General features: G+C 65.2%; 46 protein-coding genes, 1 tRNA gene and 1 other RNA gene (2 of these 48 running past the window's edge). 25 read left to right on the top strand and 23 right to left on the bottom strand.

Translation table 11 applies throughout. The annotated features are described in order from the left end of the window. The 3 genes in view from G6P88_RS09205 to G6P88_RS09195 are tightly spaced (at most 49 nt apart) and all read right to left on the bottom strand, a layout consistent with a single transcriptional unit that may run on beyond the window. Positions 1 to 562, bottom strand: the 5' portion of a protein-coding gene (locus G6P88_RS09205; protein ID WP_165322880.1) for a TPM domain-containing protein. The gene continues 119 nt to the left of window position 1, outside the view; only the first 562 of its 681 coding nucleotides appear in the window; its start codon is at positions 560 to 562; its stop codon lies off the left edge, out of view. Beyond that, the gene (locus G6P88_RS09200) at positions 562 to 1,347 is read right to left on the bottom strand and encodes a TPM domain-containing protein (RefSeq protein WP_226946827.1); all 786 of its coding nucleotides are present in this window, start codon (positions 1,345 to 1,347) and stop codon (positions 562 to 564) included. Before G6P88_RS09200 ends, G6P88_RS09205 begins: the two co-directional genes overlap by 1 nt. Positions 1,348 to 1,396: 49 nt before the next feature. Then, positions 1,397 to 1,990, bottom strand: a complete 594-nt coding sequence (locus tag G6P88_RS09195) for a LemA family protein (RefSeq protein ID WP_165322878.1) — start codon at positions 1,988 to 1,990, stop codon at positions 1,397 to 1,399. Between the two features lie 144 nt (positions 1,991 to 2,134). On the opposite strand from G6P88_RS09195, the gene mscL reads away from it, so the two are divergent. The 9 genes from mscL (at position 2,135) to G6P88_RS09150 (ending at position 11,585) form a co-directional block, all read left to right on the top strand. Next, positions 2,135 to 2,572: a large conductance mechanosensitive channel protein MscL gene (gene mscL, locus G6P88_RS09190; RefSeq protein WP_165322877.1), complete on the top strand. Its 438-nt coding sequence runs from the start codon at positions 2,135 to 2,137 to the stop codon at positions 2,570 to 2,572. 39 nt (positions 2,573 to 2,611) lie between these two features. Further along, positions 2,612 to 2,954, top strand: a transfer-messenger RNA (tmRNA) gene (gene ssrA, locus G6P88_RS09185). Between the two features lie 162 nt (positions 2,955 to 3,116). Then, positions 3,117 to 4,934, top strand: coding sequence for a DUF885 domain-containing protein (locus G6P88_RS09180; protein WP_165322876.1), 1,818 nt, complete (start codon positions 3,117 to 3,119; stop codon positions 4,932 to 4,934). Positions 4,935 to 5,121: 187 nt separating this feature from the next. After that, entirely contained in the window at positions 5,122 to 6,375 is a 1,254-nt protein-coding gene (locus G6P88_RS09175) for an SGNH/GDSL hydrolase family protein (protein ID WP_226946794.1), read from the top strand. Continuing rightward, the gene (locus G6P88_RS09170) at positions 6,372 to 7,775 is read left to right on the top strand and encodes an SGNH/GDSL hydrolase family protein (protein ID WP_165322875.1); all 1,404 of its coding nucleotides are present in this window, start codon (positions 6,372 to 6,374) and stop codon (positions 7,773 to 7,775) included. Before G6P88_RS09175 ends, G6P88_RS09170 begins: the two co-directional genes overlap by 4 nt. An 8-nt stretch (positions 7,776 to 7,783) precedes the next feature. Continuing rightward, positions 7,784 to 9,181, top strand: coding sequence for an MBOAT family O-acyltransferase (locus tag G6P88_RS09165; RefSeq protein ID WP_165322874.1), 1,398 nt, complete (start codon positions 7,784 to 7,786; stop codon positions 9,179 to 9,181). Positions 9,182 to 9,194: 13 nt separating this feature from the next. Further along, positions 9,195 to 9,524 carry a hypothetical protein gene (locus G6P88_RS09160; protein ID WP_165322873.1) on the top strand — a complete coding sequence of 110 codons (330 nt, stop codon included), beginning with the start codon at positions 9,195 to 9,197 and terminating at the stop codon, positions 9,522 to 9,524. Positions 9,525 to 9,794: 270 nt separating this feature from the next. After that, positions 9,795 to 11,006: an acyltransferase family protein gene (locus G6P88_RS09155; protein ID WP_165322872.1), complete on the top strand. Its 1,212-nt coding sequence runs from the start codon at positions 9,795 to 9,797 to the stop codon at positions 11,004 to 11,006. A 102-nt stretch (positions 11,007 to 11,108) separates the two neighbouring features. Next, positions 11,109 to 11,585, top strand: coding sequence for a nuclear transport factor 2 family protein (locus G6P88_RS09150; RefSeq protein WP_165322871.1), 477 nt, complete (start codon positions 11,109 to 11,111; stop codon positions 11,583 to 11,585). A gap of 31 nt (positions 11,586 to 11,616) precedes the next feature. Here the strand turns inward: G6P88_RS09150 and G6P88_RS09145 are convergent, their stop codons facing one another. From G6P88_RS09145 to G6P88_RS09135, 3 genes are all read right to left on the bottom strand, one after another. Next, entirely contained in the window at positions 11,617 to 12,576 is a 960-nt protein-coding gene (locus tag G6P88_RS09145) for an FkbM family methyltransferase (RefSeq protein WP_165322870.1), read from the bottom strand. A 146-nt stretch (positions 12,577 to 12,722) separates the two neighbouring features. Further along, positions 12,723 to 13,196, bottom strand: coding sequence for a Cys-tRNA(Pro) deacylase (gene ybaK, locus G6P88_RS09140; RefSeq protein WP_165322869.1), 474 nt, complete (start codon positions 13,194 to 13,196; stop codon positions 12,723 to 12,725). An 86-nt stretch (positions 13,197 to 13,282) separates the two neighbouring features. Next, on the bottom strand, positions 13,283 to 13,852 hold the full coding sequence (locus G6P88_RS09135) for a cell wall hydrolase (protein WP_165322868.1): 570 nt from the start codon (positions 13,850 to 13,852) through the stop codon (positions 13,283 to 13,285). 393 nt (positions 13,853 to 14,245) lie between these two features. On the opposite strand from G6P88_RS09135, the gene G6P88_RS09130 reads away from it, so the two are divergent. The 3 genes from G6P88_RS09130 (at position 14,246) to G6P88_RS09120 (ending at position 17,104) form a co-directional block, all read left to right on the top strand. Beyond that, complete coding sequence (locus tag G6P88_RS09130) at positions 14,246 to 15,481, top strand: AI-2E family transporter (protein ID WP_165322867.1); 1,236 nt, start codon at positions 14,246 to 14,248, stop codon at positions 15,479 to 15,481. A gap of 62 nt (positions 15,482 to 15,543) precedes the next feature. Next, positions 15,544 to 15,620, top strand: a tRNA-Asp gene (locus G6P88_RS09125). Positions 15,621 to 15,934: 314 nt separating this feature from the next. Beyond that, positions 15,935 to 17,104, top strand: coding sequence for a GGDEF domain-containing protein (locus G6P88_RS09120; RefSeq protein WP_165322866.1), 1,170 nt, complete (start codon positions 15,935 to 15,937; stop codon positions 17,102 to 17,104). A gap of 4 nt (positions 17,105 to 17,108) precedes the next feature. Here G6P88_RS09120 and G6P88_RS09115 read toward each other — a convergent pair whose 3' ends face one another. The 3 genes from G6P88_RS09115 to G6P88_RS09105 all read right to left on the bottom strand — a co-directional run bounded on the left by G6P88_RS09115 (position 17,109) and on the right by G6P88_RS09105 (position 19,149). Next, a complete protein-coding gene (locus tag G6P88_RS09115; RefSeq protein WP_165322865.1) occupies positions 17,109 to 17,840 on the bottom strand; it encodes a metallophosphoesterase family protein in 732 nt (243 codons plus the stop codon). Beyond that, on the bottom strand, positions 17,837 to 18,685 hold the full coding sequence (locus G6P88_RS09110) for a diacylglycerol/lipid kinase family protein (RefSeq protein ID WP_165322864.1): 849 nt from the start codon (positions 18,683 to 18,685) through the stop codon (positions 17,837 to 17,839). Before G6P88_RS09110 ends, G6P88_RS09115 begins: the two co-directional genes overlap by 4 nt. A gap of 116 nt (positions 18,686 to 18,801) precedes the next feature. Next, the gene (locus tag G6P88_RS09105; RefSeq protein WP_165322863.1) at positions 18,802 to 19,149 is read right to left on the bottom strand and encodes a hypothetical protein; all 348 of its coding nucleotides are present in this window, start codon (positions 19,147 to 19,149) and stop codon (positions 18,802 to 18,804) included. A gap of 427 nt (positions 19,150 to 19,576) precedes the next feature. Here G6P88_RS09105 and G6P88_RS09100 point away from each other — a divergent pair, with 427 nt between their 5' ends. The 3 genes from G6P88_RS09100 (at position 19,577) to G6P88_RS09090 (ending at position 23,165) form a co-directional block, all read left to right on the top strand. After that, on the top strand, positions 19,577 to 20,962 hold the full coding sequence (locus G6P88_RS09100; RefSeq protein ID WP_226946793.1) for a methyl-accepting chemotaxis protein: 1,386 nt from the start codon (positions 19,577 to 19,579) through the stop codon (positions 20,960 to 20,962). 437 nt (positions 20,963 to 21,399) lie between these two features. After that, the gene (locus G6P88_RS09095; protein ID WP_165322861.1) at positions 21,400 to 22,317 is read left to right on the top strand and encodes a P-loop NTPase family protein; all 918 of its coding nucleotides are present in this window, start codon (positions 21,400 to 21,402) and stop codon (positions 22,315 to 22,317) included. Positions 22,318 to 22,319: 2 nt separating this feature from the next. After that, the gene (locus tag G6P88_RS09090) at positions 22,320 to 23,165 is read left to right on the top strand and encodes a sulfotransferase domain-containing protein (RefSeq protein ID WP_165322860.1); all 846 of its coding nucleotides are present in this window, start codon (positions 22,320 to 22,322) and stop codon (positions 23,163 to 23,165) included. A gap of 10 nt (positions 23,166 to 23,175) precedes the next feature. Here G6P88_RS09090 and G6P88_RS09085 read toward each other — a convergent pair whose 3' ends face one another. The 3 genes from G6P88_RS09085 to rpoB form a co-directional block, all read right to left on the bottom strand. Beyond that, positions 23,176 to 25,107: an asparagine synthetase B family protein gene (locus tag G6P88_RS09085; RefSeq protein ID WP_165322859.1), complete on the bottom strand. Its 1,932-nt coding sequence runs from the start codon at positions 25,105 to 25,107 to the stop codon at positions 23,176 to 23,178. A gap of 552 nt (positions 25,108 to 25,659) precedes the next feature. Then, a complete protein-coding gene (gene rpoC / locus G6P88_RS09080) occupies positions 25,660 to 29,931 on the bottom strand; it encodes a DNA-directed RNA polymerase subunit beta' (RefSeq protein ID WP_165322858.1) in 4,272 nt (1,423 codons plus the stop codon). Positions 29,932 to 30,005: 74 nt separating this feature from the next. Next, a complete protein-coding gene (rpoB, locus tag G6P88_RS09075) occupies positions 30,006 to 34,370 on the bottom strand; it encodes a DNA-directed RNA polymerase subunit beta (protein WP_165322857.1) in 4,365 nt (1,454 codons plus the stop codon). A gap of 393 nt (positions 34,371 to 34,763) precedes the next feature. Here rpoB and G6P88_RS09070 point away from each other — a divergent pair, with 393 nt between their 5' ends. Beyond that, entirely contained in the window at positions 34,764 to 35,753 is a 990-nt protein-coding gene (locus G6P88_RS09070) for a L,D-transpeptidase (RefSeq protein WP_165322856.1), read from the top strand. Positions 35,754 to 35,858: 105 nt separating this feature from the next. Then, positions 35,859 to 37,931, top strand: a complete 2,073-nt coding sequence (locus tag G6P88_RS09065) for a catalase (RefSeq protein ID WP_165322855.1) — start codon at positions 35,859 to 35,861, stop codon at positions 37,929 to 37,931. Between the two features lie 94 nt (positions 37,932 to 38,025). Here G6P88_RS09065 and rplL read toward each other — a convergent pair whose 3' ends face one another. From rplL to acs, 5 genes are all read right to left on the bottom strand, one after another. Continuing rightward, positions 38,026 to 38,400: a 50S ribosomal protein L7/L12 gene (gene rplL / locus G6P88_RS09060; protein WP_165322854.1), complete on the bottom strand. Its 375-nt coding sequence runs from the start codon at positions 38,398 to 38,400 to the stop codon at positions 38,026 to 38,028. Positions 38,401 to 38,460: 60 nt separating this feature from the next. Beyond that, complete coding sequence (rplJ, locus tag G6P88_RS09055; RefSeq protein ID WP_165322853.1) at positions 38,461 to 38,976, bottom strand: 50S ribosomal protein L10; 516 nt, start codon at positions 38,974 to 38,976, stop codon at positions 38,461 to 38,463. A gap of 301 nt (positions 38,977 to 39,277) precedes the next feature. Continuing rightward, positions 39,278 to 39,919 carry a glutathione S-transferase family protein gene (locus tag G6P88_RS09050; protein ID WP_165322852.1) on the bottom strand — a complete coding sequence of 214 codons (642 nt, stop codon included), beginning with the start codon at positions 39,917 to 39,919 and terminating at the stop codon, positions 39,278 to 39,280. Between the two features lie 19 nt (positions 39,920 to 39,938). Next, the gene (locus G6P88_RS09045) at positions 39,939 to 40,466 is read right to left on the bottom strand and encodes a cytochrome b (RefSeq protein WP_165322851.1); all 528 of its coding nucleotides are present in this window, start codon (positions 40,464 to 40,466) and stop codon (positions 39,939 to 39,941) included. 56 nt (positions 40,467 to 40,522) lie between these two features. Next, positions 40,523 to 42,460 (bottom strand): acetate--CoA ligase, encoded by a 1,938-nt coding sequence (gene acs, locus G6P88_RS09040; protein WP_165322850.1) that lies wholly within the window; start codon positions 42,458 to 42,460, stop codon positions 40,523 to 40,525. A 158-nt stretch (positions 42,461 to 42,618) separates the two neighbouring features. Here acs and G6P88_RS09035 point away from each other — a divergent pair, with 158 nt between their 5' ends. Further along, on the top strand, positions 42,619 to 44,496 hold the full coding sequence (locus G6P88_RS09035) for an ABC-F family ATP-binding cassette domain-containing protein (protein ID WP_165322849.1): 1,878 nt from the start codon (positions 42,619 to 42,621) through the stop codon (positions 44,494 to 44,496). Positions 44,497 to 44,513: 17 nt separating this feature from the next. Here the strand turns inward: G6P88_RS09035 and G6P88_RS09030 are convergent, their stop codons facing one another. Continuing rightward, positions 44,514 to 45,419 carry a LysR family transcriptional regulator gene (locus tag G6P88_RS09030; protein WP_425594482.1) on the bottom strand — a complete coding sequence of 302 codons (906 nt, stop codon included), beginning with the start codon at positions 45,417 to 45,419 and terminating at the stop codon, positions 44,514 to 44,516. A gap of 115 nt (positions 45,420 to 45,534) precedes the next feature. On the opposite strand from G6P88_RS09030, the gene G6P88_RS09025 reads away from it, so the two are divergent. Both G6P88_RS09025 and G6P88_RS09020 read left to right on the top strand, forming a co-directional pair. After that, positions 45,535 to 45,894 (top strand): nuclear transport factor 2 family protein, encoded by a 360-nt coding sequence (locus G6P88_RS09025; RefSeq protein ID WP_165322848.1) that lies wholly within the window; start codon positions 45,535 to 45,537, stop codon positions 45,892 to 45,894. Further along, positions 45,891 to 46,727, top strand: coding sequence for an SDR family oxidoreductase (locus G6P88_RS09020; protein WP_165322847.1), 837 nt, complete (start codon positions 45,891 to 45,893; stop codon positions 46,725 to 46,727). Before G6P88_RS09025 ends, G6P88_RS09020 begins: the two co-directional genes overlap by 4 nt. A 111-nt stretch (positions 46,728 to 46,838) precedes the next feature. Here the strand turns inward: G6P88_RS09020 and G6P88_RS09015 are convergent, their stop codons facing one another. The 3 genes from G6P88_RS09015 to G6P88_RS09005 all read right to left on the bottom strand — a co-directional run bounded on the left by G6P88_RS09015 (position 46,839) and on the right by G6P88_RS09005 (position 48,386). Next, positions 46,839 to 47,465, bottom strand: coding sequence for a hypothetical protein (locus G6P88_RS09015; RefSeq protein WP_206335908.1), 627 nt, complete (start codon positions 47,463 to 47,465; stop codon positions 46,839 to 46,841). 290 nt (positions 47,466 to 47,755) lie between these two features. Beyond that, a complete protein-coding gene (locus G6P88_RS09010) occupies positions 47,756 to 48,145 on the bottom strand; it encodes a type II toxin-antitoxin system VapC family toxin (protein WP_165322845.1) in 390 nt (129 codons plus the stop codon). Next, positions 48,138 to 48,386 (bottom strand): AbrB/MazE/SpoVT family DNA-binding domain-containing protein, encoded by a 249-nt coding sequence (locus G6P88_RS09005; RefSeq protein ID WP_165322844.1) that lies wholly within the window; start codon positions 48,384 to 48,386, stop codon positions 48,138 to 48,140. The genes G6P88_RS09010 and G6P88_RS09005 overlap by 8 nt, the downstream gene beginning before the upstream one ends. A 247-nt stretch (positions 48,387 to 48,633) precedes the next feature. Between G6P88_RS09005 and G6P88_RS09000 the strand changes: the two genes are divergently transcribed. The 3 genes from G6P88_RS09000 (at position 48,634) to kdsA (ending at position 53,086) form a co-directional block, all read left to right on the top strand. Then, positions 48,634 to 50,175: an OpgD/OpgG family glucan biosynthesis protein gene (locus G6P88_RS09000; protein ID WP_165322843.1), complete on the top strand. Its 1,542-nt coding sequence runs from the start codon at positions 48,634 to 48,636 to the stop codon at positions 50,173 to 50,175. Between the two features lie 117 nt (positions 50,176 to 50,292). Continuing rightward, positions 50,293 to 52,173: a glucans biosynthesis glucosyltransferase MdoH gene (mdoH, locus tag G6P88_RS08995; protein ID WP_226946792.1), complete on the top strand. Its 1,881-nt coding sequence runs from the start codon at positions 50,293 to 50,295 to the stop codon at positions 52,171 to 52,173. 61 nt (positions 52,174 to 52,234) lie between these two features. After that, positions 52,235 to 53,086 (top strand): 3-deoxy-8-phosphooctulonate synthase, encoded by an 852-nt coding sequence (gene kdsA, locus G6P88_RS08990; RefSeq protein ID WP_165322841.1) that lies wholly within the window; start codon positions 52,235 to 52,237, stop codon positions 53,084 to 53,086. Here the strand turns inward: kdsA and G6P88_RS08985 are convergent. Then, on the bottom strand, positions 53,077 to 54,393 hold the full coding sequence (locus G6P88_RS08985) for a glycosyltransferase family 4 protein (RefSeq protein WP_165322840.1): 1,317 nt from the start codon (positions 54,391 to 54,393) through the stop codon (positions 53,077 to 53,079). The two genes, kdsA and G6P88_RS08985, sit on opposite strands and share 10 nt — an antisense overlap. Before the next feature lie 67 nt (positions 54,394 to 54,460). Continuing rightward, positions 54,461 to 55,579, bottom strand: coding sequence for a glycosyltransferase family 4 protein (locus G6P88_RS08980; protein WP_226946791.1), 1,119 nt, complete (start codon positions 55,577 to 55,579; stop codon positions 54,461 to 54,463). Between the two features lie 133 nt (positions 55,580 to 55,712). On the opposite strand from G6P88_RS08980, the gene G6P88_RS08975 reads away from it, so the two are divergent. Together G6P88_RS08975 and G6P88_RS08970 are read left to right on the top strand one after the other, a co-directional pair. After that, positions 55,713 to 56,375 carry an ABC transporter ATP-binding protein gene (locus G6P88_RS08975; RefSeq protein ID WP_165322838.1) on the top strand — a complete coding sequence of 221 codons (663 nt, stop codon included), beginning with the start codon at positions 55,713 to 55,715 and terminating at the stop codon, positions 56,373 to 56,375. A gap of 118 nt (positions 56,376 to 56,493) precedes the next feature. Continuing rightward, positions 56,494 to 56,841, top strand: the 5' portion of a protein-coding gene (locus G6P88_RS08970) for a polysaccharide biosynthesis/export family protein (RefSeq protein ID WP_165322837.1). Its footprint extends 843 nt past the window's final position; the window shows 348 of its 1,191 coding nt (coding positions 1-348); it begins with the start codon at positions 56,494 to 56,496; its stop codon lies off the right edge, out of view.

Genomic DNA, 56,841 nt, shown 5'->3' with positions numbered 1-56,841 from the left:
CGGCCTTTAGATGGTCGACCAGAACCGCCATCGCCGCGCCCCAGGCATCGGGCGAGACCTGCGCGACGATCGCCTCGTCGGCGACGATCTCGGCGCGATGCTCCTTCAGCGACAGATAGATCAGCACGCCGGTGCGGCTGCGCGTCCGGCGCTCGGTCGAGGCCTTGAACAGCGCCACCGCGCGCGCACGGACCCGGCGGGTCTTGGTGGCGCCGGGGGCCAGCGCCATGCGCAGCGGCCACCAGCCGACGATATAGCGCGTCGCGAGAAACTTTATCGCGGTGGCGAAGACCAGAGTCGTCAGCCACTCGCGCATCGTCCAGACATGCCAGCCACCGGTCATCCGGTCGAGCAGGCCGATGTAGAACTCCGGCAGCGCGGCATAGACCGACAGCGCCAGCAGTGCGACGAGCGCCGCCCAGATCAGCGGCACGTCATTATAATTGTCCGAACGCTCGCTGACGATCGTTGCGATCTCGCCGTCTGTCCGGGCCTCGGCCGCCGTCACCGCTGCAGTGACGCGATCGATATCTGCGGCGCTGATTTCCCTGATCTCGGCCATCACCAGCTCCCTGACGATCCGCCGCCGCCGAACGACCCGCCGCCGCCCGAGAAGCCGCCGCCACCGCCGCCCCAGCCACCGCCGCCGCCCCAATGATCGTCATTGCCGCCGCCCCAGCCGGGGCCCCAGAGGACGATCGGGCCGCTGCCGCCCCGGCCATAGCGCCGGCCGCCCGAGAAGCGGCTGACGATGCTCGACCCGACGATGAACAGAATCACGACGATCCAGAAAATCAGCGCGACGGGAATGCCGCCACCGCTGCGTTTCCGCCCTTCGGCGACCATCTTCTGCGCACGCGCCTCGGCCTGGTCGGGGGGCAGCTGGAGCAGCGGGATCAGCGCATCGGCGCCGGCCATGATACCACCGGCCATGTCGCCGTCGCGGAAGCGGGGGAGGATCTGGCGCGATATCACCACGCTCGACAAGGCATCGGTGACGATGCCTTCGAGGCCGTAGCCGACCTCGATCCGCACTTTGCGCTCATTGGGCGCGACCAGCAGCAGCAGCCCGTCATTTGCCTTCTTGTCGCCAAGTCCCCAGGCGCGGCCGAGGCGGTAGCCATAATCTTCGATAGGGTAGTCTTCGAGGCTCGCGACGGTCGCGACCACCATCTGGTGTCCGCTCTGCTGTTCGAGCTGCGCGAGCTTGGTTTCGAGCGCGGTCGCCTGTTCTGGCGACAGCAGCTTCGCCTGGTCGACGACGCGGCCGGTCAGCGGTGGGAAGCTCTGCGCCAGCGCCGGAAACGCCGCGACGAGCGCCAGCAGCAGCGCGATGGCTGCGACCAGAGGTCTCCACCGGGTGGCGGGCGGGGCGGCGAGCGCCGTCACCGCCGCCTCAGAACTGGACCGTCGGGGCCTTGTCGGCGCCGGCACTCGCCTCGAAGGGCTGCATCGGCTGCGCGCCATGGAAGACCTTGGCGCCGATCGCGGTCGGGAAGGTGCGGATCAGCACATTATAGGCGCGCACCGACTCGTTATAGTCGCGGCGCGCGACCGCGATCCGGTTCTCGGTGCCCTCGATCTGGCTCTGCAGCGCCAGGAACTGGTCGCTCGATTTAAGCTCGGGATAATTTTCCGACACGGCGAGCAGCCGGCCGAGCGATCCGCTCAGCTGGTTCTGCGCATCGGCGAAGGCCTTGACCTTGGCGGGGTCCTGCAGGTCGGCGCCCGACAGCTGGATTCCGGTCGCCCTTGCCCGTGCGTTGGTGACGTCGGTCAGGACGGTCTTTTCCTGCGCGGCATAGCCCTTCACCGTCGCGACCAGATTGGGAATCAGATCCGAACGACGCTGATATTGTGCCTGGACATCGGCCCATTTGGCCTTGGCCTCCTCCTGCGCGGTCGGCACGCTGTTGATGCCACAACCGGATACCGCGATCGCGGCGACGGGGGCGAGCAGGGCAGCGGAGAAGCGGCGGTCGAAGCTCATGTGGGACATCCTGTTGAACGGACTGTATTGCTGCGACAGGTAGGCCCGCCCGGGGAAAGGTCAATGGCCCGCTTGACCTTTATACCGGAGGCGCGATGATTGGCTGCGGCCAACCGAGAGGCCGGAACAGAGGACGCTTACTCGATGCTCAGCGAATTCAAGGCCTTCATCAACCGGGGCAATGTGGTCGATCTGGCCGTTGCGGTCATCATCGGCGCGGCGTTCGGCAAGATCGTATCGTCGCTTACCGACGACCTCATCATGCCCGTGATCGGCTTCCTCACCGGTGGCCTCGACTTCTCGAGCCACTTCCTGCGGCTCGGGCCGATCCCTGCCGATTTCAAGGGCTCGGTTGCCAGCTATGCCGACCTGAAAAGCGCCGGTGTGCCGCTGATCGGCTTCGGACAGTTCGCCACCGTCGCGGTCAATTTCCTGATCGTCGCCTTCGTCATGTTCCTGCTCGTCCGCCAAGTCCGGAAGCTCAACAAGGCGGAGGAGGACAAGCCCACAGCTCCCGCCGCCGCGCCGGAAGACGTCGTTCTGCTGCGCGAGATTCTCGCCGAACTGAAGAAGAAGGACTGACCGCGGCCATTCGCGTCGATTTTCACGGGCGCACGCTTTCCCCTTCAAATCCGCTCGCTTGCCTCCTATATCGGTCGTGCCGGGTTCGCCCGGCTATGGCGATAAATGATGTCGTGAAATAGATGCAGCGGACCCGGGGGCAGTACCCGGCGGCTCCACCACGAAGCCCGTCTCGACGGGGTTCATGACGGGGCCGAACCAGGATCGACGTGTGTTCAAAGACGATGTTTTTGCCCGGCCTGAATGCGCCGTAAAACCGTTCGAACCTACAAGTGCCAACGATAACGAGGCGCTCGCGATTGCCGCGTAACTGAATCCTAACGGATAAGGTTACGACGCATTAGCGCGGTTCGGTCCGCACCGGGCAACAGAAGCGGAATCCAGCGGCCCCGGGGGGGCCGGGCAACAGAACCCCCCGACCTTTCTCTCCCACATTTCGTCGCATGCGCCGGGGCCGACTGTATTCGTCGCCTGATACAGTCTTGCGTCGCGCGCCGCCGACCTTAGTGTCCGGGCCCATAACCCGCTCTGGGAGAGATTTTTCATGGATAGACGTCAATTCATCGGCTCGTCGGGCCTGGCCCTGTTCGCCGGCATGCTGCCGCGCCTGGCCGAGGCCGCCGCGACCGGTGGCAATGCCGACAAGGCGCTGCTCACCCTCGTCGACGGCATCTTCGAGCGCGACATAGACGAGAGCCCCGAGACGGCGACGAGCCTGGGCCTCGACAAGGGCAAGCGCGCCGCGGCGCGCTCGCAGCTCGACAGCTACACCAAGGAAAGCCAGGCTCGCACACTCGCTACCGACAAGGCATCGCTCGCCGCGCTCAAGGCGATCGACCGGGCGCAGCTTTCGGCCAGCGGAAAGCTCAACCATGATGTCGTCGCCTATATGCTGGAGAAGCGCGTCGATGGCGCGTCGCGCTACCCCTATGGTTCGACCGTCGGCTATTATGTGCCCTATGCGATCAGCCAGCTGAGCGGCCCCTATGCCTCGGTTCCCGACTTTCTCGACTCACAGCATGTGATCGAGACGAAGGGCGACGCCGACGCCTATGTTCAGCGGCTGCGTGCCTTTGCGCGCGTGCTCGACGAAAGCACCCGCTTTCAGCAGGAAGACGTTCGCTACGGCGCCTATGCGCCGGACTTCTGTCTCGATCTCGCGCTCGGCCAGCTGAAGGCGCTTCGCGATCAGCCCGCCGCCAGCACGGTTCTCGTAGAATCGATCGCCCGGCGTACGAAGGAAAAGAATATCCCTGGCAACTGGCAGGCGATGGCTGAGAAGATCGTTACCAGCGAAGTTTTCCCTGCGCTGGACCGGCAGATCGCGCTTGTGACCGGCCTGCGCAAAGCGGCGGTGCACGATGCGGGCTGCTGGCGCCTGCCCAATGGCGACCAGTTCTACGCCGATGCGCTTGCCAATGCGACGACGACGACTCTCAGCCCCGAGGAGGTCCACCGCATGGGCCTCGAACAGGTGGCCCAGATCAGCTCCGAGATCGACGCCATCCTCAAGGGGCAGGGCATGAGCCAGGGCAGCGTCGGCGAGCGGCTGACCGCGCTCAACAAGGATCCGCGGCAGCTGTTCGATAATGACGACGCCGGGCGGGCCAAGCTGATCGACTATATCAATGGCGTGGTGAAGGGGATCAACGCACGCCTGCCCGAGGCCTTTGCAACCCTGCCCAAGGCCGCGCTGGAAGTGAAGCGCGTGCCCGCCTTCATTCAGGACGGAGCGCCCAACGGCTATTACAGCTCTGCGGCGCTCGATGGCTCGCGCGGAGCGATCTATTATATCAACCTCAAGGATACCGGCGACTGGCCGCGTTACACGCTGCCCAGCCTGACCTATCATGAAGGCACGCCCGGCCATCATCTTCAGCTCAGCCTCGCGCAGGAGGCCAAGGACTTGCCGATGCTGCGCAAGGACGCGCCCTTCGGCGCCTATGTCGAAGGCTGGGCGCTCTATGCCGAGCAGCTGGCGGACGAGATGGGCGTCTATGCCGACGATCCGCTGGGCCGCGTCGGCTTCCTCCAGAGCTTCCTGTTCCGCGCGGTACGCCTCGCGACCGATACCGGCATCCACTACAAGCGTTGGAGCCGGGAGAAGGCGACCGATTATATGGTCGAGGCGAGCGGTTTCGCCCGCCCGCGCACGCAGCGCGAGATCGACCGCTACTGCGTCTGGCCGGGGCAGGCGTGCAGCTACAAGGTCGGCCATATGAGCTGGGTGCGGGCACGCGAGAAGGCCAAGGCGATCCAGGGCGCGAAGTTCGATCTGCGCCAGTTCCACCAGGTGCTGCTCGAAGGCGCTCTCCCGTTGACCATATTGGAAAGTGTCGTGGAGCAGCGCGCCCGCGCCTGACCCTCCCTCCGGCGGCGGTTTCGGGGGCTATTCCGGCCTCCGAACCGCCCAGCCGTGACCTGCCCGCGCCCGGCCGCCCGATCGCGCTCGACAGTATGCCGGGGCGCATATTAAGGACGTTCGGATCGCGTTCCGCTGACCAGTCCAGCCGCGTCGAGCAAGTTTGGGAGTATGTGCGGGTGGCACGATGAAGGCAGCGGTGATTCTGCTCGATCGGACGGCGGTTTTGTTTCTGGGCGTGGCGGCGGGGGCGGCGATCGGCTATGCCTTCGGCGTCAAGGATGCGCCCGAGGCGAGCTATGTCGCGCCGGCCGAAATGGCACAGGCCGATGCCGGTTCCGATGTCGCACTGCCGCCCCCCACTGGTGAGGATGGGTCTGCCCCGGTCAAGCCCGCTGCGGTCGGGGCGCTGCCCGAACCGCCCGTCACGGCCGAGACCCGTGCGATCCAGCCCGGCATCCTCAATGCCATCGCGGCGGGCCGTCCCGTCCGCATCGGCGTGTTCGGCGACAGCTTCGGCGACGGCATCTGGACAGCGCTCTATAACCAGCTCAGCCGCAAGTCCGGCTATCAGGTCGTGAAGTTCAGCCAGCAGGCGACGGGCTTCACCCGCTACAGGACGCTCAACCTCGAAACGCACGATCGCGCTCGGCTCGCGCAGGCGCCGGTCGACGTCGCGGTGATCTCCTTCGGCGCCAACGACATGATGGGCGTCGCCGATGGTGGCCATGTCTACGCGCTGCTGACCCCGAAATGGCAGGCCGCCATCGCGCGCCGCGTTACATCCTATGTCGCCATGCTGCGTGAGCAGGGGGCGATCGTCTATTGGGTCGGCCTCCCTAAGATGCGCGAGGCGGCCTATGACGCCGACGTCGTCCGGATGAACGTCTTTTATCGCGATCTGATGGGCCGTCTTGGCGTTCCGTTCATCGAGACCGCCCCCTATAGCGTCGATTCCGGCGGCCGCTATTCGGCCTATCTCCCGGATCCCGCTACCGGCAAACCCGTGCTGATGCGTGCCAATGACGGCATCCACATGTCCTATGCCGGCTATGTGCGCATCACCAAAGGCCTTGCCGGCCGCATCCGCAGCTATGTCGATCAGGCGCGTGCGCGTGCTGGCGGCACCGCACCGCCGCCCCCGGTGGTGGCACCGCCGCCGGAAGCGCTCGCTCCGCCGCCCGCGAAGGCCGCGCCGAAGCCACCCCGTCTCGACGATCCGCTGGCAGACGAGCCGGCGACGCCCGCAAGAATCGGTGCGCCTGCAGCCGAGCCGAAAGCTGATGGCGAGGCGCGTCCCAAGCCAGAGGGCAAGAGCGAGCAGAAGGCCGACAAGCCAAAGACCCCGCTCGCCAATCCACCGGCCAAGGGCGCTCCTACCGATCTGCTGCCGGCCGATATTGGTGCCGCGCTCGAGGAACAGAGCAGGAGCCGCCAATGATCGGCCTCCTGGCTATGGCCGCTGCCAGTGCTGCAACGCCCTCGGTCACCGCCGACTGCGCGGGCGGACTGTGCGGCTATTCGGCGCTGCGGCCCTATTTCGACAAGCTCGCCGGCGCGCGCAGCGGAGGCAAGCCGGTTCATATTCTCCAGATCGGGGATAGCCACACCGCGGGCGATGCGATCACCGGCGCCTGGCGCGATGCGCTGCAGGCGCGCTATGGCAGCGCCGGGCGCGGCGTGATGCCGCCGGGCAAGCCCTTTCAGGGCTATAATCCCCGCGGTGTCAGCGTCGATATGTCGCCCGGCTGGACGATCTCCTCGATCTTTGGCGCCGGGTCGCAGAATCCGCGCGGGGCGCTCGGCCTGTCGGGATTCAGTATCACTTCCAATGCCTCGGGCGCGCGCATCGGGCTGACCGTATCGGCCAACCAGATGTTCGACCGCTTCGTGATTTGCGCGATCGCTGAGCCGGGGGCAGGGGCGCTCGTCATCAACGTCGCAGGGCAGTCCGAGCGGTTCGAATTGGGTGCGCTGATCGCCCGGCCGGAATGCCGCGAGATGGAGTTCGATCAGGCGCAGGGCGCGGTGTCGGTCGTGACCGAGGGCGGCCCGGTGACGATCACCAGCTGGGCGACCTTCCGCGATCGGGGCGGCGTGGCGCTATCCAATGTCGGCGTGGTCGGGTCGCAGTTCGTTCATTTCAGTCGCAACGATGATTCGGTCGTCGCGGAGGAGCTGCGCAGCTACAAGCCCGATCTTATCGTTATCGCCTTCGGTACCAATGAGGGTTTCGCGCCCCGGATCAATCCGCAAGAATACGAGATTACCTTGCGGACCCAGATCGGCCGTATCCGCCGCCTGGCCGGGCGCGTGCCGATCCTCCTTCTTGGTGCACCCGATGCGCTGACACGCCGGAACGAACTGCTCAGCAACGCACCGACGGCCACGCCCGCGCCCTGTATAGAGCCGGTGACGCTGCCGCCCTCCACGCCGATCACCAGCGCGCCCGAACAGCCGGCCGATGCGGACGATATCAGCGATGTGCTCGACGCTCTTGGCCAGCGCAGCGGAACGGCCCAGGTCCGTCCGGTGCCGGCGGTCGCGCCAGCCGAGGCGCCGCGCACCGGCTGGGCGATCACCGCGCGCCCGCTGTTCCCGCCGGCCGGCCTGAAGGCCGTGCGCGAAGTGCAGCGCAAGGTCGCGCAGCAGCTTCGGCTCGGCTTCTGGGATTGGGAGGCGCGGATGGGCGGACGCTGCACAGCGGTCAGCTGGGTCAAGCTCCAGCCCACCCGCATGCGCGGCGACTATGTTCATTTCAACAGCGCCGGCGGGCAGGAGATCGCCAACCGGCTTCAGGCGGACCTCGATCTCGCGGCTTCGGCCGCATCGCGGTGGTGATCGCCTAGATGCTGTTCCCCACGCTCGACTTCGGTCTCTTCTTCCTGCTCGTCTTCGTCCTCGTGTGGGCGGTGTCGCGCAGCAACGAGTGGCGCAAACTGCTGCTGCTGGTCGCCAGCTGGGTCTTCTATGGCGCCTGGGACTGGCGCTTCGTCGCCCTGCTCATCGCCTCGGCCGTCATCAACTGGGGCGGGGCGCGGCTGATCTATGCGGCGCAGACCAAGGGCACGCAGAAGGCGCTGGTGACGATCGGCGTCATCGCCAATCTCGGCATCCTCGGCTTCTTCAAATATTATGACTTCTTCCTCGAACAGCTCGGGGTGCTGCTCGCTGGGTGGGGCATGGCGCGCGACCTGCCGCTGCTGCAGATCGTGCTGCCGGTGGGCGTGTCCTTCTTCACCTTCCAGGGTATGTCCTATCTGATCGACGTCTATCGTGGGCGGCTCCGCGCGGCGTCGCTGCTCGACATCACGTTGCTCATGTCCTTCTTCCCGCACCTCGTGGCGGGGCCGATCGTGCGAGGCGCTGACCTGCTCCCGCAGTTCGAGAAGACGCCCCGGCTCAACCGCGACATGGTCGCCATGGCGATGCTGCTGATCGTCTGGGGTCTGTTCAAGAAGGCGGTCGTCGCCTCCGAGCTGTCGGTCAATCTGGTCGATCCGGTCTTCTTCGACCCCTCGGCCCATTCGAGCCTCGACCTGCTGCTCGCGGCCTATGGCTATGCGGTGCAGATCTATTGCGACTTCTCCGCCTATAGCGACATGGCGATCGGCATAGCCGCGCTGTTCGGCTATCGCTTCCCCCGCAATTTCAACCAGCCCTATCGCGCGCGCTCACTCCAGGATTTCTGGCGGCGCTGGCACATCAGCCTGTCGAGCTGGCTGCGCGACTATCTGTATATCGGCCTTGGCGGGAACAAGGGCGGGCTCGCCATGCAGTGCCGAAACATTCTGCTGACGATGCTCCTTGGCGGCTTCTGGCACGGGGCTAAGTGGACCTTCCTCATCTGGGGTGGCCTCCATGGTGGCGTCCAGGTGATCGAGACCTGCTGGCGCAAGGCGGGCCTGCCCGGTTTGCCGAAGCTGCTGGCGATTCTCGTGACCTTTCACATCGTCACGCTCGGCTGGATATTTTTCCGCGCAGACAGCTTCGACGGGGCGATCGCCTTTCTCGGCGGGCTCGGGCGCGGCGACTGGAGCAACGGCATGACCACGCCGCTGCTGGCCACGCTGATCCTGCTCGGCATGGCCTTCCACTTCACACCGCCCGAGCTGGCGCAGTCGATCGCGCTACGCCTGCGCCGCCTGCCGGCGCCGCTGCTCGGCCTGCTGGTGGCGATGGCGATCATTCTGGTCGACGCGATGCGCTATGAAGGAGTCGCGCCCTTCATCTATTACCAGTTCTGACGGAGGCGATGCGATGGCGCGCGAGATGAAGGAGCATGAACTGGCCTCCCCGGTCGACCTGCCCGCGACCCCGATCGAAGGCGATCATCCGGTGCTCTGGACCGGCACGATCATCGCCGTGGCCGCCCTTGTCCTGCTCTTCGCCAATGCTGGCACACTGTCGGCCTGGGTCGACGAGAAGCCGGTCACCGAGCTTCAGTTGCAGGCGTCGGAAGTGGCGGGCGCTTGGAAGACGACGATGGACGACCTCGGCCTGACCGCCCCGCGCGATGCGCTGCACCGGATCTGGAAGGATGCGCAGGCGACGCGGTTCGGCAACGAGGCGCCGGAAGGGATGCGGTAGCAGGCAGGGGGGGCAGCAAGTCGTACGCGCTTGCTCCGGCCGTCTTAACGAACGTTCGTTGCGTGCTTCCCCTCCACCGTCCTATGGACGGTCCCCCTCCCCGTTCCGGGGAGCATCTCGCCCGCGCGACCCAAAAAATCCTCCCCAGGACGGGGAGGGGAACCATGCGGAGCATGGTGGAGGGGAAGACGGCAGCCCCAGAGAACTCCAGCGGGACGACAAGGCGGGTCGCCTCGCCCGGGGTGATTGGCAAACCCATGGGCCTGCGATATGCCGGAAGACAAGGCGGCGCCTTGTTCAAGGCATGCTGAAAATCGCAGTGTCGCAATAGTCATACCCGTTCGCGAATTGAGCTTAATGAAACGGAATATCGATAAATTTCTTGCTCGTTTTCGGCGGGTAACTTCTGGTGGCCGGTATATCCCGGAAGTTGATGGGCTGCGCTTCATCGCGATATCGATAGTCGTTCTTCAGCATATCAGTCAGTCATTGCCGCAGTCCGGACAGGGCACATTTGGTGTTCGTGTGATTAATGAATCCATATTTGGCGTGGAACTCTTCTTTGTCATCAGCGGTTTCATTCTCGCTCTGCCGTTCAAGTCACATGCGCTCGGATTGTCGCGGCCCGTTGACATAAAGGCCTATTATTTGCGGCGTCTCGCGCGGCTGGAGCCTCCCTATCTGCTCAGCTTGCTTCTCGTGGCCGTGGGGCTCGCTATTGCCGGCCGCCCCCTGTCGGACGTCGCTCTCCACCTGATTCCAAGCTTCTTCTATGTTTCGCTGCCCATCCATGGGCAGTTTCACCCTCTGGCCATAAACTCAGTAACATGGTCCCTCGAAGTGGAGGTGCAGTTCTATATTATTGCTCCGCTCATCATGTCGATATTCATGATCGACAATTCATATAAAAGGCATGTAATCTCGTTAATATTGTTGATATTTATCTTCATATTTAGTCATATTGTTTCGAGAATTGCGTATCCGGTCAGCGTCGTTTCGCTGTTGGAATATTTTCAGTACTTCATGGTTGGGCTGCTTGTTGCAGATGCCTATTCAGAGAAACGGTCGAATTCTCTCCGTGCCGATGTGCTCGCCATTGTCGCCTGGTTGGCGCTGCCATGTCTCTTTCAGGCGCGTCTTCCCGGCCAGTCCCTTCTGTTGGCGCTGAATCTCTATGTTGCCGTCCTGTATTCACTCCGGTCGACATATCTTCGGAAAGCTCTTGCTCATCCGGTGATCGCGACGATCGGTGGCATGTGTTACTCGATCTACCTGCTGCACATGCCGATCATTCACTGGCTGGTTCCGGGCACTCATCTGCCCGGCTCGGGATTGCCCCGCCTGCTCCTGGAGGGGGTGTTCTACGGAGCGATCATCGTGGCGATTTCGGCCGTGTTTTTCGTCTTGGTGGAAAAACCCTGCATGAAACCGCATTGGTGGCGCTCCAAACGTCATCGAGAAGAAGGCGTTCTGGCAACCTAAGTGGCTCAGTTATCCGGGGCTCGTTGAACGCCGGTCTCCTGACGATCCACCGTGGTGCCGAAGCCTGCGCTCGATACCGGCTCCCCACAGGATGCTGCCTATATGATTACCACCATCGCACTCGCCGCCGTGCTGGCCGTCGGATCGGCCCCGGCGGCTGTCGACCCGCTGACACAGGAGATCGCAGCGCTCGATGGCAAGGTGTTCGACGCTTACAACAACTGTGACCTCCCCGCCTTCTCGGGCTATTTCGATCCGAAGGTCGCCTTCTTTCACGACAGCGGCGGCGCCACGTTCGAGCGCGATGCGATGGTCGACGGCGTCCGCAAATATATCTGCGGCAAGGTACGGCGCGAGCTGATCCCGGCCAGCTTCCGGGTCTATCCGGTCAAGGATTATGGCGCGATCGAAGAGGGCGAGCATCGCTTCTGCGAACTTGCGACTCAGCGCTGTGAAGGCATCGCGAAATTCGTGATGGTCTGGGCGAAGCGGGACGGCGCCTGGCAGATCACCACGGTGCTGATCTACGGCCACCGCGCCGCGACGCCGGAGGAGCAGCGGGCGGCGACAGGCCGATAGGGATCGTTCCGGAAGCCCCCCCCGGGGCGCTTCACTGCGTCGTCGATTGTCCGAATAACTGGCCGAGCGTCGCGTCCGCCTTCTCCCGCGGGATGAACAGGATGTCGGCGAAAACCGTGGAAAGGGCCGTTTCCGGGCTGAACTGTCTGCCGGCATCCGGACCGTGCGCCTTTATGCAGTCATAGCCGCGCTGCTCCATCGCCTTGATATAGTCGGCGCCAGTGGTGCCGGAGACCGTCTTGAGCTGGCCACTGTTCAGTTCCGACAGGATCACGGGCCTTGCCTCGCGGAGCAGGCGTTCGGCGCCGTCCATGGCCCGGGGTTCGGCGCCCTCGATATCCATCTTGATCAGATCGCATCGATCCAGGCCCAGGCTATCGAGCGTGACGAGGTCTATGATCGACGACTCCGAAGCGTCGTGCCCTGCGGGAGCCAAGTGCCCCGCACCTTGATTTTGGGAATCCGAATTGCCGGTAAGCGCCATGGACCCGGGTTCGGACCAGACGCCCTTGCGATGAAAGGACACAAGGTCTTCTAGCCGGTTGATCTCGATGGTTCGGCGGAGCCGGTCCGCGATATGCGGTTGCGGCTCGAAGCAATGAATCCGTCCTGCCGGGCCGATCACGGTGCTTGCCAAGACGGTGAACCAGCCAATATTCGCTCCAACGTCCAGAAAGACACTGTCTTCACGCAGCAACGTGCGGACTATGGTGCTGTTCTCAGCTTCGTAGACACCTGTGATGCAATGCGCCGAGACATAGCTGTCCTTCATGTTCACCCACAGCAGGCGGCTCTCGTCGAACACGGGCGCGACCATCCACCCCTGCAGATAGCTGTTCTGCGAGCGATATTCGGCCGAAGACATGAAAATGTGCCGAAGGGACCCAAGATCCGCGGCTCCGCGATGCCCTTCTATGGCCTCTTCGCTTTCAGGGTCGCGATTGAGCAGCAGCCGATAGGCGCAGATGACGTCTTCGCGGGTGACTGGCATGATGCCTCCAGGTCAAATTTCTGACCAAGGGTCAGGAGCTTGGCTGAGGCTAGGCGGCAATCTTCAGCGCGGTCAAACATAGTCTGGTCGATTATGGTGCTAAGTCGGCATTGCAGCTCAGGTCGATGTGGACCCGAGCATGTCCTTCACCCCACCAGCGGCGCCACGATCGCCCTGAGCACCCCCGCCGCGTCCTTCGGGGCCAGGCGCACCTGTAGCCCGCGCTGTCCGCCGTTGATATAGACCAGCGCCTGCTCCATCGCTGCCGCCTCGATGGCGACCGGGACCGTCCTGCGCTGGCCGAAGGGGCTGATCCCGCCGACATGATAGCCGGTCAGTCGCTCGGCGTCGGCTGGCTTCATCATCTGGGCGGACTTGCCGCCGAACGCCGCCGCCGCGCGCTTCATCGACAGTTCGCGGTCGGACGGGATCACCGCGCAGGCGGGCTTGCCGTCGATCTCGATCATCAGCGTCTTGAGGACCCGCGCCGGATCCTCGCCCAGCGCCTCGGCGGCCTGGATCCCTACGCGCTCTGCGCCGGGGTCATAGATATAGGCGTGGAGGTCATGGACGATGCCGGCCTTGGTCAGGGCCTGGGTTGCGCGCGTCGTGCGGGACATGGGGCGCTCTATTCCCGATCCTGTCCACAAAGCAAAGGGCCCGACGTTTCCGCCGGGCCCCCGCATCCTCTCCGATCTCGGTCGGTTCAACGATAGAAAATATGGTCGCCCACCATCGACAGGCGTTCCCGCGTCCGGAAGAAGCGGTTCGGCGAGCTCTTCGCGCTGTGATAGAACACGGCGCCCGGGACGATCTGGTCGCCATGGCCGGCCATCGCCTGGCGCGAAACCTCGACCGCAGTGGCCCAGCGCTCGCTGTCGCGGCGCGGATGATAGGAGGCGGTCCGGAAGAACTGGCCGGGCTGGTTCACGACCTCGCAGACCGTCTCGCCAAAGCGATTCTGTCCGACCCGGTTCATGATGACCTGCGCGACGGCAAGCTGGCCGCTGCGCGGCTGGTTGGCGGCTTCGTGCATGACGACCTTGGCCATGCATTCGAGTTCGCGATCGATATTGCCGCTGTTGGCGGCTTCCTTGAACAGCACCCGGTCGATGCCGTCGTCGACGACGATGTCGTCATTCGCGGTCAGGGGAGAAAATTCGTAGGCAAGCGTCGGTTGCGACGCCGGAATGGCCGCAAAGCCCATTGCGCCGGTAGCCGCAGCGATAATCATCGCGGCGATCATCAGCGGATGTTGAGCCAGTTTGGCGGACATTCATTACTCCATGCAATGCGCAAAAGAGCCATCCCGCCCCGAACTCGAAACATAGGGCGAGCTGCTTTTTCACGTCTTGTCGGCAGGGAGGCTGTTTCGGCTGTCTGCCCCCGCAGAGCCCCCGCGACCAATTCGATCGCGGCAATGCGGCCGGGCGGGTTAACGAGTCAATAAACCCACGACGAGTCGTTGGTCCGCCAAGACGACCCGTGGAACCCCATATATGGTGTTTTTGTGCGACTGCTAACGCAAGCAGCCATATCTTTGCCATGAAGCTGTTGTCTTGGCGTAATAATTCGGCGGCAGCCCGCGGCTCTGCGCAGCGGTTGTGGCACTGTCCCGCCGAACGCGCGATATGGGTGCAGGTGGCGGTCTTTCGGTTGGAGCGAATCGATGCGGGACGAAGTGGCGGATCGGGAAAGGCCTGACTCGGCTGCCGACGCCACGGCTCCCGTGGACGTACTGCGCGATGCGCTGCGCGACTCGATGGCGATCCAGGCTGAGATGGCCTATCGCCGCGACCGGCTGCTCGCCTGGCTTGCGCTGACGGCCGGTGCGGGCATCATCCTCGCCATTCCCTTTGCGTTGCGCTCGGGGTCTGAGTTCTTCCTGCCGGTGACGATCGCGCTGGTCATCGCGGTCGCGATGGTGCCCTTGCTCGAATGGCTCGAGCGACGCGGCCTGCCGTCGCCGCTGGCCGCGCTGCTATGCGTGATCTTGTTCCTGGGTCTCGCCAATGCCGCGATCGCCTCGGTGATCGTGCCTGCGACCGAATGGTTCGCGCGGTTGCCGTCGCGCATCCAGCTCATCCGCCGAAACCTTTCCCCGCTGATCGACATCTATTCCTCGTTCGAACGCTTCGTCGACGAGACGATGGGGGCGCTGCTGCGCAATTCGGCGGCGCGGGGCCGTACGGTCACCGTGCAGGAGCCCAATTCGCTGTTCGACTATGTCGCGACCTCGGCGCCCCATGCGCTTGTCCAGCTCGTCTTCGCGACGCTCGTCGTCTATTTCTTCCTGTCGAGCTGGACGCGCATGCGCCGCCGCACGATCACCAGCCGGGGCAGCTTTTCCAGTGCGATGACCACCGCGCGCGTGATCCAGGAGATGGTCGATCGCACCTCGGCCTATCTTGCAACGATCACAGCGGTGAACATCGGCATGGGGGTACTCGTCTCGGTGATGCTGTGGTTTGCGGAGATGCCGAGCCCGGTCATGTGGGGTGGTCTCGTCGCCATCCTCAACTACATCCCCTATTTCGGGCCGATCGTAGCCGCAGGCTTGCTCGCGGTCGGCGGGCTGATGACATTCGGCGATCTCGGCTATGCGCTGGTGCCCGCGTCGCTGTTCGTGGCCGTGCATCTGGTCGAAGCCAATGTGCTGACGCCGATGCTGGTCGGCCGCCGCCTGACCATCAACCCGCTGCTGATTCTCGTCGCGCTCAGCTTCTGGAGCTGGGTGTGGGGGACGGCTGGCGCCTTGCTTGCCGTGCCGCTGCTGATCATCCTGAAGACGGTGCTAGACGCCGCCGGCTGGCCTGACATCGCCGGATTTCTGTTCGCCGAGGGCACTTTCACCAACGGTCCCGCGGAGGATGACGCACCGCTGTCGAAAGAGTTGGGAAAATGATGCGCGATGCTGTTGACAGGGCGGCGACCCTCCACTAGGTGCCCCCTCCACCGACACAGTTCGCGGGTGTAGCTCAGTTGGTTAGAGCGCCGGCCTGTCACGCCGGAGGTCGCGGGTTCGAGCCCCGTCACTCGCGCCATTCTCAATGGCTTATCGGAAAGAACAGGCTCCTTCGGGGGCCTGTTTTCTTGTCGGGATATCAGCTTCCTTCCTGTGATCTGGCGCACTGGCGTTGCAGTTCCGTCGGACTATGCTCCGACATAGCGGTCGTGACGGTGGGGGCTCACCGGTCTCTCCCACACCGCCGGGAGGAGACGGATGGGCCGACCCGGGTATCGAGAACTGACGTTCTTAACCAGAAATGCGTAATTTCGGCTCTTCATGACCTCTGCTAGAAATAGCGCAGGAGCTGGTGCGTCAGGGCGGCGCACTTCGGGCTTTGGAGCAAGAGTGATGTTCATGCGTACCCTTCTGACGGGGCGGCGCCGCCTTGCGGCCGCCGGTCGGGAGAGGCTGTCCGCCGCCACCTATGTCGAACTGGTGCAGTCGCTGTTCGAGCATACGGTTCCGGCACTGATCATGACGCTCTGCTTCGTCTGCACCGGCGCCTATCTGGTTTTGCGATCCAACGACGCGATTCTGCTGTTGCTCTACGGGATCGGACTGATGGGCTCGTCGGCACGGCTGCTGGCGCTGTTCGGGCTGCGTCGGCGCGTGTTCGAGGCGGGGCTCGGCGTCCATGTCGCTCGCTCGATCGAGCGCCGCTTCGGCTATGGATATATCGTCTTCGCTGCCGCGCTCGGCGCCTTCTGCGCCTGGGCCTATGCGACGGTTTCGATCGAGCAGCATCTGCTGATCGTAGCGCTGATCTTCGGCTATGCTGCCGGGGTTGCGGCCACCGTCCCACTGCGCCTCTGGATCAGCGTTACGTCGAGCTTGCTGGCGGTGGTTCCGACCGTGCTGGTGGCGCTGATGACGCCCGGCGTTGCGCATTGGGGTACCGGCTTGCTGAGTGCGCTGTTCCTCGTCGGCGGCATCCAGTCGATGATCAAGCGCTATCGGGGGGCAGCCGCGCAGATCTCGATGCGCCATCTGATGGAAACGCTCGCCCGGCAGGACGACCTGACCGGCCTGCCCAACCGGCTGGTCCTGCGCGAGCGTTTCGACCAGATCGTCGGGCGCTCGGATAGCCGCGATCTGATTGCGCTGCACTGCATCGATATCAACCAGCTCGAACCGGTCAACGAAACCTATGGCCACATGGCCGGGGACGCCCTCCTCAAGGCGGTGGCGCAGCGCCTGCGGCGTGTGGTGCGTGGCGACAATCTCGTCATCCATCTCAACGGCGACGATTTCGTCGTCATACAGCCGAACATGTCGGACGGGCGCGAGGCCGAGCATCTCGCGCAGCAGATCGTCTCCACCCTCGACAAAAGCTATGCGGTGGCGGGAGAGGACATCATCATCACCACGAACATCGGCTATGCCGTCGACCTTCAGGAAAGCGCCGACCTCGAGCGGCTCCTGGCCTCGGCCGAGCGCGCGCTGCGTCAGGGCAAGCGTGGGGCAACCGGCATCTCCGCTTATGATGCGTCGCTGGCTCCTCTTTCCCTGCACGCCTGATCGATCAGCGGCCCAGCCGGCGCAATTCGACCTCTATCGTGCCTCCCGTCACGGTTATGTGGTTGAAGGACGGGGGCGTACCCCGTGTTCGGTGTGACAGCGTGCCTGCGCCGACCATGCGGATCGGCCCGCTCTCGCTTTCGGCTATCGCATCGAACGGATCGTGGACATGCCCGCTCAACACGAGCCGGGCGCCGGCCTCGGCCAGACGTGCCGCGGCCCGTGGTCCGCGCAATGTCCGCCCGCGGGACTTGAGCTCCGCCCGGTCGATCAGGGGGTGGTGGGTCGCGACGATACCGACCTCGTCGGGGGCGAGCCCCGCCAACTCGGCGATGGCCGCATCGAGCGCCGACCGGCCTACCACGCCCCAAGACCAGTTCAGCCGCAACTGCATGCGCGCCGTCGACTTCAGCGGGACGATCCGCACCGATCCGAGATCGATCGGCCGCTCGAGCGCTCGCTCGAGCTTCTGGAAGCGACGATAGGGGCGTAGCAGCCGCGTCAGGGGATTCCAGGGCAGGTCGTGGTTGCCCGGTTCGATCGTCAGGGGAACGTCTAGCGCTTCAAGCCATCGCGCAGCGGCGGCGAATTCTGCTGATCGAGCGCGCATGGTCAGGTCGCCCGTCACCGCCACTGCATCGGGGCGTTCCTGGCGAACGCTGTCGGCGAACCAGTCCAACGCCGCCTGGTCCTCGCAGCCGAAATGGAGGTCGCTGACGTGGAAGAGCCGGATCATGCCGCCTGCGCCCTCCGCCCCATGTCCAGTGCCTCAGGCCGCGTCGCGAGGAAGACTAGCCGAGACCGGCCATGCCGAACGGTAAGGGGCAACCGCATCCGCGCGGACTCGCCGTCGAACAGCATATGGACGCTCCGCCCACCCTCCAGTACCGCCCCGTTCGCCCGCGCTATGTCGACGTTCGGAGAGCGGCGCCAGTCGCTCGCGACATAGTCCAGGCCGAGACGCGCCGCCTCCATCCAGCCGGTAACGCCGATCCGCGCAATTTCGATGGCCTCGCTCTCGGGCAGAAGCAGTATCGCAGAGGAGCACGCCCGCTGGCAGCCTCGCACCCGCGGACCACGGGCGAAGCTGCGCAGCCAGGCCAGTCGCGTCGCGCGCCACGCCTGCCGCAGCCGACCGCTTCGAACCGCTTCGCGCGCATGCGCCCAGAGCGACGCGGGACCGGCTATGGCAGCGACATAGGCGCGCCGGTCGCCGACAGCGACATAGGGGAGGGTGGTGCGGACCGCATCGCCGGCCGTCACCGCCCGGGCAATCTCTGCAATCCCAGCCGAGCCATGGAGGCTGCTGGCCAGCATGTTCATCGTCCCGCCGGGAAGGATCAGGACGGCGCCGCGCCAATTGTCGTAGAGCGTCGCTGCCGCGTTGATCGTCCCGTCCCCTGCGAGAAGGAGGATCAACGAGACATCCTGCGAGTCGAGCTTCTCGACAGACGGAAGCGCCTCCGCGGGAAAGCCGCTGTGGCCGACGATATCGATATCGGGAAGGAGCGCCGGCAAGGACTCCAGGGTCCCGGCATCGGTCGATCCCGAGGCAATGTTGCTGATGAGCCATGCGCGCATGCTCGGACAATCGCCGGCCCAGGCTACAGTTCCGCCATTCCTTTCAACTGCGCATGGAAAAAAGGCCTGCCGGACGCCGCCCGGCAGGCCTTTTGGCAATCGACGCGTTGACCCGCTCAGTCGAGCATGGCGAGCGCACCTGCCAAGCCGCGCTGGGCGACCTCGTGCGATCCGGCGGCGCCGTTCAGCGTTGCCATGTCGGCGTTGGGCTGGGTAAGCACTGCCTTGTACAGGTCGCGAGCTTCCGCGGGGCGCTTTTCCTGAAGCCGGATTGCGGCAAGATTCAGCAGTACCTCCGGCGAACGATCGCCTTTCTCATAAGCCGCCTGCAGCTTGCGTTCGACCGCCGTGTAGCGGCCTTTCGAGATCGAACCTGCACCATAGGGATCGGCGACCTCGGTCGGCTGTGCAAGGGCAGGGACCGCAAGAGCAAGCGCGGCACCGGCAAGAACAACCTTGAACATCTGGCAAACCCTCCGATTCGAAAACGCTGTTTGTTGCACCATGATGACACAAAACGGCGAATCGGAAAGTTTTTTGTTGTTACACTTTTATGACGCTAATCCTAAAAATTTTCGATTGTTCATTTACGTTGGTAACGACGCCCCAGGGGAAGGAAAGCGCTAGTTTGACTGGCGAAGTATTTGTTCGACCGATAGGCGGGGGCATTGCCCACCAAAATATGATCGAAATCACCTACTTCTGCCGGAATGGCATGATAGGAATCTTAGAACCTTGAGGGAAAAATCCTGTTTTTCGTGAGCTTAGCTAATATGTGCTACTTAAGGGGAATAACGTAATTTGATTAACTACTGTGTGTTAGACCGACCTGGCTGGTGTAATAGGTTGGGGTTTAAGAGGATGTTGAACTGGTTCATAAGGACCGCGCCCGTGCGTGCCAAGTTCATGGCGCTTACCGTCGTTCAAGCGGTCGTCTATTGCATTACGATAGCGCTGACCGTGCTACTGACAGACGACAGCTGGATGTCGCGGGACGTGATCGTGATCGCCGGATCGGGCCTCGTTATCCTGTCGACGACGCTGATCGCCCGCAAACTCATCTGTGATCCCTATGTCACCACGGTAGTCCGCATGGAGGATCTCGCCCGCGGCGATCTCTCTTCGCCCGTGCAGTTCACCGACTATGAGGACTGTGTCGGGCGCATGACCAAGGCGATGGCAACCTTCAGGGACAATGCGCGGCGTGTCGAGGAAAGCACGAGGACCGAGGAGGAGGCCAAGCGCGAGCAGCAAGATGTCATCGAGGCGCTGGACGGGGCCCTCACAAGGCTCGCGGCCGGCGATCTGACCATTCGGATCGATCATGCCTTCCCGCCGGTCTACGATTCAATCCGCAAAAGCTTCAACAATACGGCTTCGGCGCTGGCCGAGGTCATGGCTGCCACCAACCGGGCGACCGAGAGCGTCCACACGGGCGCGGTCGAGATTCGCAAGGCGTCCGACGACCTCGCGCGGCGCACCGAAGTCCAGTCGGCCAATCTGGAAGAAGCATCGGCGTCGGTCGGCGAGATCACAAGCACGGTCGCCCGCACCTCGGCCGATGCGGAGCGTGCCGACCAGGCCGCCGCCCAGGCACGCAGCGAGGCGCTGCAGGGGCAGGAGATTTCGCGCGAGGCGGTCGATGCCATGAACAATATCGCGCGCTCGTCCAAGGAGATCGTCGAGATCATCAACGTGATCGACGGCATCGCCTTCCAGACCAACCTTCTCGCCCTGAACGCAGGGGTGGAAGCGGCACGCGCAGGTGAGTCGGGCAAGGGCTTTGCGGTGGTCGCGAGCGAGGTCCGGGCGCTCGCGCAGCGGGCGGCTGAAGCCGCGAAGGATATTTCGGGCCGCATCCATGGCAGTGTCACCGAGGTCTCGAAGGGTGTCGAACTCGTTGCCTCTGCGGGTAGCGCGCTGGAAAGGATCAATCTGCGCATTACCGAGGTCAGCGATCTCGTTTCGACCATCGCGGCGGCGGCGGTGCAGCAGGCGCAAAGCCTGAACCAGGTCAATGCCGTGGTCCTCGAACTGGATCAGGTGACGCAGCAGAACGCGGCGATGGTCGAAGAGGCGAGTGCCGCCGCTCGCAGTCTCAGCGAAGAGGCGGTCGGCCTGAAGGAGTCGGTCGCCAAGTTCGATGTCGGCGGGAGTGCGACCGTAACCCGTATGCCCGTCGCTCCGCCGCCGATGGCCCACAGGCCTGCCCCGCGCCGCGTTGCCGCCGCAGGTGGTCGCGCGGTCGCCGTGAGCGATGACTGGACCGAGTTTTGATCAAACGACGCCGGCGCGGGAGCGCCGGCGTACCTGGCGTCGAATATTGGCTTCGAGAAAGTCGGGGGCTTGATGCCGCCTTTGCGGTGCTCGCCAAGCACTTAAGCCTGACGCAGGGCGGGCGCCCGGCGGCTTGCCAAGGTCGCCATTAAAATAAAATTCCGCCGAATCGCTTCGGCGGGGGCGCTCGCTGGTAACGGGCGTTCAGCGCATCGACCTTGCCGTGAAACGAGGTATCGGTGAGGACGCGCGTCGTTTCCTGGACCGAAGCGGCGGAGATGTACGAACGCGTCTGGAGCGAGTTCCGAACGGCAGGCGGGCACTTCGGGGGCCGGCGGCTTGGTGTTCGACGATCGCATCAAGGACGCTGAGTGCTTGATGTGGCGTCTGCCTGAATGCATTTGGGCTATCCTCATTGATGACGATAGCGGGCGCTGTTGACCAATATTCATTCCGCGCTGGGACACAGCTTCCATTTGCCGTTCGAATGCCCTTCCTTCGGCATTCCGCGCGACACCCCCCTAGGACCTTCGGTGTTTCTGAAGGCTGGGGACGTGCCGGACGTGCTGGAAAAACCGGTGCTGTCCCGGCCGTTGCTGCAACTCGACGAACAGGGCTCGCTCCTTTTCCACGTGCCCGGCATCGCCGGCTATCTGCTGACCGACCGTGCGAAGATCACCCTTTCCGTGCGGGAGGACGGCGGGCTGCCGAGAGCGCTCGATTTCCTGCGCGACGTGCCGGTCGCTGCCCTGTGCATGCAAGGGGGGCTGATACCCCTGTCGGCGGTTTGCCTGTCCTATCGGGAACGATCCTATCTGTTGTGGTCACCGCCGGGGACGGGCAAGACCAGCCTTGCAATGGCGCTTGTGCGCAGGGGCTTCCGGTGGGTAGCCGATGGACTATGCGCATTGGACATGAGGGGGAGCCATCCTCTCATCCAGCCGGGGTTCCCCGTCATCAAGCTTTGGCCAGATTCGCTCGAAGCCCTCTCCATGCCCCGTCCGCAAGGTGAGCCTGGGCCCGGTGGTCGCTTCTCCATTTCAGCCGCGCCATGGTATGATGGCGAACCGCGACAGCTTGCCGCGATAGCGCTGCTTCGTCCCGCCCGAGGCGGCATGGCGACACGATGCCAGCGGCTGCAAGGGGGCGCAGCTTTCGCCGGGGCCGCCAAGCTGGTCACCCTGCCCGCCGTGGCGCGCGCACTTGGCGCCGAAGCGAGCTTCATGCAGTCGCTCGCCGGAATTGCCAGCAGGGTTCCGGTCCTCGATCTTCTGCATCCCGCCGGTCTTGAGAAGCTCGACGAAGCTGCAGACTGGTTGATGGAGCAGATCCTTTTCGGACAAGGCAGCGACTAACCGTGGATACGCTCCGTTCCTCGCCCGGCGGCCTCTACTGGATTGCTTCCTATCCCAAGTCCGGGAACACCTGGGTTCGGCTGTTCACCGCCACCTTGCGCTACGGGGCCGATATCGACATCCGCGAGATGGACGGAACGGGTGCCATGGCGAGCGGCCGCTGGCTCATCGAGCGTCACCTCGATCTCAATGTGGCAGACCTGACCGCTGACGAAGCTGCAGAGCTTCGACCACTGGCCTATCGAGCATTGGTCGCCTCCACCAGCAGCCCACGATTCTGCAAGGTTCACGACGCGTGGGGACAGACGAAATCCGGCGCTGACATCTTCCCAGCGGAGGTAACCCTCGGCTGCATCCATGTCGTCCGCGATCCCCGCGACGTCTGTCTGTCGCTGGCCGCGCATAACGTCATCTCCATCGATGCCGCGATAGACGAACTCGCCGACGAGACCGCCGCTACCTCGGCGCTGACGAAGCGGCAGCTGAGGGAGTTGCGCGGAAGCTGGTCGTCGCACACAGCCAGCTGGGAGGGGGCGCCCTTGCGGCGCCTGACGCTTCGCTACGAGGATCTGGTCGCCGACCCTCTCACGCATTTTTCGGAACTCGCGACTTTCTGCGGCTTCGACGTCAGCCGTGAGGACATCGTGCGCGCGATCGCGGCTACGAGTTTCGACAAACTCGCCGCCGACGAGGCGCTTGGTGGGTTCCGGGAGCGCCCCGACGGTATGGGGCGCTTCTTCCGAGAGGGAAGGGCCGGCCAATGGCGCGACGTGCTGACGGTGGAGCAGGCCCGCAGGATCGAGCGCGACCACCAAAGCATGATGGCGCATTTCGGCTATGAACTATAAGCCACCAGGCTCAATCGTTCAGGCGCTCATGCCATCGCAGGAAGTGATTGACGTGCAGGGCGTTGGCAACCGCGCTGCCGACGATATGCGGGTTGCCCCGTTCGCGATCCAGAAGGTCTGACAAAGGCGTGCCGAGCAGCCGGCCTAGCTGGTGCAGATCGATGGCCTGTTCGGCCAGTTCGGACGGGCGCTGGTTCGAAACCTGCCGTGCCGCCTCGTTCCACCATTTCTCCGCCCAGAGGCCGAGGTCTGCGAAGGGATCGAAATAGCCGCGCTCTTCCAGAGTTTCCGCCGGCAGGCGGTCGGCCAATACGCGCCGCGCGAGAAAGCGCGGGACGCCCCCGCGACGAAATTGGGTGGGCGGCAGCGAGAGGATGAAGTCGATCAGGCGGCGGTCACGCAGGGGCGCCACCACGTCGAGCCCCATTCTGTTATAGGCCAGCGTCATGCCATCGCTATGCGACGGCTGAACGTTCAGATAGACGGGTTCGATCTCCTCGGTCCGCAGGAGCCGTAGTCGATCGGGTGAGTTGGGCGCCGCACGCCATGTCTCGACCAATCCGCTCTCTTCGGCGAATGAGCGACGCAACAGGCTGTCCTCGGTGATGTCCCGCGCCGGCATGTCGCGCAGGCGGTACCAGTTTTGCAACAGCTGGCGTGGGACGATATCGCGCAGCACGTCACGCCAGAGGATTTTCCATGGCGACCGCCCCGAGAAAGCGGCGGCTGCACCTACCTCCGATGCCAGCTGAAGCCAGCGACCGGACCGGAAGAGGTGGGCGAACAGCTGCGGCCCTTCCGAGGTGAAGGTGCGGTTTCCCCCGTCTCCGTTGAAAAGCGTGCGAACACCGCTGCGCCGGGCGGCCTCCGCCAGCGCCAGACGCCGACACATGAGCGCGGGCGATCCGATCGGCAGGCCGGTATCGGCAAAGAGATCCCGATAGCGATCGTCGCAGGGCCGCATGTCTTTTTCAACAATGGCCTGGGCTTCGATGTTCGGGTGCCGTCGGGCCAGAGCTTCCACATGGGCCCATTCGCGGGCCATGCGCCGCATCCTTTCGGGCTCGCCACCGGCGGGGACGCTGGTGAACCCGGCGATGGTGCGATCGGGTGCGAGCATGGCCAGGGTCGCGGCGATCGATGCAGAGTCGAACCCGCCCGACAGCATCACGCCCAGCGGGGCCGAACTGCGCAGATGTCCGACCAGAACCCGGTCGAGAATCTCGCGGGTCGCTTCGACATAGTCCACGTCGGATTTCAGCCGCAGCGGCGCGCCGCGTCTCGGTTGCCAGTAGATATGGTTCCGACAGCCGGATCGGTCGATCCTGAGGGTCGAGGCACGCCGCACGCGGCGGAGATTGCGATAGAGTGTCGCCTCGGGATCGGCGGATCGTCCGATGATGTTTTCGCCAAGGGTAGCCGGGTCGATCTCGCGCGAGCAGAGGCCGGTTGCGAGGAGCGCAGCTGGGTTGGTCCCAAAGAGGACGAAGCCATCACCCAGATGATAGAAGAGCGGCGTCGTACCGAAATAGTCTTTGGCAAGCGTCAGCTGTCCGGCCCTGCCGTCCCACAGCGCAAAGCCGAAATTGCCCATCAGCCGACCGACACCCGCTTCGCCCCAGCGCGCGAAACTCCGCGCCATCAACTCGGTGTCGCCTGCATCGCGGGGGTGGGTGCCCAGCGCGGCAGCGAGTTCAGCCCGTTCGTCGATGCGTCCCGATCCGATCAGACATGTTCCGCTGTCGGGATCGATGACCGGGATGGTCGCCGCGCGCGTCTCCGGGCGTAGCGCCAGCCGGCGCCAGGCAAGCACGCATGTGTCGGAGGACCAGCTCTGCGCGGCTTCGAAGTCCGGTCCCCCCAGGCGGTGGGCGGCATGGAGCATCTGGGCCGAGGAGGGCAACGGCGCACCGAGGGATACCAGGCCTAGAAAGTGAAGCATGTTCGCGTTCTATCGGGCCTTCATGGCAGAGTGACCGGTGTCCGCGAATCCAGAATGGTGGTGCTACCCAACGGGGGAATCATCCGCTCAGGAGGAATTCTTGGTCGTGGAGCTTTCCGAGATCTCGGTGCCCTTTGCTTCCGTGCCCGACCAGATGCGCAACTCGGTTAGTTTCGGCGCGGCCCATACGCGATCGTGCGACGCTTCAGCCCGTGCGACTTGCTCTTGCTCGTCCATAACCAACGCTCTTTCCGTCTCTTATCCATAGGGTGGCGATCCGTGTATCGCCGGTACCCAGCCGCCACATGCGCCGCGTCCCGTTGCCCGGACAGTCCGGATAAACCCTTGGGTGGGAAAGGTTAACGGTCGGTAAAGATCGGGCCGGACGACAGGCCAGGATCTCTCCGGCCTGTGCCAGAAGATCGATGCCGGACAGCGGCGTTTTTGACGGCAACCGTTTCACTGGTGCCGCCGCAGCACTACGAAAAAGCCCCGCCGGATCGCTCCGGCGGGGCCTTTCGTTGGTCCTGACCGCCTCGCGGGCGGGGTGGATCACTCCTTGTTCAGATAATCGCCCGCATCCGCGTCGGTGCCGTGGGTCTCGCCCACGACCTCACCCAGCGGATCGTCGCCCAAGTCGGCCTGAACCGGCTGGCGCAGCTCGGCAGCATGCTCCTCGGCGGCGGACTGCGGAGCGATCAGCGACTCCTGCCAGTTGCGCTGCGAGGCGCGCAGGGCGGCGTCGCGGCTGCTGGCGGTGACGCGCAGACGGCTCATGCCCGCACCGGTACCGGCGGGGATCAGGCGACCGACGATCACATTCTCCTTCAGGCCGTTCAGCGTGTCGACCTTGCCCTGCACCGAGGCATCGGTGAGGACGCGGGTCGTTTCCTGGAACGACGCGGCAGAGATGAACGAACGCGTCTGGAGCGAGGCCTTGGTGATACCGAGCAGCACCGGCTTGCCATGGGCAATCTGGCGATTTTCGGCTTCGGCCTTGGCGTTGATCTCGTCCATTTCCTCGCGATCGACCTGTTCACCCGGCAGCAGGGTGGTGTCGCCACCATCGGTGATCTCGACCTTCTGCAGCATCTGACGAACGATCGTCTCGATGTGCTTGTCGTTGATCTTCACGCCCTGCAGTCGATAGACTTCCTGGATTTCCGACACGAGATACTCTGCCAGGGGCTCGATGCCGAGCACCTCGAGAATGTCGTGCGGATCCGGCGAACCGCCGATCAGGTTGTCGCCGCGCTTGACATAGTCGCCTTCCTGCACGTCGATGACCTTCGACTTCGGCACGAGATACTCGACCGGCTCCGACCCATCGTCCGGACGGATGATGATCTTGCGCTTGGCCTTGTAGTCCTTGCCGAACTCGACCCGGCCGGAGACCTTCGCGATGATCGCGTTCTCCTTCGGCTTGCGGGCCTCGAACAGCTCGGCAACGCGGGGCAGACCGCCGGTGATGTCGCGGGTCTTGGCGGACTCGCGGCTGACACGGGCAAGAACCTCACCCGCATGCACCGTCTGGCCGTCCTCGACCGAAAGCATCGCGCCCGGCGCCAGCATGTAGCGCGCGGTCTCGCCCGACGTCTCGTCGAGCAGGGTCAGGCGCGGACGGAGGTCTTCCTTCCGGCTGGTGACGCGATACTCGATGACGACCTTCTGGCTGATGCCGGTGGCTTCGTCGGTCTGCTCGGTCAGGGTCTGGTTGTCGATCAGGTCCTGATATTTGATCGTACCGCCGGTTTCCGTGATCACCGGCATGGTGAACGGATCCCATTCGGCAATCCGCTCGCCCTTGGCGATCGTGGCGCCGTCGGCGACGAGCAGATGCGCGCCATAAGGCAGGCGGTGCGTGGCGCGCTCGCGACCCTCGGAGTCGATGATCGCCAGTTCGCCGTTGCGGCTCAGCGAGACGCGGCGGCCGCGCGGATCGGTGATCGTGCGCAGTTCGCGATACTCGATCGTGCCGTCGGCGACGGATTCGAGGTTCGACTGCTCGTTGAGCTGTGCCGCGCCGCCGATGTGGAAGGTCCGCATCGTCAGCTGGGTGCCCGGCTCACCGATCGACTGCGCCGCGATGACGCCGACCGCTTCGCCGATGTTCACCGGCGTACCGCGGGCGAGGTCACGGCCATAGCAGGCCGCGCAGACGCCGCCCTTCGATTCGCAGACCAGCGGGCTGCGGATCTTGACGCCCTGAACGCCGATCGCCTCGATCTGAGCGACCATCGCCTCGTCGAGGAGGGTGCCCTCCGCGACCAGAACCTCGTTGGTCTTGCTGTCGACAATGTCCTCGGCCAGCGTGCGGCCCAGGATGCGTTCGCCCAGCGACGCGATGGTCGCGCCGCCCTGAACGATCGCCTTCATGTCGAGCGCACGGTCCGTACCGCAATCGACCTCGACGACCACGCAGTCCTGCGACACGTCGACCAGACGGCGGGTCAGGTAACCCGAGTTCGCCGTCTTGAGCGCGGTGTCGGCCAGACCCTTGCGGGCGCCGTGGGTCGAGTTGAAATACTCGAGAACCGTCAGGCCTTCCTTGAAGTTCGAGATGATCGGGGTCTCGATGATCTCGCCCGACGGCTTGGCCATCAGGCCGCGCATGCCGGCGAGCTGCTTGATCTGCGCGGCGCTACCACGGGCACCGGAGTGCGCCATCATGTAGATCGCGTTGATCGGCTTCTCGCGCCCGTCCTCGCCCTTCTTGACCGCCGAGATCTCCTTCATCATCTCGGCCGCCACGCGGTCGCCGCAACGCGACCAGGCGTCGATCACCTTGTTGTACTTCTCCTGCTGCGTGATCAGGCCGTCCTGATATTGCTGCTCGAAGTCCTTCACCAGCAGACGGGTCTCTTCGACCTCCTTCTCCTTGGCTTCGGGGATGATCATGTCGTCCTTGCCGAACGAGATGCCGGCCTGGAACGCGTGGCGGAAGCCGAGCGCCATGATCGCGTCGGCGAACAGCACCGTCTCCTTCTGGCCCGTGTGGCGATAGACGATGTCGATGACGTCGCCGATCTCCTTCTTGGTCAGCAGGCGGTTGACCGTCTCGAACGGAACCTTGTGGCTCTTCGGCAGCGTCTCACCGAGCAGCATGCGGCCCGGCGTGGTCTCGACGCGCTTCATATATTGCTGACCGTTCTCGTCGGTCTGCGGCACGCGGCTGATGATCTTGGTGTGCAGGGTCACCGCCTTGGCGGCGAGTGCCTGGTGGACTTCCTGCATGTCGGAGATCAGGGCGCCTTCGCCCGGCTCGCCTTCCTTCATCATCGACAGATAATAAAGACCCAGCACCATGTCCTGCGACGGCACGATGATCGGCTTGCCGTTCGCGGGCGACAGGATGTTGTTGGTCGACATCATCAGCACGCGGGCTTCGAGCTGCGCTTCCAGCGACAGCGGCACGTGGACCGCCATCTGGTCGCCGTCGAAGTCGGCGTTGAAGGCCGAGCAGACCAGCGGGTGCAGCTGGATCGCCTTGCCCTCGATCAGCACCGGCTCGAACGCCTGGATGCCGAGGCGGTGAAGCGTCGGCGCGCGGTTCAGCAGGACCGGATGCTCGCGGATCACCTCGTCGAGGATGTCCCAGACTTCCTTGCGCTCCTTCTCGACCCACTTCTTCGCCTGCTTCAGGGTCATCGACAGACCCTTGGCATCGAGGCGGGCGTAGATGAACGGCTTGAACAGCTCGAGCGCCATCTTCTTCGGCAGGCCGCACTGGTGCAGCTTGAGCTCCGGACCGGTCACGATGACCGAACGGCCCGAATAGTCGACGCGCTTGCCGAGCAGATTCTGACGGAAGCGCCCCTGCTTGCCCTTCAGCATGTCGCTGAGCGACTTCAGCGGACGCTTGTTGGCGCCGGTGATCGTGCGGCCGCGGCGGCCATTGTCGAACAGCGCGTCGACGGCCTCCTGCAGCATGCGCTTTTCGTTGCGGACGATGATGTCCGGCGCGCGCAGCTCCATCAGCCGCTTGAGGCGGTTGTTACGGTTGATCACGCGGCGATAGAGATCGTTCAGATCCGAGGTCGCGAAGCGGCCGCCGTCGAGCGGAACGAGCGGGCGGAGATCCGGCGGAATGACCGGGATCACTTCGAGGATCATCCATTCCGGACGGTTGCCCGATTCCAGGAAGCTCTCGACGACCTTGAGCCGCTTGATGATCTTCTTGGGCTTCAGCTCGGACTTGGTCTCGGCCAGTTCCTTGAGCAGCTGCTCCTTCTCACCCTCGAGGTCGAGTTCCTCGAGCATGCGGCGAACCGCCTCGGCGCCGATACCGGCCGAGAAGGCGTCCTCGCCATATTCGTCCTGCGCCTCGAGGAGCTCGTCCTCGGTCAGCAGCTGGAACTTCTCGAGCGGGGTCAGGCCCGGCTCGATCACGATGTAGCTCTCGAAGTACAGCACGCGCTCGAGCTGCTTCAGCTGCATGTCGAGCAGCAGGCCGATGCGCGACGGCAGCGACTTGAGGAACCAGATGTGCGCGACCGGGGCGGCGAGCTCGATATGGCCCATCCGCTCGCGGCGGACCTTCGACACGGTGACTTCGACACCGCACTTCTCGCACACGATGCCCTTGTACTTCATGCGCTTGTACTTGCCGCACAGGCACTCGTAATCCTTGATCGGACCGAAGATGCGCGCGCAGAACAGGCCGTCACGCTCGGGCTTGAACGTGCGGTAGTTGATCGTTTCCGGCTTCTTGATCTCGCCGAAGGACCAGCTGCGGATGCGCTCCGGGCTGGCGATGCCGATCCGGATCTGGTCGAAGGTTTCGGGCTTCGCAATCGGATTGGCGAAATTGGTCAGTTCGTTCATGTTTCAGTCCCTCTGGAGGGTCGATCTTTCGGGGCGGGAGAGGCGGGCGCCGGCCTGGACCGGCGCCGCTGCCGTCACTCCGCGGCTTCCGCCATGCCGTCGTCGTCGCTCTGCTCCTCGATCGAGGACAGTTCGACGTTGAGGCCCAGCGACCGCATTTCCTTGACCAGCACGTTGAAGCTCTCGGGGATGCCGGCCTCGAAGGTGTCGTCGCCCTTGACGATCGCCTCGTAGACCTTGGTGCGGCCGACAACGTCGTCCGACTTCACCGTCAGCATCTCCTGCAGCGTATAGGCGGCGCCGTAAGCCTGGAGCGCCCAGACTTCCATTTCGCCGAAGCGCTGCCCGCCGAACTGGGCCTTGCCGCCCAGTGGCTGCTGGGTGACGAGGCTGTACGGCCCGATCGAGCGTGCATGGATCTTGTCGTCGACGAGGTGGTGGAGCTTCAGCATGTAGATGTAGCCCACGGTGACCTTGCGGTCGAACTGGTCGCCGGTGCGTCCGTCGAACAGTTCCACCTGGCCGCTCTCGTCGAGACCGGCGCGCCGCAGCATCTCGGCAACGTCCGCTTCGCGGGCGCCGTCGAACACCGGCGTGGCCATCGGCACGCCGTTCTTCAGCAGCTTGGTCATCTCGACGACCTGATCGCCCGACAGGCGGTCGATCTCGTCATGATATTGCTCGCCGTAGATCGTCTTGAGGCGATCGACGACCGGCGACGGTGCCGTGCCCGGTGCCGCGTCGGGGTTGGCCTCGCGCCACGCTTCCAGCGCCTCGGTGACCTGCTTGCCCAGGCCGCGTGCGGCCCAGCCCAGATGGGTCTCGAAGATCTGTCCGACGTTCATACGGCTCGGCACGCCCAGCGGGTTGAGCACGATGTCGACCGGCGTACCGTCCGCGAGGAACGGCATGTCCTCCTGCGGCAGGATGCGCGAGATGACACCCTTGTTGCCGTGACGGCCGGCCATCTTGTCGCCCGGCTGCAGCTTGCGCTTCACCGCGACGAAGACCTTGACCATCTTGAGCACGCCCGGGGGAAGCTCGTCGCCGCGCTGCAGCTTCTCGACGCGGTCCTCGAACTTCTTGACGATCAGGCCGACGGCCTCGTCATACTGCGCCTTGACGGCTTCGAGATCGGCCTGGCGGGCGTCGTCCTGAACGGCGAACTTCCACCACTCGCGCTTCTCGACTTCCTCGAGCAGGGCCTCGGTGATCTCCGAGCCCTTCTTGATGCCCTTGGGAGCCGCAGTCGCGATCTGACCGAGCAGCATCTCCTTAAGCCGCGCATAGTTGGCGCGGTTGAGGATGGCGCGTTCGTCCTCGCGGTCCTTGGTCAGGCGGTCGATCTCTTCGCGCTCGATCGCCATCGCGCGCTCGTCCTTGTCGATGCCGTGGCGATTGAACACGCGCACGTCGACGACGGTACCTGCGACGCCCGGGGGCAGGCGCAGCGAGGTATCGCGCACGTCCGACGCCTTTTCGCCGAAGATGGCGCGGAGGAGCTTTTCCTCCGGCGTCATCGGGCTTTCGCCCTTCGGCGTGATCTTGCCGCACAGGATGTCGCCCGGCTCGACCTCGGCACCGATGTACACGATGCCCGCCTCGTCGAGGTTGCGCAGCGCTTCCTCGCCGACGTTCGGGATGTCGCGGGTGATGTCTTCCGGCCCGAGCTTCGTGTCGCGGGCCATCACCTCGAACTCGTCGATGTGGATCGAGGTGAAGACGTCGTCCTTCACGATCCGCTCGGAGATCAGGATCGAGTCCTCATAGTTGTAGCCGTTCCACGGCATGAACGCGACGAGGACGTTGCGGCCCAGCGCCAGCTCGCCGAACTCGGTCGACGGGCCGTCGGCGATGATGTCGCCGGCGTTGACCACGTCGCCCACCTTCACCAGCGGACGCTGGTTGATGCAGGTCGACTGGTTCGAGCGCTGGAACTTCATCAGCGTGTAGATGTCCACGCCCGACTTGCCGGCATCGACCGAACCGGTCGCGCGGATCACGATGCGGGTCGCGTCGACCTGATCGACGATACCCGAGCGCTTGGCGCCGATCGCGGCGCCCGAATCCCGGGCGACGGTCTCTTCCATGCCGGTGCCGACGAACGGCGCCTCGGCGCGGACGAGCGGCACCGCCTGGCGCTGCATGTTCGATCCCATCAGCGCGCGGTTTGCGTCGTCGTTCTCCAGGAACGGGATCAGCGAGGCCGCGACCGACACGAGCTGCTTGGGGCTCACGTCCATCAGGGTGATCTGGTCGCGCGGCGCCATCAGGAACTCGCCACCCTCGCGGGCGGAGACGAGATCCTCGACGAAGCGGCCCTCGGGGTCGAGCTCGGCGTTCGCCTGCGCGATCGTGTGCTTGGCCTCTTCCATCGCCGACAGATAGACGACGTCGTCGGTGACCTTGTGGTCGACGACCTTGCGATACGGCGTCTCGATGAAGCCATATTTGTTGACCCGGCTGAACGACGCCAGCGAGTTGATCAGACCGATGTTCGGGCCTTCCGGCGTTTCGATCGGGCAGATACGGCCATAATGGGTCGGGTGGACGTCGCGGACTTCGAAGCCCGCGCGCTCACGCGTCAGGCCGCCCGGCCCGAGCGCCGAGACGCGACGCTTGTGCGTCACTTCGGAGAGCGGGTTGGTCTGGTCCATGAACTGCGACAGCTGCGACGAGCCGAAGAATTCGCGCACCGCGGCCACTGCCGGCTTGGCGTTGATCAGATCGTTCGGCATCGCGGTCGACACGTCGACCGACGACATGCGCTCCTTGACCGCGCGCTCCATGCGCAGCAGGCCGACGCGATACTGGTTCTCGAGCAGCTCGCCCACCGAACGGACGCGGCGGTTGCCGAGATTGTCGATGTCGTCGATCTCGCCCTTGCCGTCCTTCAGGTCGACCAGCGTCTTGACGACCGAGAGGATGTCCTCCGAGCGCAGCGTGGTGACCGTGTCGGGGGTGTTCAGCTCGAGACGCATGTTGAGCTTCACGCGGCCGACGGCCGAGAGGTCGTAGCGCTCGGAATCGAAGAACAGCCCGGCGAACAGCGCCTCGGCGGTTTCCTTCGTCGGCGGCTCGCCGGGGCGCATGACGCGATAGATCTCGCTCAGCGCATGGTCGCGATCCTCGACCTTGTCGGCCTTCAGCGTGTTGCGGATCCACGGACCGGTCGAGACATGGTCGATGTCGAGCAGGTCGACATGGTCGAAGCCGGCCTTGTCGAGCGACTCCAGATTTTCCGGGGTCAGCTCGTCGCCGGCCTCGATGTAGATGCGGCCGGTCGACTCGTCGATCAGGTCATAGGCCGAATAGCGGCCGAAGATCTGGTCGGTCGGGATCAGCAGCGTGGCGAGGCCGTCCTTGCCGGCCTTGTTCGCCGCGCGCGGGCTGATCTTGGTGCCGGCCGGGAAGACGATCTCGCCGGTGTCGGCGTTGACGACGTCGAACGCCGGCTTCTGGCCGCGCCAGTTCTCGGCAACGAAGGGAACCTTCCAGCCGCCGTCGCCGCGCACGAAGCGCTGCGTCTTGTAGAACTGGTTGAGGATGTCCTCGCCGCTCATGCCCTGCAGGCGGATGCGTGCGATGCGGGCCGACTTCTCGCCCTCGGCGGTCTGGATCAGGCCGCCGACGATAATCGCGCCGTTCGGATCCTCGACGGTGACGAGGTTGCCGGTGACGGCCTTGACCCGGCACGGGTTGGAGACGCCCGACAGGCCGACGACGTCGCCCACCTCGAACGTGCCCTTCTCGGGCGTGATCTCGACCGTCGCGTCGCCCAGGGCGCGCAGCAGGCTGGTGACCGGCAGCTTGCGCTTGCGGTCGATGCGGACGTTGACGATGTCCTTGGCATCGAACTCGAAGTCTAGCCACGAGCCGCGATAGGGAATGACGCGCGCGGCGAACAGATATTTGCCCGACGCATGGGTCTTGCCACGGTCATGGTCGAACAGGACGCCCGGCGAGCGGTGCATCTGCGACACGATGACGCGTTCGGTGCCGTTGATCAGGAAGGTGCCGTTCTCGGTCATGAGCGGCATGTCGCCCATGTAGACGTCCTGCTCCTTGATATCGAGGACCGAGCGGGTGTCCGTATCGGGATCGACCTCGAACACGATGAGGCGCAGCGTGACGCGCATCGGCGCCGCATAGGTCATGCCGCGCTGACGGCATTCCTCGGTGTCGTACTTCGGGTCTTCCAGCTCATACTGGACAAAGTCCAGCTCGGCGGTGCCGGCGAAGTCGCGGATCGGGAAGACCGAGCGGAGGGTCTTCTCCAGGCCCGACACATAATTGTCGGCCGGGCGCGAGCGCAGGAACTGCTCGTAGGATTCGCGCTGCACCTCGATGAGGTTCGGCATCTGGACGACTTCGTGGATGTTCCCGAAGACCTTGCGGATGCGCTTCTTGGCGGTCGACGGAACTGCCTGGGTGGCCATGCGTATCTTTCCTCGCGTCACAAAAATTGTCCGCCTTTCAGCGGTCCGCAGCCCGATTCGCAGGGGGCACCCCACGACGAAAAGTGCGGGTCCGGGCTGATCGGAACCGCACTGCCAGCGTTCTGAAAACCCTTGGAAAACCGTCTCCAATTCGTCGCGGATCGATCGCCATTCGATCCGTGTCCCGGAGGGCCAAGGGCGGCACCCGCGCTGTCAGCGCCAGGCAAATGCCGATGTGATGAGGAGCGCCATATAGTCGCAGTGCGCCCCTTTGGGAAGGGGGAGGGGGTGAGGAGATCGAGCGGGGGAGCGCTTCGCGTTCACCTTTAACCCCGCGGCTGCGCCGACTATATCTTGTCCAACGCCCGCGCCGGGCGCCTGACAGGGGGATGGATGCCGAGAAGTCTTTTCGCCGCAGCTTCGCTGGCCGCGCTCGTCGCCTTGCCCGCACTGGCCGCGCCCGCGCCGGTCAAGGCGCCGCCGCCCTCGCTGCAGGACGCCACCGTTCACCAGACGGTCGAGGCGATGAAGCCTGGGCAATATCTGTGGGCGCCGCAGGTGGCACCCGAGGGGCCGGTCGTGATCGTGGTCAGCATCGCCCGGCAGCGGGCCTATGCCTATCGCAACGGGGTGCCGATCGGCATCTCGACCGTCTCCACCGGCAAGAAGGGGCATGAGACGCCCACCGGGGTCTTCACCGTGTTGCAGAAGAAGGTCGACCACAAGTCGAACCTCTATAACGACGCGCCGATGCCCTATATGCAGCGGCTGACCTGGGACGGGATCGCGATGCATGCGGGCAACCTGCCCGGCTATCCGGCCTCGCATGGCTGCGTCCGTCTGCCGCTGGGATTCGCGCAGAAGCTGTACGAGGTGACCAAGCTCGGCCTGACCGTGATCGTCACCGCCGATGCCGAGGTGCCGCGCTTCGCGCCGACGCCGTCGATCCTGTCCGCCGATCCGGGCCGGGCCGAGCCCGATCTGTTCGGCGGCACGCTGTGGCAGCCCGAGCGCGCCACGACAGGGCCGGTGTCGATCGTGATCAGCGCGGCCGACCGGCGGATGCTGGTGCTGCGCAACGGGGTGCCGATCGGCTCGGCCCCGGTAAAGATCGCGGGCAGCGTCACCGGCACCACCGCCTATACGCTCGGCGCGATCGACGGGGCGGTCTATCGCTGGATGAAGCTCCCCATGCCGGGCGAGACGCTGGAGGCCCCGGTCGAGGTCACCCCCGACGAGCGCGCCCGGCTGACCGTGCCCGGCGGCATCCAGAAGGCGATGGCGGCGGTCGTGACGGTCGGCACCACCGTCGTCGTCACCCCCGACACGCTGCGCAGCGGCGGCGCGGGCAAGCCCATGCGGGTGATGACCACGGGGAAATAACCGGGGGGCGGTCCGCCGTCGCTTTCGCTCTTCCCGCCCGTCCCCATGGGTCTTTTCGCTCGCGGCTTCGTTGGGTCTTCAAGACAGCGCAGAGCGAGGACCCCCATGAGCGACATGAAGACAACCACCGGCAACGGCGGCGAGACCCACCAGCAGGCGACCGGCGAAGGCGCGGTGCTGACGACCAACCATGGCGTGCCGGTCAGCGACAATCAGAACAGCCTGAAGTCGGGCGCGCGCGGGCCGACGCTGCTCGAGGACTTCGTGCTGCGCGAGAAGATCTTCCATTTCGATCATGAGCGGATTCCCGAGCGCATCGTCCACGCGCGCGGATCGGGCGCGCATGGCGTGTTCGAGGCGACCGCCGACATTTCCGACCTCAGCAAGGCGGCGGTCTTCACCAAGGGGGAGCAGACCGAGGTGTTCGTCCGCTTCTCCACCGTCGCAGGTGGCGCGGGTTCGGTCGACACGCCGCGCGACGTGCGCGGCTTTGCGGTCAAATTCTACACCCGCGAGGGCAATTGGGATCTGGTCGGCAACAATATCCCGGTCTTCTTCATCCAGGACGCGATCAAATTCCCCGATCTGGTCCATGCGGTGAAGATGGAGGCCGACCGCGCCTATCCACAGGCCGGCAGCGCGCACGACACTTTCTGGGACTGGGCGAGCCTGATGCCCGAGACGACCCATATGCTGATGTGGGCAATGTCCGACCGCACCCTGCCGCGCTCCTTCCGCACGATGGAGGGCTTCGGCGTCCACACGTTCAAGCTGGTCAACGCCGAGGGCAAGGCGAGCTTCGTCAAGTTCCACTGGAAGCCGCGCCTGGGCCTCCAGTCGACCATCTGGGACGAGGCGTTGAAGCTGCAGGCGGCGGACAATGATTTCCAGCGCCGCGACCTGTGGGAATCGATCGACACCGGTGCCTTCCCGCAATGGGATCTCGGCATTCAGGTGTTCGACGAGGCTTTCGCCGAAGCGCAGCCCTATGACGTGCTCGACGCGACCAAGCTGATTCCCGAGGAAGATGTCCCCGTGCGGCTGATCGGCACGCTGACGCTGAACCGCAATGTGGACAATTTCTTCGCGGAGACCGAGCAGGTCGCCTTCCTGCCATCCAACGTCGTGCCGGGGATCGACTTCTCCAACGATCCGCTGCTCCAGGGGCGGCTGTTCAGCTATCTCGACACGCAGAACTCGCGGCTCGGGACGACCAATTTCCACCAGATCCCGGTCAACGCGCCGCGCTGCCCGTTCGGCAATTTCCAGCGCGACGGGAAGATGCAGACGATGGTGCCGAAGGGGCGCGCCAATTACGAGCCGAACAGCCTCGCCGCGCATGGCGAGGAGGGCGGCCCGCGCGAGAGCGCCGAGCGCGGCTTCGTTACCGTCGATGCGCGGACCGGCCCGGAGGAGCAGGGCGAGAAGCTGCGCATCCGCGCTGAGCTGTTCGCCGACCATTATAGCCAGGCGCGCCTCTTCTACCGGTCGCAGACCGAGAGCGAGCAGGCGCATATCGCCTCGTCCTTCGTGTTCGAGCTGTCGAAGGTCGGTCTGCTCGATCAGGTGCCGCCGCGCATGGTCGCCAATCTGCGCAACGTCGACGAGGATCTGGCGCAGCGCGTCGCCGACGGGCTAGGCATCGAATTGCCGAAGAAAGCGCAGGCGGCGCGCGAGCCTGTCGATATGCCGCCGTCGGACGCTCTGTCGATTCACAAGAATATGAAGGCGACGCTGGAGGGGCGCGTGGTCGGCATTCTCTATGCGGATGGTAGCGACGGGGCCGAGATCGAGGCGGTCGTCGAGGCGGTCGAGGCCGAGAAGGGCAAGGCCGTGCTCGTCTCGCCGAAGGTCGGCGGCGCGACGCTGGCGGACGGCAGCAAGCGCAAAGCCGACGGGCAGCTTGCCGGAACGCCGAGCCAGCTGTTCGACGCGGTCGCCGTCATCCTGTCGGACGAGGGCTGCAAGGTGCTGGTCAAGGAGGCTGCAGCGGTGCAGTTCGTGATGGACGCCTTCGGTCACCTCAAGGCGATCGGCGCGAGCGACGCGGCGAAGCCGCTGCTCGACAAGGCCGGGGTCGAAGCCGACGAGGGCGTCACCGGGCTCGGCGACGAATTCGTCGCTGCGGCACGCGCACGCTTCTACGAGCGTGAGCCGAAGCTGCGCATGCTGGCCTGATTATAGGCGCGTAGAGAAGGCAAAAAGAAGGGCGGCCTCCGATCGGGGGCCGCCCTTCCTGTAGGATCGATCCGTCCGGTGGACGGAAAGAAGCTTACTTGAGTTCGACGGTCGCGCCGGCTTCCTCGAGCTGCTTCTTGATCTTCTCGGCCTCGTCCTTGTTGACGCCTTCCTTGACGGCCTTCGGCGCGCCTTCGACGAGCGCCTTGGCTTCGGTCAGGCCCAGGCCGGTGATGGCGCGGACTTCCTTGATGACGTTGATCTTCTTGCCACCGTCGCCGGTTAGGATCACGTCGAACTCGTCCTTGACTTCGGCGGCCGGGGCAGCGGCGCCACCAGCCGGAGCCGCAACCGCGACGGCAGCGGCGGCCGAAACGCCCCACTTCTCTTCGAGGAGCTTCGAAAGCTCAGCGGCCTCGAGAACGGTGAGAGCCGAAAGATCGTCAACAAGCTTCTGCAGGTCTGCCATGATAAGTCTCCATGCGGGCCGCGCGGGCCCCAAATATTTCAGTCAGTCGATATCGAAAGATCAGGCGTCTTCTTTCGCCGCATAAGCGCCGAACACCCGGGCCAGCTGGCCGGCCGGGGCCTGGACGATCTGAACCACCTTCGTCGCGGGTGCCTGAACCAGGCCCACGATCTTGGCGCGCAGTTCGTCGAGCGACGGCAGCTCGGCCAGCGCCTTCACGCCGGCCACGTCGAGAACGGTCTCGCCCATCATGCCGCCGACGATTTCCAACTTGTCGTTGGTCTTCGCGAACTCCACGACCACCTTTGCGGGGGCCACGGGATCGGCGGAGGTGCTGAGCGCGGTCGGGCCGACGAGCAGATCGTGGATCGTCTCGTAGGTCGTGCCCTCGACGGCAATGCGGGCGAGCTTGTTCTTCGATACCTTGTAGCTGGCACCGACTTCACGCATCTTCGTGCGCAGCGCAGTGGACTGCGCGACGGTGAGGCCCAGGTTGCGGGTGACGATCACCACGCTCGTTGCCTCGAAGGTGCTCTTCAGTTCGGCGACCAGCTCGGCTTTTTGAGCTCGATCCATGCCTTACTCCTTAGAACCACCCCGGCAGCACATCCGCCGGGGCCCTGAGTCAAGGAACCGATACGCCGTTCCATGACCCGTCCGAGGGGTCGGTCGCCTGGCCGAGCGCAGGAGCGCTGGGCAGACCCGGCACGAGGCCGGTAAACTTTTCCCCGTCTAGGCAGGACATTAAGCGGGGCATATTCCCCGCACCTGCTGTCTCGGACGGTACAATCCCCGGCAGGCCGAGACCCGACGGGAACGTGAAGGCGCGGCCCTTAGAGCATCGGTGCGGGCTTGTCGAGTCCTGTGGGGAGGGGATTCAGCGGCTGGCCCGCGCGGCATCCGCTGCAGTATACAAAGCCATCTGATCCGCATGGGCCTTCCGGAACGCCGGACGTTCTGTGACGCGGGCGATATAGGCTTCGGTCGCCGGCCGGTTGCCATGCGCGCGAACCTTGGGAACGCGCAATATGTCGGCCATCAGCAGGTCGGCTGCTGTGAACCGATCGGCGGCGAGCCAGTCGCGCTCCTTCAAGATGGATTCCATGGCGTCCAGCCGGCCGGCCGCCCAGCCGTCCAGCGGATTGTCGCCCGGTCCCGACAGGCCGAGGAACCACCAAGGCACGGTCACCATCTCGATCGAGTTGAGCGCCGCGATGACCCATTGCAGCGTCCCGGACTCGCCGGCTGCATCGCGAGGCATCAGCACCTCGCTCTTGCGTGCGAGGTGGATCAGGCAGGCGCCGCTCTCGAACAGGCGCAACTCGCCATCGTCGAGAAAGGGCACCTGCCCGAAGGGCTGCCGATCGAGATGATTGGTCGCGCGCTCCTCGAACGGGACGGTGCGCACGCTGTAGGCCAATCCCGCTTCCTCGCAGGCCCAGCGCAGCCGCAGGTCGCGGACAAAGCCACGCGGCCCTTCCGGCACCCAGTCGAGCGTCCAGATCGTCAGATCTGCCATCGCGCGGGCTCCTTGGCCGTCAGCCCCACATCCGCGCCATCATCCCGTCCTTCACCACGAAATGGTGGCGCAGCGCCGCGGCGACGTGGATCAGCAGCAGCGCGACCCAGGCATAGCCGAGGATTTCGTGCGCCTCATGCGTCACGCCCGCGAGCGCCGAACCCTTCTCGACCGCCAGCTTGGGGATCTCGAACAGGCCGAACCAACTGATCGGATATTTGCCCGCCGAACTGAAGATCCAGCCGGTCATCGGCAGCGCGATCATCAGGCCGTAGAAGGTCCAGTGCGTCGTCTGCGCGGCGGCCTTTTCCCATCGCGCCATATGTGCAGGGAAGGGCGGGGCGGGGTGAGTCAGGCGCCAGCCGAGCCGCGCGAAGCTGAGCGCCAGCACGGTCATGCCGATCGCCTTGTGGATCGGGATCGCCGGCAGGATCTCGCCCAGCGGATCATGGCCGATACCCAGGATGAGGTTGATGATGATCAGCGCACCGATCGTCCAGTGCAGGCTGCGGGCAACGGCGTCGTAACGGAGCAGGGCATCGGTCATGCGCGTCTCTCCCGGTCCGGGGGCGCGGCAAGACGCCGCACCCGCCGGACAAGGGATCAGCTTTTGACGCGGTTGGCAACCAGATCGTCGACGACCGCAGGATCGGCGAGGGTCGATGTGTCGCCCAGCGACGAGACGTCGCCCTCGGCGATCTTGCGCAGGATGCGGCGCATGATCTTGCCGCTGCGCGTTTTCGGCAGGCCGGGGGCGAACTGGATCGCGTCGGGGGTGGCGATCGGGCCGATCTCGGTCCGCACCCAGTCGCGGAGTTCCTTGCGCAGCTCATCGCTCGCCGTCTCGCCCGCGTTGAGCGTGACATAGGCGTAGATGCCCTGGCCCTTGATGTCGTGGGGGAAACCCACCACCGCCGCCTCGGCCACCTTGGCATGGAGGACCAGCGCCGATTCGACCTCGGCGGTGCCCATGCGGTGGCCCGACACGTTGATCACGTCGTCGACGCGGCCGGTGATCCAGTAATAACCGTCGGCGTCGCGGCGACAGCCGTCGCCGGTGAAATATTTGCCGGCATAGGTCGAGAAATAGGTCTGGAAAAAGCGCTCATGGTCGCCCCAGACGGTGCGCATCTGCCCCGGCCAGCTGCGCGTGATGCACAGATTGCCGTCGGTCGCGCCCTCCAGCACCTTGCCCTCGGCGTCGACCAGCTCGGGCACCACGCCGTAGAGCGGCTTGGTCGCGGAGCCGGGCTTCAGATCGGTCGCGCCCGGCAGCGGGGCGATCATCGCCGCCCCGGTCTCCGTCTGCCACCAGGTGTCGACGATCGGGCAGCGCCCTTCGCCGACAACGTCGTGATACCAGCGCCACGCTTCCGGGTTGATCGGCTCGCCGACCGTGCCCAGCAGCTTGAGCGAGGCGCGCGAAGTGCGCGCGACGAACTCGTCGCCGTCCTTCATCAGCGCCCGCAACGCGGTGGGTGCGGTGAAGACGATCTCGACCTTGTGGCGGTCTACCACCTGCCAGATGCGGCTGGCGTCGGGCCAGTTGGGGACGCCCTCGTACATCAGCGTCGTCGCACCGTTCGCGAGCGGGCCGTAGACGATATAGCTGTGCCCGGTGACCCAGCCGATGTCGGCGGCGCACCAGTAGATCTGCCCGGGACGATAGTCGAAGCAGATTTCGTGCGTGAGGCTCGCCCAGAGCAGATAGCCCCCGGTCGTGTGCAGCACGCCCTTCGGCTTGCCGGTCGATCCCGAGGTGTAAAGGATGAACAGCGGATCCTCGGCGTCCATCGTCTCGGCCGGGCAGTCGGCGGAGACGCCTTCGGCAAGCTCATGATACCAGGCGTCGCGCCCGGCACTCATCGGAACCTCGCTGCCGGTCGCGCGGATCACGATCACCTTGTTCAGGCTGGGCGCGTGTGCGGCGGCGGCGTCGACGTTGGTCTTGAGCGGGACGAGCTTGCCCCCGCGCCGGCCGCAGTCGGCGGTGATCACCACCGAGCTGTCGCAGTCCTGGATACGCCCCGCCAGCGCCTCGGGCGAGAAGCCGCCGAACACGACCGAGTGGATCGCGCCGATCCGCGCGCAGGCGAGCAGCGCGAAGGCTGCCTCGGGGATCATCGGCAGATAGACGGTGACGCGGTCGCCCTTCTTCACCCCCTGCGCCTTCAACACATTGGCAAAGCGGCAGACCTCTTGATGAACCTGGGCGTAGGTGAAGCGGCGCGGCTCCTCGGTCGGGACGTCGGGTTCCCAGATGATCGCGGTCTGGTCGCCGCGCTCGGCGAGATGCCGGTCGAGACAGTTGGCGGCGACGTTGAGTTGGCCGTCTGCGAACCAGCGGACCTGGAAATCGGCTTCGCCGAAGGAGCTTTCGTCGGTCTTCGTGGGAAAACGCACCCAATCGAGCCGCTTCGCCTGATCCAGCCAGAAGGTGTGCGAATCCCCGATCGACCGCGCATAGTCCGCCGCATAGGACGCCTTCGTCACCTTAGCCTTGGCGGCCCACTCGGCGGGAACGGGGTAAAGATCGGTCATGCGCCCTCTCGCTGTTCTTCGAATCGTAGGCCGGGACTATTGGTGCAGCAGGCTTATGGCTTCAAGCGTCGATGGCGATTTGATCCGGCGCAAATCGGCGCGGAACCGTCACGCAACACGCGGTTTCGCCGCGCTGCAAAATCCTCTATCGGCGCGCGATGCTGAACTTCTCGAATCTCACCGTCCGCCTCGGTGGCCGCACCATCCTCGACCGCGCCTCGGCCGCACTGCCCCCGCGTGCGCGGGTCGGCCTGATCGGGCGCAACGGCGCCGGCAAGTCGACGCTGATGAAGGTGATGATCGGTTCGCTCGAGGCCGATGACGGCGATCTCGACAAGCCGCGCGACCTGCGCATCGGCTATATCGCACAGGAAGCGCCCAGCGGCACTTCGACCCCGATCGAGACGGTGCTTGCCGCCGACAAGGAGCGCGCCGCGCTGCTCGTCGAGAGCGAGACCTGCGAGGATCCCGACCGGCTGGGTGAGGTCTATGAGCGGCTGCTGGCGATCGATGCCTATACCGCGCCGGCGCGGGCCTCGACCATTCTCGTCGGCCTCGGTTTCGACGAGGAGATGCAGCAGCGTCCACTCGACAGCTATTCGGGCGGCTGGAAGATGCGCGTCGCGCTCGCGGCGCTCCTCTTCTCCGAGCCCGACCTGCTGCTGCTCGACGAGCCGTCGAACCACCTCGACCTCGAAGCGACCCTGTGGCTCGAGAATTTCCTGAAAAGCTATCCGGCGATGATCGTCATCATCAGCCACGAGCGCGACCTGCTCAACAATGTCGTCGACCATATCCTCCATCTGGAGGGCGGCAAGACGACGCTCTACACGGGCGGCTATGACAGCTTCGAGCGCCAGCGCGCCGAGCGCGCGGCGCAGATCGCCGCGGCCAAGGCGTCGCAGGACGCGCAGCGCGCCAAGTTGCAGGACTATATCGCCCGCAACAGCGCGCGTGCGTCGACCGCCAAACAGGCGCAGTCGCGCGCCAAGGCGCTGGCGAAGATGCAGCCGATCGTCGCGATGGCCGAGGATCCCAGCCTGTCGATGGACTTCCCGTCGCCGGCCGACGGGCTCAAGCCACCGCTCGTCACGCTGGACATGGCCAGCGTCGGCTATGTCGAGGACAAGCCGATCCTGCAGCGGCTGAACCTGCGGCTCGATCCCGACGACCGCATCGCGCTGCTGGGCCGCAACGGCAACGGCAAGACCACGCTCGCGCGCCTGATCGCCTCGCAACTGAAGCCGATGGACGGTGCGATGAACGCGGCCGGCAAGATGCGCGTCGGCTATTTTACCCAATATCAGGTCGAGGAACTCGACGTCGACGATACGCCGCTCGAGCATATGACGCGCATCATGCCGGGCAAAACGCCTGCCGCCGTCCGTGCGCAGCTCGGCCGTTTCGGTTTCTCGGGCGACCGGGCGACGCAGAAGGTGGGCAAGCTGTCGGGTGGCGAGCGCGCCCGGCTGGCGCTGGCGCTGATCACGCGCGACGCGCCGCACATGCTGATCCTCGACGAACCGACCAACCACCTCGATGTCGACGCACGCGAGGCGCTCGCCCAGGCGCTCAACGCTTATGAGGGCGCCGTCGTGATCGTCAGCCACGACCGCCACATGATCGAACTCGCCGCCGATCGGCTGGTGCTGGTCGACGGCGGCACCGCCAAGGAGTTCGGTGGCACCCTCGACGATTATACCGACCTGATCCTCGGCCGGAACCAGCCCAAGGGAGACGGCGCGTCGGGCGGGGGCAAGGGCGCGAAGAAGGACAAGAAGGCCGCGGCCCAGGCCCGCGAGCAGCTCGCCACGCTGCGCAAGAATGTCCGGGCAATGGAAGAGAGGATCGCGACGCTCACCGCGCGCCGCAGCGAGATCGACCGCGCGATGTTCGACCCGAAGTCGGCGAGTCCCGCCGATGCGAAGCGCACGACCGGCGACCTGATGAAGCTTCGCGCCGACGTCGAGCGCGAGCTGGAGGCAGTCGAGGCCGAATGGCTGGAGGCGAACGAGGCCCTCGAAACCGCCGCCTGAGGGGAGGCGGCGAAGCGTCAGCCTCGCCGTCGCGCTGTCGCCTGCGCGCGGGCGAGGTCGACGAAGGCCCTGAACGCCGCCGAGGGGTTCTTCCGGCCCGGGTAGTAAAGCGACAGCGGCGCCCCGGCTGGTGTCCAGTCCTCCAGCACGCGAACCAGCCGCCCCGCAGCGAGGTCGTCGCGCACATCGGCTTCCATGAAGAAGCCTATCCCGATGCCGTCCAGAACCGCCGCCCGCGCGAGGCTCGCTTCGTCCAGCGTGATCGGTCCTTCCACGTCGATCTGTACCGTCTGGCCGTCCTTCTCGAACGGCCAGCGGAACAGCGTCCCATTGGGCAGGCGGACGCGGATACAGCGATTGGCGGCCAGATCGGTCGGCACGCGGGGCGGGGCATGGCGCGCGAAATAGGCGGGGGCTGCGACGACCGCATGGCTGCGCGGCGGCCCCAGGGGTACCGCGATCATGTCGCTCGGCACCAGGTCGGCGCTCCGCACGCCCAGGTCGAATCCATCGGCGACGATATCGACCAGCCGGCCCTCGGTTACGAGGTCGATGTGGACCTGCGGGTGACGCGCGAGGAAGGGCAGGATCAGCGTCGTCACGATCTCCCGCGCGGCGGTCGCGAAGGCGTTGATGCGCAGCATGCCCGACGGCACGCTCTGCTGCGACCGGGCCATTTCCATCGCCCCATGGATGTCGCGCAGGGCCGGCGCGACCTGCTCGACGAAATGCCGCCCGGCATCGGTGGGCGACACGCTGCGCGTCGTCCGGTTGAACAGCCTGACACCCAGCTCACCTTCGATCCGGGCGATGCCGTAGCTCAGCGCGGTGGCCGACAGGTCGAGCTCGACCGCCGCCGCGCGAAAGGATCGATGCCGGGCGACCGCGATTACTGCATCCAGATCGGTCAGGCTGTGGCGCATGATTGTCCCGATTTATGAAATAGTACGTCCCAATATGTCGCTATTATCGGGACGGTCGTCCAGCCCTATCTGGGATGCATGACCGGCGGCTGCCGGCGCTCGAAGGAGGACGACCATGAATGCCACCGATTCCCAGCCTGTCAGCAGCGGACCCGACCTGCCGTCGGTGATCCATGATTATTTCGCGGCCGATCGCGACGGCGACATCGATGCGCTCGCGAACTGCTTTGTCGCCGACGCCGTCGTCCGCGATGAAGGACGCGACCATGTCGGTATCGATGAGATCCTGGCCTGGAAGGCGGGCGCATCTCGCGCTTACCGCTACACCTCCACGCCCTTCGCCATTTCCGAAGAGGATGGTCGTATCATTGTCACGAGCCACCTCGTCGGCGATTTCCCCGGCAGCCCGGTCGACCTGCGCTATATCTTCCGGCTCGTCGGAGACCGCATCGCGGCGCTGGAGATCCGTCCATGACCGCGCGGCCCCCGCTTCTTCCGCCCGGCGCCGCCGACGCTTCGGATCGGCAGGACGAGCCTTTTCTGACCCTTGCCGGCAGGCGCGCGCTCGTCACCTCGGGCACGCGCGGGGCCGGGGCGGCGACGGTCGCGCTGTTGCGCAGGCTGGGGGCGCAGGTCCTGACAGCGGCGCGCGCGCCATCTCCCGACCTGCCGGCGGACATGCAGGTGACCGCAGATCTGTCCACGGCTGAGGGCTGTACGCTTCTCGCCGATGCGGTGCGCGAGCGGCTGGGTGGTGTCGACATCCTCGTCCATATGCTCGGCGGTTCGTCCGCTCCCGCAGGCGGTTTTGCGGCCTTGTCCGATGCGATCTGGCAACAAGAACTGGATCTGAATCTCATGGCGGCGGTCAGGCTCGATCGCGCGCTGGTGCCCGACATGGTGGCGCGGCGCGACGGCGTCGTGATCCACGTCAGCTCGATCCAGAGCAGGCTGCCGCTACCCGAGGCGACGACCGGCTATGCCGCCGCGAAAGCGGCGCTATCGGCCTATAGCAAGAGCCTTTCCAAGGAAGTCGCGCCTGCCGGCGTCCGCGTGTTGCGCGTCGCCCCCGGCTGGATCGAGACAGAGGCCTCGGTTGAACTCGCCCGCCGGGTCGCTGCGGAGCATGGAGAGGATATCGAAGACGGCCGGCGCCGGATCATGGCGTCGCTCGGCGGCATACCGCTCGGCCGCCCGTCCCGCCCCGATGAGGTCGCCAGCCTGATCGCCTTTCTGGCCTCCGACCGCGCAGCCGCGATCACCGGCGCCGAATTTGTGATCGACGGGGGGACGATTCCGACGGTGTGAGGGGGACGGCTCAAAGACGCTGGCAAAGTCTGCGGTGGTTGAACCGTCTCGCAGCGTCTTCTTGTTTCTGGGTGGTGGCGGTCCGCGCAGCGTGCCGCCACCACGTACATCTTAACGGCTGGGGGTCGGCTGGCCACCCGCCGCAGGAAGCTCGATCGGCTGCGCGCCGGCAGGCGCCGCCCGGAAGGGAACGTCCTCGTCAAGGAAGGACTTCACCGCCGCACCCAGCGGAATCATCGCGCTGGTGCCCGTGGTGAAAAAGCCGGCGACGGGGATGAGCGCGACTGCAGCGACGACACCGCCGGTTCCGGTGACGCCCTTGTCGTCGAACGTTCCGGTGAGCCGGACATGACGGTCCCCCAGGCGCAGCGACAAAACGCGGGCGCCGATATAGCCCGACTTGCCCCACATGCCCTTGTTGCGGACCTCGGTCAGTTCGCCGACGGCCGGCGTTCCGGCCGGGATCACGACAACTCCGTTGACGCTGACATTCGATCCGACTTCCAGCTGCACGCGCTGGCCCACGCGCAGCTTCTTCTCCTTGGTCGTCAATTGCTCGCGCAGCAGCAGTGGGATTTCGGTCCCCGCGCGCAGGATGTTCGCCTGCGCGGGTGTCTCCAGCACGGCCACGGCCTGCGCGGTCGTCATCGGCGGCGTCGGCGCCGGAGCCGTTTGCGCCAGGCATGGCGCAGCAAGAAAGGCCGCGCAAAGCGGCAGAAAACCGTAATTCGCCTTCATGAAAATTCCCCCTCGTTCCCCTGCGGAACGATGCGCCCTCTTTGCCGCCGCCTGTCCGCCGGTCAACGCGGTCTGGCAAAGGCCTTATGCGGAGATGTGTCCGTTATGGAGCATTTCGCCTCTGGGGGTGTGGTTTTCCGATCCCGCGTCTGTACCGCCAGGGCGACTCTGTGACTGATCCTGAAGCGCGCAGCGTCCAAAGAGGACATCTGCTGCTGATCTCGGTACCTTCATCTAATCGCCAAGAGGGCCGCACGCATCGTCATGGCTACCCTTGCTGTTTGGGCGGATCACCGTGCCAGTTCGACTGCGATGCCAAGCTCGATATCCGCCCAAGCCTCATCGGTGGTCAGAGCGACGGCATTCAACTCACCCGCCAGGGCGAGGCACGCCCTGTCGCCCAACGACAGACCCTTCGACTTGGTGAGGTTGCGCAGGCTCCCCGCGCGCATTGCCTGCGCCGTGTCGAAGTCCCGAACGTCCAGGTCGAGATCTGCGAGGCTCTCCTGAACCGCAGCGTCTGGCACGCCGCGCTCGGACAATTTGGCGACGACTTCGGACAGATTCACGGCGCTGATGCACGCGCTGGAAAAATGCGCTTCGACGAGCTGCGCTCCGCGCTCTCCCAGCATTGCCGCCAGCAAAGCTGAGGCGTCGAGCACATAGCGAACCTCACTCATGCTCGGAAGCGCGCCGACGATCCGCGATCAGTTCCTCGGAAAGGCTGGTCCCGGCGATAAGATGGGCCCGCAGCCGGTCCTGCACTCTCCCCAGCGCATTATGCACCGGTCGCACGTGCAGTTCGCCGTCCACGATTCGCAACAATACCTGGTCACCATCGGCAAGGCCGAGGGCGCGCCGCATGTCGGCTGGAACCTGCAACCGCCCGCCGCTCACCAATCTACCGCGCTGCGCGTTCATGCCGATTCCTATCGTGGTACAGATGATCATTCAATATACAGATCTTGCTTTATATACAGTCTTCTTATTTCTGACATTGGCCAGGCTTGGCCTTCAATCTGTGGGTATTGCCCCACACCGCTTGCCCGGCGCGGGATCGGGTCGCCAGCGGGCGTTACAGCGTCAGTTCAGCTTGGCGCGCTACAGGAACTTTCGCGAGGCATAGGGGTCTATCCTCCGGAACCGAAACGACTCATATCGGGTGAAGATGTTCGACAGACGTGAAATCCTGGCGCTGCTCGGCACGCTGATGACGGTCGGCGGGCCGGCTCTCGCGGCAGCGCCCTCCCGGCGTTCCGGCCGTCCCATTCTGCCGGCTCTCGGTGCGGCCCAGCCCTTCGATTGGGCCTGGCTTCAATCCGAGGCAGAACGCCTGTCGCGCCGACCCGCCCGCCCGCCCCACCAGGCCGACCCGCGCACCCATTCGGTCGACTATGATGCCGCCAACCGGATTCGCTTCCGCGAGGATCGTGGACTGTTCGCCGATGACGGCCATGCGGTGAGGCTCTTCCCGCTGGGCCGCTATGCACCGACGCCTGTCGACCTGTTCGTCGTCGACAAGGGGACCGCCCGTCCGATCGAGCATAGCGAGGATATGTTCGAGGTGGCCCCTGGGGAGGGGCCCGCGCCGCAGGTGCTGCCCGGGGTGTCCGGTTTCCGCGTGATGAACCGGGGCGGGGTGGGGGACTGGCTCGCCTTTCAGGGGGCCTCCTATTTCCGCTCGGCCGGTCCGCTCGACCAATATGGCCTCTCGGCGCGCGGTGTCGCGATCGACACCGGCATTGACGGGCGCGAGGAATTTCCTGCCTTCACCGCTTTCTGGCTCGAGCGGACCGGGGCAGGGCTTACGATCTATGCCTTGCTCGAAGGGGCGAGCCTGACCGGCGCCTATCGCTTCGTGTGCACCAAGGGGCGCGATGCCGTTGTCCAGGACATCTCCGCTATTCTGTTCCTGCGCCGCGACGTCGAACGGCTGGGCATCGCCCCGCTCACGAGCATGTTCTGGTATGACGAGGGCAATCCGCAGGCGCGGATCGACTGGCGGCCCGAGATCCACGATTCGGATGGGCTGCTGATTCACAACCGGGCCGGCGAGCGGCTGTGGCGCCCCCTGCGCAATCCCGACCGGCCGACAGTGAACCTGTTCGCGGATGATCGCGGTGCCAGCGCCTATGGTCTTTTCCAGCGCGACCGCGCCTTCGACCATTATCAGGACGACGGCGTCTTCTACGAAAAGCGCCCAAGCCTGTGGGTCGAGCCTAAGGGTGATTGGGGGCCCGGCTCGGTGATGCTCTACGAGATTCCGACCCGGCGCGAGACCGACGACAATATCGTCGCCTTCTGGACGCCCAAGGCGCCGGCCCGCGCGGGGACGCGCCTCTCGTTCGACTATCGCCTGCGCTGGATCGGCGGCGAGCCCGATGCCGGGCCGCTCGCCCGCGTGGTCGATCGCTGGACCGGCATCGCCGGGCGTCCAGGGACCGAGCCGATCGCAGGCGCAAGCCGGCTGGTGGTCGATTTTGCCGGTCCGGCGCTCAAGGGACTCGATCGTGGCTCGGGCGTGATCCCGTCGGTCTCGGTCGATCGCGGCAGACTATTGAGCGTGGCAGCCTATCCGGTGGTAGGGCAGAGCGCGCGCTGGCGGCTGATCGTCGACGTGGCGCAGCAGCCCGGGAGCGCCAATCTCCGGGCAACCCTCGAAAAAGGCGGTTCGCCGCTCAGCGAGACGCTCATCCACCAGTTCGGCTGATCATGGCCTGTCGCTTGCCGACGAAACCTGCCATGGGCCCCCGCGTTGGGGACCTCATAGGCTGAACGACGTGCAACTTCGGCGCCGCTCGGGCGGTGCCGCGAACGACATGAGAGTGTGAGCTTGTACCGACCCGAAGACGATCCCCGTCGCCCCACGACGCCCGGTTCCGGGCAAAGGACGAAGCCGGACCTTCCGCCGGAAGCGCCGCTGAACATGCCCGTGCAGGATCTGCGCCGCCTGCCGCCCGGCGGGCAGGAGGAGCCGATCGGTTATGTCGGTCCGCTCGTCCAGCGCCGCCTGTTTCTTATCGTCGGCAGTTTCCTGTTCGGGCTGCTCGCCGCGCAGGAAATGTTCACGCCGCTGCGCTCGGACGGCATCGACTGGATCGATGCCGGCTTCTTCCTGCTCTTCTTCGGGTTGTTCGCCTGGATCGCCTTCGGCTTCCTGACCGCAGTCGCCGGGCTGTTCGTGATGCTGGGGCGCGGCCCGGTCGAGACGGTCGGACGCAGCCCGCTCGTCCTGCCCCGCGCGCGCACTGCGGTGCTGATGCCGATCTACAATGAAGAGGTCGGGGCGGTCTTTCGCCGCCTGCGTTCGATGGTCGAATCGGTCGAGAAGATCGGTGCTGCCGACAGGTTCGACTTCTTCGTCCTCAGCGATTCGCACGAATCCGCCTATGCGCGCGAATATCTCGCCTTTCGCCGCCTGACCGAAGATGCCGCCTCGTGCGTCTACTACCGCCGCCGGCGCCAGAACACCGCGCGCAAGCCGGGCAACATCGCCGACTGGGTCCGGCGCTTCGGCGGCGGCTATGATTTCATGCTCGTGCTCGATGCCGACAGCCTGATGAGCGGTGCGGCGATGGCCCGGCTCGCCAGCGCGATGGAGGCACGCCCCTCGATCGCGCTGCTCCAGACGGTGCCGCAGCTGATCAACGGCCACACCATGTTCGCGCGCTGGCACCAGTTCGCCTCGGCACTCTACGGTCCGGTCGCCTCGGCCGGGCTGCGCTGGTGGTCCGGCACCGAGTCGACCTTCTGGGGGCATAATGCGCTGATCCGCGTGCGCGCCTTTGCCGAAAGCTGCGGCCTGCCCGAACTGCCCGAAGGCAGCCTGCTCGGCGGCCATATCATGAGCCATGACATGGTCGAGGCGGCTCTGCTGCGGCGGCGCGGCTGGGCGGTCCACATGGTGGCCATGCCCGAAGGTAGCTATGAGGAATTTCCGCCGACGATGATCGATCATTCGATCCGCGACCGGCGCTGGTGCCAAGGCAATCTGCAGCATCTCCGCCTGCTCGACACGGCGGGCTTTCACTGGGTCAACCGGCTGCAGCTGCTGATGGGGGCCTCCGCCTATCTGACCTCACCGCTCTGGCTGTTGCTGATCGCCGCCGCGATCTTCGAGACGCTACGCGCCGATTTCGACGGCTATGTGCTGATCTCCTCGGGCTGGCTGCTCGGGCTGACACTGCTGATGCTGCTCGGGCCGAAGGTTGCGGCCCTGCTCTCGCTGCCGCTCGACCGCGATCTGTTGCGGCAGATGGGCGGGTGGCGCACCGTCGCGAAGGGCACGCTGCTCGAAATCCTGATCTCGGTCGTCATGGCGCCGGTCACGATGCTCACCCAGACCTTCGCCATCGTCGACATCTTGCGCGGCCGGCGCAGTGGCTGGTTGCCGCAGCGGCGGGAGGTGGACGGGCTCGACTTCGGCGAAGTCGTTCGCTTCTATCGTTGGCATATCCTGCTGGGTCTCGCGCTGACCGCCGCAATGGTCGTCGGTATCGACGGGATGATCTGGACGCTGCCCGTTGCGGTCGGCCTGGTTTTGTCGCCCGCTTCGGTCTGGCTCACCGCACGCGGCGATGTCGGCGACTGGCTGGTGCGGCGCGGCTGGCTGCTCTCCCCCGCAGATCATCGCCATTTCGAGGAGGCCCCGGGCGAGCAGCCCGCCGATCTGGTCCTCGGCCCGCGCTTTGCGATTGCGCAGGGTTGAGCGCCGGGCCTAGAAGCCGGCACCACCGGCCGCTGCCGGTCGCGGTGCAAAGGGACTGACGATGGATGTGCTGGGCCGCCCGGTCGGGCTGAACGAACCGCTTTTCGTGATCGCGGGCCCCTGCGTCATCGAATCCGAGGCGCTGGTGCTCGGGGTCGCCGAAAGGCTGCGGGCGATCGCCGACCGGCTCGGCATGCTGATGGTGTTCAAGAGCTCGTTCGACAAGGCGAACCGCAGCTCCAATGCCTCCTTCCGCGGTCCCGGCCTCGATGAGGGCTTGCGCATCCTGGAGAAGGTGCGGACCGAAACCGGTTTGCCGCTGCTGACCGACGTCCATGATGCGGAGCAGGTCCGTGCCGCGTCACAGGTGGTCGATATCGTCCAGACGCCCGCCTTCCTGGCGCGGCAGACCGACCTGATCGAGGCCGCCGGCGCGTGCGGCAAGGTCGCCAATATCAAGAAGGCGCAGTTCATGGCGCCGCACGACATGACCCATGTCGTCGCCAAGGCACGCACTGCGGCAGAGGCGGCGGGGCGTGAGGCGCGCATTCTCGTAACCGAGCGCGGCACGTCCTTTGGCTATAACAACCTCGTCACCGATCTGCGCGGGCTGGTGATCATGCGCGACACGGGCTGTCCGGTGGTGTTCGATGCGACCCATTCGGTCCAGCTTCCGGGCGGGCTCGGCGCCTCGTCGGGCGGACAGCGCGACTATGTTCCGGTGCTGGCGCGCGGCGCGGTCGCGGTGGGCGTCGCCGGCCTCTTCATGGAGACGCACCCCGATCCGGCCAATGCCCTGTCGGACGGCCCCAACGCCTGGCCGCTCGACCGGCTCGAGCCGCTGCTGGCCGAATTGCAGGCGCTCGACGCGCACGGCATCGAGGCGCGCCGGCGCTGGCCCGATCAGGCCTGAAGCACGCGCGCGTACATCGCGGCGAGGCGCTGCCGATAGGCATCCTCGCTGAACTTCGCGATCTGTGCCGGACCTGCATCGATCAGCCGCTGGGCGATCGCCGGATTGGTGTCGAGCGCCCGGATCGCCTCCGCGATCGCATTGCTGTCATAGGGGTCGACTAGCAGCCCGGCCTCTCCCACCACTTCGGGTAGCGAGCTCGTCGTCGACGAGATGACCGGGGTGCCGAGCCGGATCGATTCGAGCGCAGGCAGGCCGAAACCCTCGTAGAGCGACGGGAACAACACCGCCTTCGCCCCGCGCGCGAGGCGCAACAGGATCGAACGCGGCAGATAGTCGAGCTGGCGGATGCCCTGCGCGGTGGGCCCGCCGTAGAGCGCTATGCCGCCGCCGCCGAACAGGCGGCTCTCCTGTTCGGTGCCCCAGTGCCGGGCGCCGACGATCACCAGCGGCGTTTTCGATTGGCTCGTCAGATAGGCCTCGATGATCCGGACCAGATTCTTCTTCGGATCGAGCGCGCCGAAAAAGAGGAAATAGTCGCGATGACCCAGCCCGAACATTCCCTCGACGAAGCGGGCATCCTCGGCCGGATCGCGGTCCAGGATCGCGGGGGGAACCGGCGCGGTCTGGTAGCTGTTCGTGACCTTCTCGGCAGATATGCCGGGAAAGAGCTGGAGGATGTCGTCGCGGCTCGATTCCGACACGGTGCAGATATGGTCCGCGCTCGCGACGCAGTGGCGGATCAGGCGGTGATAGTCATCCTTCCGGTCGAGCGTCGTGTAGGGCAGCTTCAGCGGCACCAGATCATGCAGCGTATAGATGTTCTTCGCGCCGGCCATGCGCACCGGCACCGGATAGGTCCAGTGCATGATGTCGGGCGGATTGGGGACATGCAGCGTCAGAAAGCGGTCCAGGTGGCGCAGCCGGCGATCGCCGATCTCGAACAGCCCGCCCAGGCTGACGAGCCGGTCGAACGCGGGAAGCTTCTCGGCAAAGGCGCGCTTCTCCACCTTGTCGGTCGTCGGCACTTCGATCGCCGTCACAGAGCGCAGCATCTGCAGCAGCTCGTGCCGGGTACGCTGGCGGCGCTGGCGCCGTGTCTCCGGCGGACGCTCGCGTCCGACATTATCATAGAAGACCAGTTCGTGCGTATCCGCCCGCTTGCCGATCTCCACGCCGAACACGCCCAGCGTCTCATGCCCCATGTCGCGGATCGCCTGGGCCAGACCGAAGCCATAGGTGGCGACGCCCGTGCCACGCGGCAGGGCGAGGTTGAAGCCGTCTATTCCAATGCTGAGCCTTGTCATCCGCATCCGTTCCGTCCGTCCTGTCCGGCGAGTAGACCGTCCTAGTGGTTTTTGCCAGTTCGGGCGGTCAGGCTGCTCCCAGGCGGCGGTGGAGCGCGTCGAGCCGATCGGCGAACGCGTCGAGGGTGAAATGCCGCGCTCGCACGGCGCCGGCTGCCCGAAGCCGGTCGAGCAGCGCATCGTCCTCCAGCCGGCCGATCGCGGTGGAGATATCGTCGACTGAGTTCGGATCGACAAGAAGCGCGGCGCCGCCAGCGACTTCTTCTGTTGCGCCCGCGCGCGAGGTGAGGACCGGCGTACCTGCCTGCATCGCCTCGATGATCGGAAGACCAAATCCCTCGGCAAGGGTCGGAAACAGCAATGCGCGGGCAGAAGCGATCATGGCCAGCAGGACCGGTCGCTCGACATAGGGCATGCGGATCAGTCCGGGCACGCTCTCCAGCACCGGTCGAATCTCGTCGGCGCGCCATCCGTCGGGGCCGGCGATCACGAGCGGGAGAGCGGTTCCGCTGCGCCGCCAGGCCTCGACCATGCGTGCGAGATTCTTGCGGGGCTCGACGCTGCCCACCGCGAGCAGGAAGCGTCCGGCGTCGAGCTCTGGCGGCAGGGCCGCGTCGGCCATCGCGGCTTCGAGGCCCGGCGGGCAGGCCGAGACCCGGTCGGGTTCGCAGCCGAGAGCGGTGACGATGTCGTCGCGGGCGGCGTCGGATACGGTGATCAGGTGCTCCGCCCGCAGCGCGATCGCGTCGAGCAGAGCCTTGTGGCGCGTGGCGTCGATCTGGCTGAGCTCCGGGTGCAGTAGGGGGATCGCGTCGTGGACCGTATAGATATTGGTCCAGCCTTCGAGCCGGATCGGCAGAGGGTAGGTCCAGTGAACGACGCCGGGATCGCCCTCGGTTCGTACATCGAGAAGCGTCCCATGCAGATCGAAATGTACCTGCGCCAGCCGGAACAGGTCCCGGCCCCAGAGCTGCCGACCTGCGTCCGATCTTCTGGCGTTCAGCGCTCGCGGCCGTTCGATGGCCGCGTCCGCCCAGCGAAGCCAGCGGTCTGCCCGCGGCGCCCGCTCCATCGGGCGGCCACAACTGGGGTCGGCGATGCGTTCGATCGGGCGTCCGAGGCGGTGCAGGGCGTCATGGAGCGCCTTGGCATATGTCGCGACGCCTGTGCCGGGGCGATCGAGCATGCGGCCGTCAATCGCGAAGCGGGGGTTTTGCGTTTGCGCAGCCATCGTCTATGCTCTGGGGCATTGCAGGCGGGGCGTCGCCCGTCCAGCATTTTGTCGGTCCGTGTTGCGTGATGGAAAGAAGGCCGTTCGAATGATCCGCTTCGACAATGTTTCGAAGACCTACCACATCCGCAAATTCAGCAAGCAGGTTTTCAGCAATCTCAGCTTCGAGATTCGCCGCGGCGAGAGCATCGGCATCTGCGGAGCCAATGGTGCGGGCAAATCGACGCTGATGCGCCTAATCGCGGGCGTCGAGCATCCGACCGGAGGGCGGATCGAGCGGAGCATGACCACCAGCTGGCCAATCGGCTATGCCAGTGCCTTCCAGTCCAACATGACCGGCAGCGACAATGTCCGCTTCATCGCGCGCATTTATCGGCAGCCCGAGCAGCAGGTGCTCGACTATGTCGAGGATTTCGCTCAGCTCGGGCCCTATTTTCACCAGCCGGTGCTCACCTATTCGTCGGGCATGGTCGGGCGATTGGCGTTCGGCATATCGCTGGCGATCAACTTCGACTGTTATCTGATCGACGAGGTTACCAGCGCGGGCGACGAGCGCTTCAGGCAGCGCTCGCAGGAAGAACTGATGAAGCGTCGTGCCGAAGGCACGCTGGTTATGGTGTCGCACGATCCCCACACCTTGCAGCAATATTGCGAGCGCGGCGCGGTGCTCTACGGCGGCAACCTGACCTTCTACGACAGCGTGGCCGAAGCCTGTGAGGTGCATCACGGCCTCCAGATGCGCGCCGCATGACCTCGTACCGGGAGCCCGCTCTGCCGTCCTCGATGCGGATTTGCGCTTGACGGCCCTGTCGCCCGGGCGTTTCTCCTCGCCGCCATCCCGATCCATCCTTCACGACATAAGGTCCGCCATGCAGTTCAGCCGTACTCTCCGCCTTCGAACGATCGGCTCGGTGTCGATCCTGGCGGTCCTTCTGTCCGGCTGCGCAACGCTCCCATCGAGTGGACCGACCGGCAGTCAGGTGATGCGCGGGGCCAAGGATCCGGCGGCGGAGCTGAAGTTCGAGGTGGTCGATCTCGACGGAGCGGCGTTCAAGCGGCTGCTGGCGGTGCAGCCGGCGGGTAGGGGCGTTGGCCAGTTGGCATCGCTGTCGCGTGAAGGGCGGGTGGATCGCATCGCTCCCGGGGACGCGCTGCAGGTCAACATCTATGAAGTCGGCATGACCTTGTTCGGCGCGAGCACGCAGAACGTCACCGGC

This window comes from Rhizorhabdus phycosphaerae (genome assembly GCF_011044255.1).
GTDB classification, from domain to species: Bacteria; Pseudomonadota; Alphaproteobacteria; order Sphingomonadales; family Sphingomonadaceae; genus Rhizorhabdus; species Rhizorhabdus phycosphaerae.
This window is presented reverse-complemented; position numbering and strand designations above follow the sequence as displayed.

What these genes read in the sequence shown, in the direction of transcription:
- G6P88_RS09195 (WP_165322878.1), bottom strand. Translation starts at nt 1,990, where the DNA reads ATGAGCTTCGACCGCCGCTTCTCCGCTGCCCTGCTCGCCCCCGTCGCC.
- mscL (WP_165322877.1), top strand. Translation starts at nt 2,135, where the DNA reads ATGCTCAGCGAATTCAAGGCCTTCATCAACCGGGGCAATGTGGTCGAT.
- G6P88_RS09180 (WP_165322876.1), top strand. Translation starts at nt 3,117, where the DNA reads ATGGATAGACGTCAATTCATCGGCTCGTCGGGCCTGGCCCTGTTCGCC.
- G6P88_RS09175 (WP_226946794.1), top strand. Translation starts at nt 5,122, where the DNA reads ATGAAGGCAGCGGTGATTCTGCTCGATCGGACGGCGGTTTTGTTTCTG.
- G6P88_RS09170 (WP_165322875.1), top strand. Translation starts at nt 6,372, where the DNA reads ATGATCGGCCTCCTGGCTATGGCCGCTGCCAGTGCTGCAACGCCCTCG.
- G6P88_RS09165 (WP_165322874.1), top strand. Translation starts at nt 7,784, where the DNA reads ATGCTGTTCCCCACGCTCGACTTCGGTCTCTTCTTCCTGCTCGTCTTC.
- G6P88_RS09160 (WP_165322873.1), top strand. Translation starts at nt 9,195, where the DNA reads ATGGCGCGCGAGATGAAGGAGCATGAACTGGCCTCCCCGGTCGACCTG.
- G6P88_RS09155 (WP_165322872.1), top strand. Translation starts at nt 9,795, where the DNA reads ATGCCGGAAGACAAGGCGGCGCCTTGTTCAAGGCATGCTGAAAATCGC.
- G6P88_RS09150 (WP_165322871.1), top strand. Translation starts at nt 11,109, where the DNA reads ATGATTACCACCATCGCACTCGCCGCCGTGCTGGCCGTCGGATCGGCC.
- G6P88_RS09145 (WP_165322870.1), bottom strand. Translation starts at nt 12,576, where the DNA reads ATGCCAGTCACCCGCGAAGACGTCATCTGCGCCTATCGGCTGCTGCTC.
- ybaK (WP_165322869.1), bottom strand. Translation starts at nt 13,196, where the DNA reads ATGTCCCGCACGACGCGCGCAACCCAGGCCCTGACCAAGGCCGGCATC.
- G6P88_RS09135 (WP_165322868.1), bottom strand. Translation starts at nt 13,852, where the DNA reads ATGTCCGCCAAACTGGCTCAACATCCGCTGATGATCGCCGCGATGATT.
- G6P88_RS09130 (WP_165322867.1), top strand. Translation starts at nt 14,246, where the DNA reads ATGCGGGACGAAGTGGCGGATCGGGAAAGGCCTGACTCGGCTGCCGAC.
- G6P88_RS09120 (WP_165322866.1), top strand. Translation starts at nt 15,935, where the DNA reads ATGTTCATGCGTACCCTTCTGACGGGGCGGCGCCGCCTTGCGGCCGCC.
- G6P88_RS09115 (WP_165322865.1), bottom strand. Translation starts at nt 17,840, where the DNA reads ATGATCCGGCTCTTCCACGTCAGCGACCTCCATTTCGGCTGCGAGGAC.
- G6P88_RS09110 (WP_165322864.1), bottom strand. Translation starts at nt 18,685, where the DNA reads ATGCGCGCATGGCTCATCAGCAACATTGCCTCGGGATCGACCGATGCC.
- G6P88_RS09105 (WP_165322863.1), bottom strand. Translation starts at nt 19,149, where the DNA reads ATGTTCAAGGTTGTTCTTGCCGGTGCCGCGCTTGCTCTTGCGGTCCCT.
- G6P88_RS09085 (WP_165322859.1), bottom strand. Translation starts at nt 25,107, where the DNA reads ATGCTTCACTTTCTAGGCCTGGTATCCCTCGGTGCGCCGTTGCCCTCC.
- rpoC (WP_165322858.1), bottom strand. Translation starts at nt 29,931, where the DNA reads ATGAACGAACTGACCAATTTCGCCAATCCGATTGCGAAGCCCGAAACC.
- rpoB (WP_165322857.1), bottom strand. Translation starts at nt 34,370, where the DNA reads ATGGCCACCCAGGCAGTTCCGTCGACCGCCAAGAAGCGCATCCGCAAG.
- G6P88_RS09070 (WP_165322856.1), top strand. Translation starts at nt 34,764, where the DNA reads ATGCCGAGAAGTCTTTTCGCCGCAGCTTCGCTGGCCGCGCTCGTCGCC.
- G6P88_RS09065 (WP_165322855.1), top strand. Translation starts at nt 35,859, where the DNA reads ATGAGCGACATGAAGACAACCACCGGCAACGGCGGCGAGACCCACCAG.
- rplL (WP_165322854.1), bottom strand. Translation starts at nt 38,400, where the DNA reads ATGGCAGACCTGCAGAAGCTTGTTGACGATCTTTCGGCTCTCACCGTT.
- rplJ (WP_165322853.1), bottom strand. Translation starts at nt 38,976, where the DNA reads ATGGATCGAGCTCAAAAAGCCGAGCTGGTCGCCGAACTGAAGAGCACC.
- G6P88_RS09050 (WP_165322852.1), bottom strand. Translation starts at nt 39,919, where the DNA reads ATGGCAGATCTGACGATCTGGACGCTCGACTGGGTGCCGGAAGGGCCG.
- G6P88_RS09045 (WP_165322851.1), bottom strand. Translation starts at nt 40,466, where the DNA reads ATGACCGATGCCCTGCTCCGTTACGACGCCGTTGCCCGCAGCCTGCAC.
- acs (WP_165322850.1), bottom strand. Translation starts at nt 42,460, where the DNA reads ATGACCGATCTTTACCCCGTTCCCGCCGAGTGGGCCGCCAAGGCTAAG.
- G6P88_RS09035 (WP_165322849.1), top strand. Translation starts at nt 42,619, where the DNA reads ATGCTGAACTTCTCGAATCTCACCGTCCGCCTCGGTGGCCGCACCATC.
- G6P88_RS09030 (WP_425594482.1), bottom strand. Translation starts at nt 45,419, where the DNA reads ATGCGCCACAGCCTGACCGATCTGGATGCAGTAATCGCGGTCGCCCGG.
- G6P88_RS09025 (WP_165322848.1), top strand. Translation starts at nt 45,535, where the DNA reads ATGAATGCCACCGATTCCCAGCCTGTCAGCAGCGGACCCGACCTGCCG.
- G6P88_RS09020 (WP_165322847.1), top strand. Translation starts at nt 45,891, where the DNA reads ATGACCGCGCGGCCCCCGCTTCTTCCGCCCGGCGCCGCCGACGCTTCG.
- G6P88_RS09015 (WP_206335908.1), bottom strand. Translation starts at nt 47,465, where the DNA reads ATGAAGGCGAATTACGGTTTTCTGCCGCTTTGCGCGGCCTTTCTTGCT.
- G6P88_RS09010 (WP_165322845.1), bottom strand. Translation starts at nt 48,145, where the DNA reads ATGAGTGAGGTTCGCTATGTGCTCGACGCCTCAGCTTTGCTGGCGGCA.
- G6P88_RS09005 (WP_165322844.1), bottom strand. Translation starts at nt 48,386, where the DNA reads ATGAACGCGCAGCGCGGTAGATTGGTGAGCGGCGGGCGGTTGCAGGTT.
- G6P88_RS09000 (WP_165322843.1), top strand. Translation starts at nt 48,634, where the DNA reads ATGTTCGACAGACGTGAAATCCTGGCGCTGCTCGGCACGCTGATGACG.
- kdsA (WP_165322841.1), top strand. Translation starts at nt 52,235, where the DNA reads ATGGATGTGCTGGGCCGCCCGGTCGGGCTGAACGAACCGCTTTTCGTG.
- G6P88_RS08985 (WP_165322840.1), bottom strand. Translation starts at nt 54,393, where the DNA reads ATGACAAGGCTCAGCATTGGAATAGACGGCTTCAACCTCGCCCTGCCG.
- G6P88_RS08980 (WP_226946791.1), bottom strand. Translation starts at nt 55,579, where the DNA reads ATGCTCGATCGCCCCGGCACAGGCGTCGCGACATATGCCAAGGCGCTC.
- G6P88_RS08975 (WP_165322838.1), top strand. Translation starts at nt 55,713, where the DNA reads ATGATCCGCTTCGACAATGTTTCGAAGACCTACCACATCCGCAAATTC.